This window comes from Burkholderia sp. IMCC1007 (assembly GCF_027257875.1).
Taxonomy (GTDB): Bacteria; Pseudomonadota; Gammaproteobacteria; order Burkholderiales; family Burkholderiaceae; genus Burkholderia.
Map to the genome: position 1 here is coordinate 1 of NZ_JAPVQY010000012.1, position 57671 is coordinate 57671.

Genomic DNA, 57671 nt, shown 5'->3' on the forward strand with positions numbered 1-57671 from the left:
CGCAGCGGCCAGCGCGGCGTCCGGCGCCGCCGCGAGCGGCGGCGGTGGCGGTCATCGCGGCCGCGGCGGCCCCGCGGCGATGGCGAACGTGCCGCAGCCCGTGTCGGTCGCGACCGCGACGCAAGGCGAGATGCCGATCGTGCTGTCCGCGCTCGGCACCGTGACACCGCTCGCGAACGTCACGGTCAAGACGCAGTTGTCGGGCTACCTGCAGTCGGTCGCGTTCCAGGAAGGCCAGATCGTCAAGAAGGGCGACCTGCTCGCGCAGATCGACCCGCGCCCGTACCAGGTCGCGCTCGAGAACGCCGAAGGCACGCATGCGCGCGACGCGGCGCTGCTAGCGACGGCCCGCCTCGACCTGAAGCGCTACCAGACGCTGCTGTCGCAGGACTCGATCGCGTCGCAAACCGTCGATACGCAGGCGTCGCTCGTCAAGCAGTACGAAGGCGCGGTGAAGACCGACCAGGCCGCGATCGATTCCGCGAAGCTCAACCTCACGTATGCGCGCATCACGGCGCCGGTGTCGGGCCGCGTCGGCCTGCGCCAGGTCGACGCCGGCAACTACGTGACGCCGGGCGACACCAACGGGATCGTCGTGATCACGCAGTTGCAGCCGATGAGCGTGATCTTCACGACGTCGGAAGACAACCTGCCGCAAATCCTCAAGCAGGTGAACGCGGGTCAGAAGCTGTCGGTCACCGCGTACAACCGCAACAACACGGTGCCGCTTGAAACCGGTTCGCTCGCCACGCTCGACAACCAGATCGATACCAGCACCGGCACCGTCAAGCTGCGCGCGACCTTCGATAACAAGAGCGGGCTGCTGTTCCCGAATCAGTTCGTCAACACGCGGCTGCTCGTCGACGTGCTGCGCAATGCGACGATCGTGCCGACGTCCGCCGTGCTGACGGGCTCGATCGGCCAGTTCGTGTACATCGTGAAGCCCGACAACACGGTGACGGTGCGCAAGGTCACGGCCGGCCCGGTCGACGGCGAGCGCACGAGCATCGCGAGCGGCGTCGCGGTCGGCGAGCGCGTCGTCACCGACGGTTCCGACCGCCTGCGCGAAGGCGCGAAGGTGACGATCCCGGCCGACAAGCCGAAAGGCGCTTCCGGCGCGCATGGCGCCGCGGCGGCGTCGGGCGCGTCGGGCGCGGCCGGCCACCACGGCGGTCACAAGCACGGCGCGTCGCAGGCCGCGGCCCCCGCGGCCCAGTAACGCGCGGGCCGCTCGATGAATCCATCCCGCCTCTTCATTCTCCGGCCGGTCGGCACCGCCCTCCTGATGGCGGCGATCATGCTGGCCGGTATCGTCGCGCTGCGCTTCCTGCCGCTCGCCGCGCTGCCCGAAGTCGACTACCCGACGATCCAGGTCCAGACCTTCTACCCGGGCGCGAGCCCGGAGGTGATGACGTCGTCGGTCACCGCGCCGCTGGAGCGGCAGTTCGGCCAGATGCCGTCGCTGAACCAGATGTCGTCGCAAAGCTCGGCCGGCGCATCGGTGATCACGCTGCAGTTCTCGCTCGACCTGCCGCTCGACATCGCCGAACAGGAAGTGCAGGCCGCGATCAACGCGGCCGGCAACCTGCTGCCGTCCGACCTCCCCGCCCCGCCGATCTATGCCAAGGTGAACCCGGCCGACGCGCCGGTGCTCACGCTCGCGATCACGTCGAAGACCTTGCCGCTCACGCAGGTGCAGGACCTGGCCGACACGCGCCTCGCGATGAAGATCTCGCAGATCGCGGGCGTCGGCCTCGTGAGCCTGTCGGGCGGCAACCGGCCGGCCGTGCGGATCCAGGCGAACCCGACCGCGCTCGCGCAGTACGGGATGAACCTCGACGATCTGCGCACGACGATCTCGAACCTGAACGTGAACACGCCGAAGGGCAATTTCGACGGCCCGACGCGCGCGTACACGATCAACGCGAACGACCAGCTGACGAGCGCCGACCAGTACAACAGCGCCGTCGTCGCGTACAAGAACGGCCGCCCGGTGATGCTGACCGACGTCGCGAAGGTCGTCGCCGGCTCGGAGAACACCAAGCTCGGCGCGTGGGTGAACTCGGAGCCCGCGATCATCCTGAACGTACAGCGCCAGCCGGGCGCGAACGTGATCGCGACCGTCGACGCGATCAAGGCACAGTTGCCGAAGCTGCAGGAAACGCTGCCCGCGGCGCTCGACGTGCAGATCGTCACCGATCGCACGACGATGATCCGCGCGGCCGTGCGCGACGTGCAGTTCGAGCTGCTGCTCGCCGTCGCGCTGGTCGTGCTGGTGATGTACCTGTTCCTCGCGAACATCTATGCGACGATCATCCCGAGCCTCTCCGTGCCGCTGTCGCTGATCGGCACGCTCGCGGTGATGTACCTGGCCGGCTTCTCGCTGAACAACCTGTCGCTGATGGCGCTCACCATCGCGACCGGCTTCGTCGTCGACGATGCGATCGTGATGATCGAGAACATCGCGCGCTACGTCGAGGAAGGCGACACCGGCCTCGAGGCCGCGCTGAAGGGCTCGCGGCAGATCGGCTTCACGATCATCTCGCTGACGGTGTCGCTGATCGCGGTGCTGATCCCGCTGCTGTTCATGGGCGACGTGGTCGGCCGCCTGTTCCACGAATTCGCGATCACGCTCGCGGTGACGATCGTGATCTCGGCGATCGTGTCGCTCACGCTGGTGCCGATGATGTGCGCGAAGCTGCTGCGCCATTCGCCGCCGCCCGAGAGCCACCGCTTCGAGGCGCGCGTGCACAGCGCGATCGACTGGGTGATCGCGCGCTACGGGGTCGCGCTCGAATGGGTGCTGAACCGCCAGCGCTCGACGCTCGTCGTCGCGCTGCTGACGCTCGCGCTGACCGCGCTGCTCTACGTGTACGTGCCGAAGGGCTTCTTCCCCGCGCAGGATACCGGCGTGATCCAGGCGATCACGCAGGCGCCGCAGTCCATTTCGTACGGCGCGATGGCCGAACGCCAGCAGGCGCTCGCGGCCGAGATCCTGAAGGATCCGAACGTGGCGAGCCTCACGTCGTTCATCGGCGTCGACGGCAGCAACATCACGCTGAACAGCGGCCGGATGCTGATCAACCTGAAGGCGCGCGACGAGCGTTCCGAAACCGCCGCGCAGATCATCCGCGACCTGCAGCAGCGCGTCGCGAACGTGACGGGCATCTCGCTGTTCATGCAGTCGGTGCAGGATCTGACGATCGACTCGACCGTGAGCCCGACGCAGTATCAGTTCATGCTGACGAGCCCGAACCAGGACGAGTTCTCGACCTGGGTGCCGAAGCTCGTCGCGCGGCTGCAGCAGGAACCGGCGCTCGCCGACGTCGCGACCGATCTGCAGAGCAACGGCCAGTCGGTCTACATCGAGATCGACCGCGCGAGTGCCGCGCGCTTCGGCATCACGCCGGCGACCGTCGACAACGCGCTGTACGACGCGTTCGGCCAGCGCATCGTGTCGACGATCTTCACGCAGTCGAACCAGTACCGCGTGATTCTCGAGTCCGAGCCCAAGGAGCAGCACTACGCCGAATCGCTGAACGACATCCACCTGCCGTCGGCGGGCGGCGGCCAGGTGCCGCTGTCGTCGATCGCGTCGTTCCACGAACGGCCGTCGCCGCTGCTGGTCTCGCACCTGTCGCAGTTCCCGTCGACGACGATCTCGTTCAACCTCGCGCCGGGCGCATCGCTCGGCGAAGCCGTGAAGGCGATCGACGCCGCCGAGAAGGACATCGGCCTGCCCGGCTCGTTCCAGACCCGCTTCCAGGGCGCGGCGCTCGCGTTCCAGGCGTCGCTGTCGAACCAGCTGTTCCTGATCCTCGCGGCCGTCGTCACGATGTACATCGTGCTCGGCGTGCTGTACGAGAGCTACATCCACCCGATCACGATCCTGTCGACGCTGCCGTCCGCCGGCGTCGGCGCGCTGCTCGCGCTGATGATCACCGGGCACGACCTCGACATCATCGGGATCATCGGGATCGTGCTGCTGATCGGCATCGTGAAGAAGAACGCGATCATGATGATCGACTTTGCGCTCGAGGCCGAACGCGTCGAAGGCAAGCCGCCGCGCGAGGCGATCTACCAGGCGTGCCTGCTGCGCTTTAGACCGATCCTGATGACGACGCTCGCCGCACTGCTCGGCGCGGTGCCGCTGATCTTCGGCGCCGGCGCGGGCTCCGAGCTGCGCCAGCCGCTCGGGATCGCGATCGCGGGCGGCCTGGTCGTGTCGCAGGTGCTGACGCTGTTCACGACGCCGGTGATCTATCTCGGCTTCGACAGCGTCGCGCGCCGCGTGCGCGGCTGGTTCGAACGGCACGGCCCGGGCGCCGACGCCGGCAGGCACACGGGCGCATAAGCCATGAACCTGTCGCGCCCCTTCATCACCCGCCCCGTCGCGACGACGCTGCTCGCGCTCGGCGTCGCGCTCGCCGGCCTGTTCGCGTTCATCAGGCTGCCGGTGTCGCCGCTGCCGCAGGTCGACTTCCCGACCATCTCCGTGCAGGCGTCGCTGCCCGGCGCGAGCCCGGAGACGGTCGCGACCAGCGTGACGAGCCCGCTCGAGCGGCACCTCGGCTCGATCGCCGACGTCAGCGAAATGACGTCGACCAGCACCGTCGGCAACGCGCGGATCATCCTGCAGTTCGGGCTGAACCGCGACATCGACGGCGCCGCGCGCGACGTGCAGGCGGCAATCAACGCCGCGCGCGCCGACCTGCCCGCATCGCTGAAGAGCAACCCGACGTACCGCAAGGTCAACCCGGCCGATTCGCCGATCATGATCGTGTCGCTCACGTCGGAAACGTCGTCGCCCGCGAAGCTGTACGACGCCGCGTCGACGGTGCTGCAGCAGTCGCTGTCGCAGATCGACGGGATCGGCCAGGTGTCGGTGAGCGGCTCCGCGAACCCGGCCGTGCGCGTCGAGCTGCAGCCGCAGGCGCTGTTCCACTACGGGATCGGCCTCGAGGACGTGCGCGCGGCACTGGCTTCCGCGAACGCGAATGCGCCGAAGGGCGCGATCGAATTCGGCCCGCAGCGCTACCAGCTCTATACGAACGACCAGGCGTCCCAGGCGTCGCAATACCGCGACCTCGTCGTCGCGTACCGCAACGGTTCGGCCGTGCGGCTGTCGGATCTGTCCGACGTCGTCGACTCGGTCGAGGACCTGCGCAACCTCGGCCTGTCGAACGGCAAGCGCGCGGTGCTCGTGATCCTCTACCGTTCGCCGGGCGCCAACATCATCGAGACGATCGACCGCGTGCGCGCGGCGCTGCCGCAGCTCACCGCGTCGCTGCCGGCCGACATCACGGTCACGCCGGTGCTCGACCGCTCGACCACGATCCGCGCGTCGCTGAAGGACACCGAGCGCACGCTGCTGATCGCGGTCAGCCTGGTCGTGATGGTGGTGTTCCTGTTCCTGCGCAACTGGCGCGCGACGCTGATCCCGAGCGTCGCGGTGCCGATCTCGATCATCGGCACGTTCGGCGCGATGTACCTGCTCGGCTTCTCGATCGACAACCTGTCGCTGATGGCGCTGATCGTTGCGACCGGCTTCGTCGTCGACGATGCGATCGTCGTGCTCGAGAACATCACGCGCCACATCGAGAACGGCAAGCCGAGGATGCAGGCCGCGTTCGACGGCGCGCGCGAGGTCGGCTTCACCGTGCTGTCGATGAGCATTTCGCTCGTCGCGGTGTTCCTGCCGATCCTGCTGATGGGCGGCATCGTCGGGCGCCTGTTCCGCGAGTTCGCGCTGACGCTGTCGCTCGCGATCGCCGTGTCGCTCGCGGTGTCGCTCACGGTCACGCCGATGATGTGCGCGCGCCTGCTGCGCGAGCCGCACGAGGCCGAGCACGAAGGCCGCTTCGGCCGCTTCCTCGAGCGCGGCTTCGCGCGGATGCAGCGCGGCTACGAGCGCTCGCTGTCGTGGGCGCTGCGCCGGCCGCTGCTGATCCTGCTGATCCTGTTCGCGACGATCGGGCTGAACGTCTACCTGTATATCGTCGTGCCGAAGGGCTTTTTCCCGCAGCAGGACACCGGGCTGATGATCGGCGGCATTCGGGCCGACCAGTCCACGTCGTTCCAGGCGATGAAGCAGAAGTTCTCCGAGATGATGCGGATCGTGCAGGCCAACCCGAACGTGCAGAGCGTCGCGGGCTTCACCGGCGGCACGCAGACCAACTCCGGCTTCATGTTCGTGATGCTGAAGGATCGTACGCAGCGCAAGCTGTCCGCCGACCAGGTGATCCAGCAGCTGCGCAGGCCGCTGGCGGACGTCGCGGGCGCGAGCACGTTCCTGCAGGCCGCGCAGGACATTCGCGTGGGCGGCCGGCAGAGCAACGCGCAGTATCAGTTCACGCTGCTCGGCGATTCGACGGCCGATCTGTACAAATGGGGGCCGCTGCTGACCGAGGCGCTGCAAAAGCGCCCCGAGCTGACCGACGTGAACTCCGACCAGCAGCAAGGCGGCATGGAGGCGATGGTGACGATCGACCGCGCGACCGCCGCGCGGTTCGGCATCAAGCCCTCGCAGATCGACAACACACTGTACGACGCGTTCGGCCAGCGCCAGGTCTCGACGATCTACAACCCGCTGAACCAGTACCACGTCGTGATGGAAGTCGCGCCGCAATACTGGCAGAGCCCGCAGATGCTGAACCAGGTATGGATCAGCACGTCGGGCGGCAGCGCGAACGGCTCGCAGACCACCAATGCCGCCGCCGGCACCTTCGTCGCGACGTCGGCCGGCCGGTCGAGCGCCGGCACGGCCGCCACCAGCGCCGCGGCGATCGCATCCGATTCCGCGCGCAACCAGGCGCTGAACTCGATCGCGTCGAGCGGCAAGTCGAGCGCGTCGGCGGGCGCATCGGTGTCGACGTCGAAGTCGACCATGATCCCGCTGTCGGCGATCGCGACGTTCGGGCCGAGCACGACGCCGCTGTCGGTCAACCATCAGGGGCTGTTCGTCGCGACGACGATCTCGTTCAACCTGCCGCCGGGCGTGTCGCTGTCGCAGGCGACCCAGATCATCTATCAGACGATGGCGCAGATCGGCGTGCCGCCGACGATCGTCGGCAGCTTCCAGGGCACCGCGCAGGCGTTCCAGCAGTCGCTGAACAACCAGCCGATCCTGATCCTCGCGGCGCTGCTGGCCGTCTACATCGTGCTCGGGATCCTGTACGAGAGCTACATCCACCCGATCACGATCCTGTCGACGCTGCCGTCGGCCGGCGTCGGTGCGCTGCTCGCGCTGCTGCTGTTCAAGACCGAGTTCAGCATCATCGCGCTGATCGGCGTGATCCTGTTGATCGGTATCGTGAAGAAGAACGCGATCATGATGGTCGACTTCGCGATCGACCAGACGCGCAACGGCCACAAGTCGTCGCTCGAAGCGATCCACGAGGCGTGCCTGCTGCGCTTCCGGCCGATCATGATGACGACGATGGCGGCGCTCCTCGGCGCGCTGCCGCTCGCGTTCGGTCACGGCGACGGCGCCGAGCTGCGCGCGCCGCTCGGGATCGCGATCGCGGGCGGCCTGGTCATGTCGCAGGTGCTGACGCTCTATACGACGCCGGTCGTCTATCTGTACATGGACCGCCTGCGCGTGTGGAGCGAGAAGCGCCGCAACCGCCGCGGCAATTCGGGCGGCCCGGCGGTGGCCGGCGAGTAACGGCAGGCGGCCGGATACGGGGCGGCGGGGGGTGCGCTCTATGCTCCCGGTCCCAGCCGGGCGGCACCGGACGGGCGCGGCGCGCCGAGCCGGGTCGCGAGCGCGGCGGCGGTCGCGAGCGGCTGCCCTGCCGCGACCGCTTCGAGTATCGCTGGCCCGCGGGCAAGCGCCGGCACCCGATAGCGCGCCGCGTCGTCATCCATGTCGTGCGAGGTCGTACAGATCCTGTATCTTCGCGGCGCAAAAAGCCGCGCCAATGACCTTTGCTGCCGAAGAAGTAGCCGATCGTCCAGATCGTTTCAGCCGACGAATCGCGCTCGGGCGCCGCGTTTGCAGCGCACCTGGCTTGCACGCCGGCGACGATCCGCTATCGTGTGTCCATGCGCAACCTCGCGCCCGTTCCCGGGGACCCGCCATGAATGTCCAGCTGAACCATACGATCGTCTGGTGCCGCGACAAGCACGCGTCGAGCCGCTTTCTCATCGAGTTGCTGGAACTGCCGCCGCCGACGCCGTTCGGCGCGATGCTGGTCGTCCAGCTCGACAACGGCGTGTCGCTCGACTTCTACGAAAAGGACGCGGAGATCGCGGCGCAACACTACGCGTTCCTGACCGACGAAGCGGGCTTCGATCGCGTGTACGCGCGGATTCGCGAGCGGGGCCTGCCGCACTGGGCCGATCCGGCGAAGCGACAGCCTGATGATATCTACCGCCACAACGGCGGTCGCGGCGTGTATTTCGACGATCCGGACGGTCATTTCCTCGAAGTGATGACGCGCCCGTACGCGCTGAACGGATAACGGCGCGTCGGCCGGCATTGCACCGGCCGGCGCTTCGGCGCGGGCGGCGCCCCGAGTCGGGCACCGCCCGGCCAGCCGCCGTTATTCGGCGGCCGCCGCCGTCTTGCGCGGACGGCGCGCGCGCGTGGCCGTCTTGCGGGTCGGCTTCTTCGGCTTGGCATCGGCTGGCGCGTCGCCGGTCGATTCCCGGGCCGCTTCACCACCCGATGCACGTGCCGATTCAACGGCCGATTCGACCGGCGCAGCTTCATGCGACGGCTGCGCGGCTGCGCCCGACCCGGCGAACTCGCCGGCCGACGGCGTCACGTGCTGCGCCGCGGGGTGGCGATCGTCGCTGTGCTCGGCGTCGCGATGCGTCGCTTCCGCATGCTTGGTGTCCGCATGCTTGTCGCTGCCGTGCTTCGCGCCGCCGTGCGCTGCATCGTCCGGCTTCGCCGCCGCATGACGGCCGGCACCCTTCGCATCTCCGCCCTTCTTCACGCCGGCCTTCTTCGCCGCGCTATTGCGAGCGCGCTTGCGGCCGTCCTTCGCATCGCCGTGGGTGTCCGTCGCCTCGACCGCGTCGGGCGCTTCAACCGCGCCAGCCGCTTCGGCCGCCTCAACCGCTTCCGCGCGCACGTTCGCCGTTTCGGTCGTCACGTCGATCACGGCCGTTTCCTGCGCGTCGACGTGTTCGCTTTCCTGCACGGCCGCGGCCGCGTGGCCCCGCTGGCCGCGACGCCGCGGCTCGCGCGCGGCCGGCGCCGACGCCGGCTCCGCATGACGCGCGCCCTGTCCGTGATGGCCGCCAGCCGTGTCGCGCGCGGCCGACACCTGTTCCGCTGCTGCCGCGTGGCGCGGCCGCGACACGAACGCGCCGGACTTGTCGTCGCGCCCCACTTCGAGCAGGCCGCGCGCCTGCGCTTCGTCGAGCAGGTTGCCGAACGCGCGGAAACCGTAATACGACTCGTTGAAATCCGGCTTGCGGCGCTTGATCGCGCTCTTGAGCACCGACGCCCAGATCTTGCCGACGTCGTCGCGCTCCGACGCGAGCGCATCGAATGTCTCGACCGCCAGCGCGATCGCCTCGGTCCGGCGTGCTTCGATCTCGGGCTTGCGCGACGGTTCGTCGGGCCGCTTCGCGCCGCCGTTGCCGGTGCGCTGCTGTTCGCGCTTGGCCAGCGCGCGCTGCTGCTCGCGCACCAGATCGTCGTAGAAAATGAATTCGTCGCAGTTCGCGACCAGCAGGTCCGACGTCGACTTCTTCACGCCGACGCCGATCACCTTCTTCGCGTTCTCGCGCAGCTTCGACACGAGCGGCGAGAAATCCGAGTCGCCGCTGATGATCACGAACGTATCGACGTGCGACTTCGTGTAGCAGAGATCGAGCGCGTCGACCACGAGCCGGATGTCGGCCGAATTCTTGCCCGACTGGCGCACGTGCGGGATCTCGATCAGCTCGAAGCTCGCCTCGTGCATCGACGCCTTGAAGCCCTTGTAGCGCTCCCAGTCGCAATAGGCCTTCTTCACGACGATGCTGCCCTTCAACAGCAGGCGCTCCAGCACGGGCTTGATGTCGAATTTCTCGTACTTCGCGTCGCGCACGCCGAGCGCGACGTTCTCGAAGTCGCAGAACACGGCCATGCTGATGTTGTCCAGGGGTAATGCCATGTGTACTCCAACCGGTTGGTCGCCGCGTTGCCTTCACGAGCGGCGAAAAATGCATCGCGCACATGATAGCCGGTCGGCGGGTCGATCCCGCAATCATCCGTGCGCGGGGACGGTGCAACGGCGGGCCCCGTCGAGCCACACTGACCGGCCGCATCGGGTGCGGCCCTTAATACCTGCGCGCTGTCCGCCCAAATCGACATACACTTGAGTATCAGTCGTCCGTCCCTATCTGGAAGGATGACGCATCGACCAAGGAGCGCTTTCATGACGACGAAGGTACTGCTGATTGGCGCCACCGGCCGCACCGGCCACGCGTGCGCGGATCTGCTGCTCAAGCAGTCGGAATTCGAGCTGACTGCGCTGGTGCGCCGGCACGGCTATGCGCTGCCGGGCGCGAAGGTGGTCGAGGCCGACCTGACGGGCGATTTCTCGCACGCGTTCCACGGCATCACGCACGTGATCTACGCGGCCGGCTCGGCCGAGTCGGAAGGCGCCGTCGAAGAGGAGCAGATCGACCGCGATGCGGTCGCGCGCACCGCCGAGCATGCGCTCGCCTACAACGTGCAGAAGCTGGTCGTGATCAGTTCGCTGAGCGCGTACTGGCCCGAGCGCAGCGGCGCGCTGCGCCATTATTCCCAGATGAAACGCGAAGGCGACGAGCGCGTGATCGCGTCGGGCATCGACTACGTGATCCTGCGCCCCGGCCCGCTCGCGGACCGCCCGGGCGTCGGCAAGATCGCGCTGACCGAGGAGCCGCTCGACGCGGCGCCGCCCGTCTCGCGCCAGGATGTCGCGTGGGCTGCGATCGAGGCGATCAAGCTTGGCATCTCGCGCAAGGTGATCGGCTTCGTCGGCGGCAGCGTGCCGATCGAGCAGGCGTTGCGCGCGTAACACCCACCCGCGCCGCCGCATGGCGGCGCGATGCGGTGCATTACCCGGCGGCGCGCGAGGCGGGCCGCCGGGTTCGACGCCCGCTCGGCTGGGCGCCGCTTACTGCTTCGGATGCGCGTCGGCCCATGCCTTCACCGCGCCGAGCGTGTTCTCGACGTGCTTGTCCGGCGACAGGCTCGTGTATTCGTAGATCACCTTCCCTTCCGGCGAAATCACGTAGGACACGCGGTTCGCGCGATCGAGCGCGGGCAGCTTCGCGTCGTATTCGCGGATGATCTTCGCGTCCGGGTCGGCCGCGACCGGGAACTTGCTGCGGCACTCGCTCACCGAGAACTTGGTCAGCGTGTCGATGTTGTCCGCGGACACGCCGATCACGGTCGCGCCGTAAGCCTTGTAACGATCGACCGCATCGGCGAACGCATGCGCCTCGATCGTGCAACCCTTCGTGAATGCGGCCGGGTAGAAATACAGCACGACCGGCCCGTGCTTCAGCGCATCGGCGAGCGAGTACGTGTAGGTCTTGCCGCCCAGCGACGCCTGGGTCGTGAAGTCGGGCGCGGCGTCGCCCGGTTTCAGTTGCGCGTGCGCGACCAGCGCATGACCGGCCACGAGCAGCGCCGCCGAGGCGCCCACCAATAGTTTTCGCTTCATCTGCGTCCTCATTTCTTATAAAGTCAGCCTCGATGCAGGCCATCCTGCCGTTCGCGTGTCGAACGTCACCCGGTACCACCCGACCCGGCGGCGGCGCAAGCCGCAACCAGGCGGTTAAAGATTCCGCGCAGTCTGCCGTTATTCCTTCCGGACAACCGGTTCCAGCCCTTCACGTCAGCGAGACACATGGAAGCCAACAGGAAACAGAGGCCACGCAAGGGCTCCTGGCGCAGCGCCTTGCATACGCTGCGCCGCTTCGCGTGGTCGGGCGGTGCGCTGATGCCTGCTCGCGCCGGCACGCCGCGCCGCGACGACACCGTGCGCGACTGGCTGGAACAGACGGTCGGCACGGTGGACTTCCTCGCCCATGTCGACCGCGAGCTGCGCTTTCTGTACGTGTCCGACGCGAGCCTGCGCTTCATCGGTTATCACCGCGACTACCTGCACACGCTGACGCTGCGCGACCTGATCGCGGAACAGGATACCGCGACGCTCGAAGGCCTGCTCGCGCGCGCCGCGCGTTCCGGCCAGGTCGAGAAGGCGACGATGTGCATCGTGAAGTCGCTCACCTACCCGCTCGACGTCGAAGTCCGCGCGTTCAAGAGCCGCCACCACGGCGTCGACGGCTTCGCGATCGCGGCATTCGACGTGTCGGCCTGGCGCGCGCTCGAGGCGCGCCTCACGTATGAAATGCACCACGACTCGATGACGGGGCTCGACAATCTGTCCGCGCTCGTGCCCGCGCTGATGCGCGCGCAGCAGGCCGCCGACGAGGCCGGCACCTGCGCGGCGCTGCTGCTGCTCGATCTCGACGACTATCAACGCATCAACCGCGCGCTCGGCTACGACGCCGGCGACGCGCTGCTGCGCGAAACCGCGCAGCGGCTGCAGGCGCTCGTCACGGCCGGCGAACAGCTCGCGCGCGTCGCGAGCGACAAGTTCGCCGTCGTGTTCACCGCATCGGACCGCTCGCGCGGCGGCGACGCGGCGGAGGCGCTCGCGCGCCGGCTGCAGGCCGCGGTGCGCGAACCGTACGTGTACCAGGGACAAACCGTGCACCTGTCGGCGAGCATCGGCATCGCGCTCTACCCCGACGAGCGTACCGCGCCGCACCGCGCGCAACACCACAGCCCGCTGCTGCGCCGCGCCGACCACGCGCTCGCGCAGGCGAAGGCGTCGGGCGGCAATGCGCTCGCGTTTCATGCGCCCGTCGACGATCCGGCCGACGCCGAGCGGCTCAAGCTCGAAGCCGACCTGTACGACGGCGTGCGCAACGGCGAGTTCTCGCTCCATTTCCAGCCGATCACGCGCAGCCAGTCGGGCGCGGTGGTCGGCGTCGAGGCGCTGATCCGCTGGCGCCATCCGGTGCACGGGCTCGTGCCGCCCGCGACCTTCATCCCGCTCGCCGAATCGATCGGCCTGATCAACTACCTCGGCAACTGGGTGCTCAAGGCCGCGTGCATGCAGCTCGTCGCATGGGACCGCCAGGGGCTCGCGCTGCAGTACGTGGCGGTCAACGTGTCGCCGCAGCAGTTCCGCGACCCGCGTTTCACGCAGAGCGTGCGCGACGCGATGACGCTGACGGGCATCGATCCGCGCCGCATCGTGCTGGAGATCACCGAAAGCCTGCTGATGCACGATCCCGCGAAGGCGAAAGGGCTGCTCGAAGAGCTGACCGAGATGGGCATCCGCTTCGCGATCGACGATTTCGGCACCGGCTATTCGAGCCTCGCGTACCTGCAGCGCTTCCCGCTCGCGAAGCTGAAGATCGACCGCAGCTTCGTCGAGAACCTGCTGACCTCGCGCAACGATCGCGCGATCGTGTCGGCGGTGGTCGGGCTCGCACAGACGCTCGACCTCGAACTCGTCGCGGAAGGCGTCGAGACGGAGGCGCAGCGCGCACTGCTGACCGAGATGGGCTGCAACCACATCCAGGGCTGGCTCGTCTGCCAGGCCCTGCCGTCCGAGGAACTCGCGCGGCGCTTCGAGGCGCAACAACTGCGTCTGCACGCTGCCTGATACCCGACGAACCGAACAGATCCGTATGTCAATCACCGAACACCTGCCCCGCACGGCGCTGCTCGACAAGCTGTGGGCCCGGATGAACGAACGGGGCGATTTCCCGCTGCTGTCGGAATCGCTGCGCACGACCATGGCCGCGATGAAGAACGACGATCTCGACTTCACCGCGCTCGTGCGCGTCGTGCTGTCGGACTTCGCGCTCACGCACAAGGTGCTGCGGCTCGCGAATTCCGCGATGTACATGGCGTTCGGCGGCAACATCACGACCGTCACGCGCGCGCTGATGGTGCTCGGCATGGACACGGTCGGCCATCTCGTGGTCGGGCTGAAGCTCGTCGACCATTTCCACCACAGCACGCCGCGCCGCATCGACGCGAAGCTCGAGCTGAACCGCGCGCTGCTGTCCGGCTGCGTCGCCCGCAAGCTGACCGAGCATGCGCAGTTGCGCGGCGGCGAGGAAGCCGTCGTCTGCACGCTGATGCGCCAGGTCGGCAAGCTGCTCGTGGTCTGCTATCTCGACAGCGAGTGGGATCGCATCCGCCGCCGCGCGGCCGAGCTGAACGGCGACGAAGCGGCCGCATGCGTCGACGTGCTGGGCGTCGGTTTCGAAGCGCTCGGCCTCGAGGCCGCCGCGAACTGGCGGCTGCCCGACGTGATCCGCGCCGGGATGGCCGACGACGCCGATCAGGCGGCGCACACCGAGCTCGTCGGCAACGATGACGAAAGCGACGCACGCGCCCAGCGCCGGCGCATCGCGGACGTGTCGGACGACGACGGCGAACACGTCCGCTGGCTGCGCGCGGTGAGCCGCTGCTCGACCGACGTCGCCAGCGCGCTCGCGATGCCCGAGAGCCCGCAGCGCGACGCCCGCATCGCGGTGCTCGCGCAGGCGTACGGCACCGAGCTGCAAATCGAATCCAGCGCGCTCGTCGAGATCGCCGACCGGCTCGCGCGCGAGGAAGCCAGCGACACCATGATGCGCGACATCGTCGAGCTGCGCGCGAACGCCGATGCAATCGCGCGGGCGCAGGCCGAACCCGAGGCGTGCCTCGAAGCGGGCCTCGCGGACTTGCGCGCGCTGCCGTCCGAACACGTGCTGACGCCGGTGCTCGCGCTCGCATCGGAAAGCCTGCTCGCGGGCCTCGCGTTCACGCGCACCGTGATGTTCGTGCGCCGTGCCGACGGCACGTTCGCCGCGCGTCTCGGCTTCGGCCCCGACGTCGATGCCGCGCTCGAACGGCTGCGCTTCGACGAGCGCTTCGAGCCGGACGTCTTCCATCTCGCGATCACCAACTCGGTCGGCATCTTCATCGAGCAGGCGCAGGAACCGAAGATGGTGAAGCGCCTGCCCGCGTGGTATCTCGACGCGCTGCCCGATACGCGCGCGTTCGTGCTGCTGCCGGTGCGCGTGGGCACGACGACCGTCGCGCTGCTGTACGGCGACTGGGCCGGCGCGCAGCCCGCGCGCAAGATCACGCAGAAGGAAATGGGCGTGCTCAACGAGCTCGCGCGCGAGCTGGCCCGCTTCTTCCCGTCGTAACGTCGGCCGCCGCCGGCATCGGCAACCTCGAACAGCCAGCCCCAAAAGCAAACCGGCCGCAAAAGCGGCCGGTTTTTTTACATCATGCGATCGAGCGAAGCGCTTACTTGAGCGTCACGGGCACGCTGAAATACTTCTTCGCGAGGGTGTCGATCGTGCCGTCGGCCTTCAGTTCCTTCAGCGCCTGATCGAGCGCGGTCTTCAGCGCCGCGTCGTTCTTGCGCAGGCCGAAACCGACGCCCGAGCCGAGGATCTCCGCATCGCTGACCGTGCCGCCGGCGAACCCGAAGCCCTGGCCTTGCGGCTTCGACAGGAAGCCCTTCGAGCCCGCTTCCGAATCCTGGAACGTCGCGTCGAGACGGCCCGACTTCAGATCGGCGTAGGCCAGGTCCTGCGTCTGGTACGGCACGACTTCGACGCCTGCCGGCGCCCACTTCTTCTTCGCGTACGCTTCCTGGATCGTGCCCTGCAGCACGCCAACCCGCTTGCCCTTCAGCGACTGCGGCGTCGGCTGCATGCCGCTACCCTGCTTCGCGATCAGCTGGTTCGGGATCGTGTAGATCGGATCGGTGAACGCGATCGCGTGCTTGCGCTGGTCGGTGATCGTCATGTCCGAGTTGATCGCGTCGAACTTGCGCGCCTGCAGCGCCGGGATCAGGCCGTCGAAGTCATTCTCGACCCACACGCACTTCGTCTTCAGCTTCGCGCACACCGCGTTGCCGATGTCGATGTCGAAGCCGGTCAGCTTGCCGTCGGGCGTCTTGTATTCGAACGGCGCGTACGAGGCCTCGACGCCGAACCGGATCTCCTTCAGATCCGCAGCCATCGCGCTGCCTGCCGCCACGGCCGATGCCGCCACTACCGCGTGCGCGGCCACTTTACGCCAATCCAACTTCATCACTGTTCTCCTCGATACTCGAATGTTCCGGAACTACGGGCGCATGCATCATTGCAGGGTCGAATGACAACGACAACGCCGATGCCGCACCTTGATGCGGCGCAACAGCCGCAAGGCCGCGATTGTACCAATCCATGCGGCCCGATACGGCAAAGCGCCCGCCGATACACGATGCTGCGCTGCGTGCACGGCGGCCGCCGCGCGACTCCGTCGAACTTGCAAGACGGTGTCGCAAATATGCAAGCGCGACGGGCGCGCCGTCTGCGCGGCGTGCGGGCTTCATCTCAAAAATGAATGGACTGCGGGACGACGCGGTCGAGCGAGCCGCCGCGGCCCGCTCAGCGGCTCATCGATCAGACGAGTGCGGCCAGCGTGTCGCGCGTCGTATCGATCACGAGCAGGCCCGCGCGCAAACCCGGCTTCACGGTCGGGTTCGGAAACACGATGCGTTCCTCGTCGTGCTTCACCGTGTAGCGATAGTCGCCGTCCTGCGCGAGTACCGTGCCGCGCGCGAACGCGGTGAAGTTCGCGACGTCGGCCGCGACGAACAGCTGGAGCGCGTCGCTCTGCTTCGTGATCTGGTCGATCACGGTGAACACGCGCGGCAACGGCGGATGGCCGCCCCGCGGATGGCCGCCCCTGGCGTCGGCATCCGCCGGCACACCCGCCACGAGCTTGCGCACCGCGCGGTCGGCCGGCGCGAAGCGCGACAGGTCGTTCTGGCCGAACGGCCGCACCTTGCCGAGCTCGAGCGTGCATGCGAGCGCGCCGCAATACTCGGCCGTGAAATGCGAATACGTGTTGCCCTTCGCCGTATGCAGCAGCACGGCCGCGATGCGCGCGTCGCCGAGCCATTCGATCATCGTGCGCGTCGGCGGCGTGCCCGTGTGCGGCAGCAGCGCGAACTGCTCGAACACCGATGCGCGAATCGCCGTGTGCATGTCGATGTGCCAGCGTGCGCTGCCTGCCGGCGCGGCCGCGAAGAATGCGGCAGCCGCCGTTTCCAGCTGCACCGCACGCGGCGCTTCGCGGCTCGCGGGCACCTGCGCGTGACGACCGCTGAACAGACGATTCAGGTCGTCGTCGAGATAGCGTTCGCCCGCGCGCATCGCCGGCACGTTGCCGAGCACGACGAAGAGCCGGCACGCGAGCGACAGCGCACCCGACGCGAGATCGCGCACGAGCATCGACAGCAGCTCGATCGGCGCGGTCTCGTCGCCGTGCACGCCGGCCGAGACGAGCACGCTCGCACGCGCCGTATCGCCAGCAGTGTCACCCGCAGCCGGCTCCAGCGTCAGCAGCCCATCGCCGAGCCAGTGCCAGCGCACCGCGCCGCCCGCGCACGCGCCGTCCTTCTCGGGCGGCGCGCCACCCTCGAGCGTGAACGCGAGGAAGTCGTCGAGCAACGCGTTCGCCGACATGCCGTGCTCAGCGCTGGAAGTCATATAGCGACCCGACGCGCAGGATCTGCGTGAGTTCGTCGAGCGCCGTGCGCGATTCGTCGAGCAGCGTCGGATCCGCGAGATCTTCGGGGGCAAGGCGATCGCGGTAGTGCTTTTCGATCCACGCGTCGAGCGACGCGAACAGCGTGTCGTTCATCCACACGTTCGACGTGACGGCCGCGCGCTCCGCGTCGTTCAGCACGACACGCAGGCGCAGGCACGCGGGGCCGCCGCCGTTCTTCATGCTTTCGCGCAAGTCGAACACGAGCACGTCGCGGATCGGGCCGTTGCCGCTCGCGAGCTGATCGAGATAGGCCGCGACGTTCGCATTCTCGCGGCATTCCTGCGGCACGACGAGCACCTGCGAGCCGTCGGCGCGCGACAGCAGCTGGCTGTTGAACAGATACGACGTGACCGCATCGTTCACGCTCACGGCCGCATCGGGCACCTCGATCACGTTCAGCCGCGCGCCGCGCGCATCGAGCGTCGCCGTCAGCGTGTCGTAGATCGCCTGCTTGTTGACGAACGCGCGCTCGTGCGTGAACAGCGTGTCGCGGTTGCCGACCGAAATCACGTCGTTGTGGAACACGCCCGCATCGATCACGTCCGGATCCTGCTGCGCGTAGACCGTCGCCGCGTCGGCCAACCCGTGGCGCTGTGCGACCGCGCGGCTCGCCTCGAAGGTCTGGCGTGCCGGGAAGCGCTTCGGCTCCGGGCCGCGGCGATATTCCGAGCGGCCGTACACGAAGAACTCGACGCCCGGCTGGCCGTATTCGGCGCAAAAACGCGTATGGTTCGCCGCGCCTTCGTCGCCCAGCGCCGGCGTGCCCGTCAGCGCCTCGTGCACCGCGAAGTGGGCGGGGTCGGCAAACAGCGTCGACAGCGTGCGGCGCGTCGCTTCGTGCTCGATCGCACGATGCAGCTTGCTGCACAGGTTGGCCGGCGTGAAGTGCACGCGGCCGTCGCTCGTGTCGGCCGACGGGCTGACGGTGGCCGCGTTCGCGGTCCACATCGCCGACGCCGAGCTCGCGGCGGCGAGCAGTTCGGGCGCCTGTTTCGCGGCCTTCGCGATCACGTCGGCATCCTTGCCGGAGAAGCCGAGTTCGCGCAACAGGCGCAGCGACGGGCGCTCCTGCGGCGGCAGCACGCCTTGCGCGAAACCGAGATCCGCGAGCTGCTTCATCTTGCGCAGCCCCTGCTTCGCCGCGGCCTTCGGGTTCGCGGCCGACTTCTCGTTGTTCAGCGACGCCACGTTGCCGAACGACAGCCCGGCGTAGTTGTGGGTCGGGCCGACGAGCCCGTCGAAATTGGCTTCTTGTGCGTTCATCGTCGTTCCCTCGATCAGAAATGCAGGCCCGGCGACAGGCTCGCGGGCAAGGTCAGTTGGGTGCTTTCCACCGACGCCATCGGATACGCGCAATAGTCGGCCGCGTAGTACGCGCTGGGGCGATGATTGCCCGAGCGGCCCGTGCCGCCGAACGGCGCGGCGGACGATGCGCCGTTGGTCGGGCGGTTCCAGTTGACGATCCCGGCGCGGATCGTGCGGCGGAAGTGCGTCCAGGCGTTCTCGTCGTCGGCGAGCAGCCCGGCCGACAGGCCGAACGCCGTGTCATTCGCGCGCTCGATCGCTTCGTCGAACGTCGCGTAGCGGACGATCTGTGCGAGCGGGCCGAAGTGCTCTTCGTCCGGCAGGTTCGCGACGCCCGTCACGTCGATGATCGATGCGTTCACGAAACCGAGGCGCGGGTCGCGCTGCGTCATCGCGATGATCGGCTTCGCGCCCTGCTCGATCAGGCGCGACTGCGCATCGACCAGCTTCGCGGCCGCGCGTGCCGAGATCACCGCGCCCATGAACGGTTGCGGATCGGCATCGAACACGTCGGCCGTGATCTTCGACGTGACGTCGACGAAGCGCGCGAGGAAGCGGTCGCCGAACGCGCCCTGCGGCACGAAGATGCGGCGCGCACACGTGCAGCGCTGGCCGGCCGACAGGAACGCCGACTGGATCGTGTGATGCACGGCCGCGTCGATGTCCTCGACTTCGCCGATCACGAGCGGGTTGTTGCCGCCCATCTCGAGCGCGAGCACGATCTCCGGACGGCCGCCGAACTGCTTGTGCAGCAGCGTGCCGGTGTCCGAGCTGCCGGTGAAGAACAGCCCGTCGATCTGGCGATGATTGGCCAGCGCGATGCCGGTGTCCTTCTCGCCCTGCACGAGGTTCAGCACGCCCGCCGGGAGCCCGGCTGCCTGCCACACCTCGACCGTCGCGCGCGCGACGCCCGGTGCGAGCTCCGACGGCTTGAACACGACCGTGTTGCCGGCGATCAGCGCAGGCACGATATGACCGTTCGGCAAGTGGCCGGGGAAGTTGTACGGGCCGAACACGGCCACGACACCGTGCGGCCGATGGCGCAGCACCGCGACGCCGTCGGCCATGTCCTGGCGCTTCTCGCCGGTGCGTTCCTGATACGCCTGGATCGAGATGCCGACCTTCGCGGCCATCGCCGCGACTTCGGTGCGCGCTTCCCACAGCGGCTTGCCCGTTTCGCGGCCGATCGCGGTAGCGATTGCTTCCTTGCGTTCGGTGAGCAGCGCCGCGAAGCGCTTGACGATCTCGCAGCGCGCTTGGAAGTCGAGTGCCGACCAGCTGGCGAATGCGCGGCGTGCGCTCGCGACCGCGCGGTCGACGTCGGCCGCCGATGCGCTGCCGCCCTGCCAAGCGATTTCGTCGGTGCCGGGGTTGCGCGAAGCGAATGCGGGGCCCGAGCCTGCGACCCAGGCGCCGTCGATGAAGAGTTCCGTCATGATTCGTTTATCCCTGTTTGACTTTGAGCGGCAGCACGCGGACCGGATCGCCGGCCTTCACGTCGAGCGCGACGGCATCGTCGGCCGACAGCACGAACGAACCGTTTGCGACCACGCCCGGCGCGACGCCGACGCGGAAATCGTTCAGCGACGTGTTCGACACGAGCGACTTCGGCGGATGGCCGCCCCGCGCGTTATCGCTTGCATCCGGCACGCCGATCGCGACCGGCACGACGACGCTCTCGCGCACCGTGCGCAAGTCGTTGATATGGCATTCGAGCACCGGGCCCGCGTCGAAGATGTCGACGTGGTTCTGGTAGCGCAGCCCTTCCGCTTCGAGCATCTTGCGGGCCGGCAGCGTGTCGCGGTGCGTGAGGCCGACCGCGTCCTGCGCGTCCTGCGGCAGCAGGTCGACGTACACCGGGTAGCGCGGCATCAGTTCCGCGAGGAACGACTTGCGGCCGTGCGAGCTCAGGTAGTCCGCCGCGTTGAAATCGATCTGGTAGAAGTGCGAACCGACTGCGCGCCAGAACGGCGACGTGCCGTCTTCGTCGAAGTGGCCGCGCAGTTCCGCGCAGATGCGTTCCGGGAAGCGCTCGCGGAACTGCGCGATGAACATGAAGCGCGAGCGCGACAGCAGCCCGCCGACGCCGCCCGTGCGATAGCGCGGGCTCAGGAACAGCGAGCACACTTCCGCGTAGCCCGTCAGGTCGTGCGAGATGTTCAGCGCGGACATCCGTGTCCACACGCCGAGTTCCTGGCTCGCGTGCACGACCGTGCTCACGCGATAGTTGTAGAACGGCTGTTCGAGGCCGACCTGCGTCTCGATCCCGCACACGCCGGCGATGTCGCCCGTCGTCGATTCTTCCATCACGAAGAAGTAGCCGGCTTCGCCCGGCGCGGCCCGGCCTTCGAGCGTGCGGCGCGAGCGTTCGATGCGCGCCGCGAGCGCGTCGCGGTCGGGCTTGAACGTAGTCAGGCCCGGCCCGGTTTCCTTCGCGAGCGACACGAGCGCGTCGACGTCGCCCGTTTGTACGACCCGAACGACGATCATGCTACGTCTCCCTTCAATTCTTCATCGTCGCGGCGGTGCAGCGGCACGCAGCGCACGACATCGCCATCCTTCACATCCAGTGCCGCGCGCACGTCGGCCGCCAGCGGCGCATCGGCGCCCCGCGCGTCAGCCGTGTCGCCCGGCAGGTCGGCCAGCACGCAGCGGAACGATTCGCCGCTGCCGCTCGACACCATGTACGCCACGTCGCCCTGCTGGCGCGCGGCTTCGCGCACCGTGCGCTCCGCGCCGTGCTTCACGCACGACGTGCGGTCGACCTGTGCGGTCAGCACCGGGCCCGCGTCGAAGATGTCGACGAAGCGGTCAGGCTCGAAGCCTTCCTCGAGGTGGATGTCGTAGGCGAGCAGCGCCGTTTCGTTCGGCTCGCCGAGCACGCGCTGCGCGGCTTCCGGCAGCAGCGGCACGTAGAGCGGGTAGGCCGGCATCACTTCCGCGATGAACGTGCGGCTGCGGCCGCCCGATGCGATATCGACATCGGTGAAATCGCGGCCGAAGAACTTGCGGCCCACCGCTTCCCAGAACGGCGATGCGCCCGTGTTGTCGCTCACGCCGAGCAGCAGCGTGAACACTTCCGGCGTGAAGCGGCGGCGATTCGCGGCGATGTACATCATCCGGGCGCGCGAGATCAGGTGCGCGGCCGCGTCGCCGCGCAGCGACGGATCGACGTAGAAGCCCGCGAGCCGGCTCTTGCCGGTCAGCTCGTGCGACATCGTGAGCGCGTGGATCTTGCGGTTCACGTGCAGCTCGCGCGACGCGTGGATCAGTGCGTCGTTGCGGAACGCGTAGAACGGTTCCGAGTAGCCGGCTGCGGCCACGATGCTCGCCGTGCCGAGCAGCTTGCCGGTCGACGAATCCTCGAGCACGAAGAGATAGAATTCTTCGCCGGCGAAGTCGACGTCCGCGCGAAACGAATCCTCGGAGAGCGCCACACGCGCTTCGAGCGCCGCGCGGTCGTGCGGCAGCGAGTGCAGGACCGGCTGCGCGGTGCGCGCCATTTGCGCGAGCGCATCGAGATCCGTGAGTTTGCCGGGGCGAACAAATAGCATCGTCGTTCCTGTTCTGCGGTGGGTGCGCCGATCAGCGCGCGGTGGCTTCCTGGGCCGCGAGCACCTGCTCGACTGCCTTCTCGAAGCGCTTCACGCCTTCGTCGAGCAGGTCGAACGGGATCACCAGCGACGGGACGAAGCGCAGCACGTTCGGGCCGGCGATCAGCATGATCAGGCCGTTCTCGGCGGCGGCCGTGACGAAGTCCTTCGCGCGGCCGTCGAATGCGGCGGTGAGTTCCGCGCCGACCAGGAGGCCCTTGCCGCGAATGTCCTTGAAGATGCCGAAGCGGGCGTTGATGCGTTCGAGCGCGCCCTTCAGGCGCACGCTGCGTTCGCGCACGCCTTCGAGCAGTGCCGGGTCGCCGATCAGTTCGACGACCTTGTCGGCGATCGCCGATGCGAGCGGGTTGCCGCCGTACGTCGTGCCGTGCACGCCGACCTTGAAGTGCGCGGCCAGTTCGTTCGTCGTCAGCATCGCGCCGATCGGGAAGCCGTTGCCGAGCGCTTTCGCGGTCGTGAGGATGTCCGGCGTGACGCCCGTGTCCATGTAGGCGTAGAACTGGCCGGTGCGGCCGACGCCCGTTTGCACTTCGTCGAAGATCAGCAGTGCGTCGTTGGCGTCGCACGCTTCGCGCAGTGCTTTCAGGAACGCGGGATCGGCCGGGATCACGCCGCCTTCGCCCTGCACCGGCTCGACGATTACTGCGCAGGTTTGCGGGCCGATCGCGGCCTTCGCGGCTTCGATGTCGTTGAACGGCAGGTGCTTGATGCCTTCCGGCACCGGGCCGAAGCCTTCGGAGTACTTCGGCTGACCGCCGACGCTGACCGTGAAGAACGTGCGGCCGTGGAACGACTGGACGAACGACACGATTTCGTACTTGTCGGCGCCGTGGCGGTCGAACGCGACGCGGCGCGCGAGCTTCAGTGCGGCTTCGTTCGCTTCCGCGCCCGAGTTCGCGAAGAAAGCGCGGTCGGCGAAGGTCAGCGACTCGAGGCGCTTCGCGAGGCGCAGCACCGGTTCGTTCGTGTAGCCGTTGCCGATGTGCCAGAGTTTGCGGCCTTGTTCGTCAAGGACCTTCAGCAGTTCCGGGTGGCCGTGGCCCAGCGACGTTACCGCGATGCCACAGGCGAAGTCCACGTATTCGCGGCCGGCCGTGTCCCACACACGCGAGCCCTCGGCACGGTCCGGCACGAACGGCGCAGGGGAGAATACCGGCACCATCACTTCGTCGAATGTCTGGCGGGTCACGGTCGAGGTCGTCATGGTCGTTCCTTTCGGTTTCGTAAGAGGGTTCAACAGGATCAAGTTTAGGTAAGGGTGAGGGAAGCGTCTTGCAGAATTGCGACGGGTTCTATCGGAAGCGGATAGTGCGCTTTTATTTTGCCCTTTTGCGGGCGGGGGTCTTTTTTTTGCGCGTGGGTTCGGTTGGCGGTGCGCTCGCTTTTTCGTGAAGCACCTGTGATCTTGTCGGTCTATTAGCGTCGCCCCTGCGCGGGGCGGCGGTTACTTTTCTTTGTCTTGCCAAAGAAAAGTAACCAAAAGAAAGGCGCTGTGAAAACGCAAGACCTCCCGGTGCCGTGGTCAACGGAGTGGACACCGCCTAAGTGTCCGCGCCAGTCAGGAAGCCGGAGTGGTTCGAGCAATGGTTCCGACACCCTCCCCTACCCAACTGAGCGGTATACCGCCCGCTAGCTCCATCCTCGCTACGCTCGGCTGCAAGGTACTCCAGTCGCAATTCATGCGGCCACGCACCCTGCCCTGCGCCCTGCGCCCTGCGCCCTGCGCCCTGCGCCCAATGATCGTAGAGGATACCGATTCATTATTGATGTATGACGAATCGTGATTGTGTAAGCCGATCGACCGGTGCGGCAGCATGGAGCGGCGTGCGCAGGGGGTGTACCTGTCGGCCGAGCGAAGCGAGGACGGAGCTAGCGGGTGGTATACCGCTCTGTTGGGTAGTGGGAGGTGTCGGAACCATTGCTCGAACCACTCCGGGTTCTATCCTAGCGCGGACACTTAGGCGAGGGCCACTCCGGCTGCCACGGCACCGGGAGGTCATGCGTTTTCACAGCGCCTTTCTTTTGGTTACTTTTCTTTGGCAAGACAAAGAAAAGTAACCGCCGCCCCGCGCAGGGGCGACGCTAATAGACCGACAAGATCACAGGTGCTTCACGAAAAAGCGAGCGCACCGCAAAAAACGAGCGCACCGCAAACCGAGCCTTAATCTTTCACGCGCTCGACGAGCGCCCCGCCGCGAGGTTCGCTGCCGCCGCCGGTTTGCTTCTCGAGCCACGCTCGCCGATCTTCCCGAGGCGTAACCCCAAACCTCTCCCGATAAGCATTAGAAAAATGCGCAGCAGAAGAGAACCCACAGGCGAGAGAAACTTGCACGACCGACTTGCTGGTCCGCTGCAACTGCGTCCGAGCCTTGAGCAACCGAAGATTGAGGTAATACTTGGAAGGCATCGCCCCGAGATACTGCCGAAACAGCCGCTCCAGTTGTCGGCGCGAAACGCCGACCAACCCGGCGATTTCATCGGTAGTGAGAGGATCCTCGACATTAGCCTCCATGAGCATCAACGCATCGTTGAGCCGAGGATGCCGCTCCCCCGGAGCCGTAACGAAAGGAATCCGCTGCCGCTCCTCGCCGCTGCGCAGCGTGCCGGCGCCGAGCGCATCGGCAATCCGCTCCGCAAGATCGGCCCCATGTTCGCGGCCAATCATGGCCAGCATGAAATCAACGGTGGCCTGCCCACCGGCACAGGTCGCCCGATCGCGATCGATCTCGAAGATCTGCTGCGTGACGATCGACCGCTCGAACTGCTCGGCGAACTGCTGATACGTCTCCCAGTTCACGCTCACGCGATACCCGGAAAGCTGCCCGGCCATCGCGAGCCACCACACGCCGTGGTGAATGCCGGTCACGACCGGCGTACGCTGCCCGACCCGCGCAAGACTCGCGAGAAACAACCGGTAATCGGCAAACTGCTGAAACCGCTCCGACACGACGATCACCCAGTCGCACGCGATCGCATCGTTGAACGCCGCATCGGCATGCCACTGCGCACCGCCGGCGAGCGGCACCGGCCGCCCGTCCCACGAACACACCTGCCAGCGATACAGCAAGCGCCCGTCGATCTCGTTCGCAAGATTCAACGCATCGACGATCGGACCCACACCCGACATCGACACGGGCGGCAATGCAACGATCGCCACCTGCGTCGTGCGGGTGGCGCCTGCTGGACGAGACACCGGTACCACGTATGAAACCCGCCCTTCGCGTTACTTGAGACTGCCCGACAGGAACTGCTTCAGACGCTCGCTCTGCGGACGCACCAGCACCTCCTTCGGATCGCCCTCTTCCTCGGTCCGCCCCTGATGCAGGAACATCACGTGGTTGGACACGTTGCGCGCAAAACCCATCTCGTGCGTGACGACGATCATCGTGCGACCTTCCTCGGCCAGCTTCTGCATCACCTTCAGCACTTCGCCGACGAGCTCCGGATCGAGCGCGGAGGTCGGCTCGTCGAACAGCATCACGTCCGGATGCATCGCCAGCGCGCGCGCAATCGCGACACGCTGCTGCTGCCCACCCGACAGATGCGACGGATACTGCTTCTCGACACGCGGCGGCAAACCGACCTTCTCCAGGTACTCGCGCGCACGGTCCTCGGCTTCCTTCTTCGAAATGCCGAGAACGTGCACGGGCGCTTCCATCACGTTCTCGAGCACGTTCATGTGCGCCCACAGGTTGAAGTGCTGGAACACCATCGCAAGCTTCGTGCGGATGCGCTGCAACTGCTTGTGATCGGCAACCTCCAGCGCACCTGCGCGGTCGGCCTTCGTGCGCACGGCCTCGCCGTCGACGACGATCTGCCCCGCATTCGGCCGCTCGAGAAAATTGATGCAGCGCAGGAACGTGCTCTTGCCCGACCCGCTCGCACCGATGATGCTGATGACGTCGCCGGCCTTCGCGTTCAGCGACACGCCCTTGAGCACCTCGTTATCGCCATAGCGCTTGTGAATGTCGACCGCGGCAAGCTTGGTGGAAGCGGACGCGCTCGTTTGTGTGATCTCGGCCATCTGGCTCTCCTCGAAGTGAAATCAATGACGGCCGGCCGCGAGATACGCGAGCCAGTGGCGCTCCGCCCGGCGAAATGCCGCGACGAGTGCGAACGATACCGCAAGATAGATCAGCGCGGCGATTCCGAACGACTGGAAGGCCATGTAGGTCGCGGAATTGGCGTCGCGCGCGACCTTCAGAATGTCGGGCACGGTGGCCGTGAACGCAACGGTGGTCGCGTGCAGCATCAGGATCACCTCGTTGCTGTACAGCGGCAGCGCACGGCGCAGCGCCGACGGCAGGATCACGCGGCGATACATCGTGAACGGCGACATCCCGTACGCCCGCGCCGCCTCGACCTCGCCGTGCGGAATCGCGCGGATCGCACCGGCGAAGATTTCGGTGGTGTACGCGCAGGTGTTCAGCGCGAACGCGAGAATCGCGCAGTTGAAACCGCTGCGGAAAAAAGCGTCGAGCAGAGAATGCGAACGCACGAACTCGAGGCTGTACATGCCCGTGTACATCAGCAGCAGCTGCACGTACAGCGGCGTGCCGCGGAACACGTACGTGTAGAAGCGCACCGGCATCGACACCCACTTGTTCTTCGATACGCGCGCGACCGCGAGCGGCACCGCACACACGAAGCCGAGCGAAATCGACGCGACGAGCAGCCACAGCGTCACCGCAAGGCCGGAGAGGCGCTGGCCGTCCCAGTAAAGGAACGCCTTGCCGAATTCCTGGAGGATCTCGATCATAGTTCTGCGTGCCGCACGCCCATGGAATAACGCTTCTCGAGCTGGATCAGCACGAGGTTGGAAACGGTGGTGATCGCGAGATAGATCAGCGCCGCGATGAGGATGAAGAAGAACATGTTGAAGGTGCTCTTGCCGGCGTCCTGCGCGGCCTTCACGACGTCCGCGAGACCGATGATCGACACCAGCGCGGTAGCCTTCACGAGCACCTGCCAGTTGTTGCCGATGCCCGGCAGCGCAAAGCGCATCATCTGCGGAAACATGATCCGCACGAACACGCGCATCCCGCTCATCCCGTAAGCGGCACCCGCCTCGAGCTGGCCGCGCGGCACGGAGAGAAACGCACCGCGGAATGTCTCGGTGAAGTACGCACCGTAGATGAAGCCGAGCGTCAGCACACCCGCAACGAACGGATCGATGTCGATCTGGTCCCAGCCGACGAGGTCGGTGAACTGGTTCAGCCAGATCTGAATGCTGTAGAACAGCAGCAGCATCAGGACGAGGTCGGGTACCGAGCGAATCAGCGTCGTATAGCCGGTCGCGATCGCTCGCAGCACCCGGTTGTGCGACAGCTTCGCCACCGCGCCGATCAGCCCCAGCGCCACCGCAGCGGCGAGCGACAGCACCGACAGCTCGATGGTCTGCACGGTGCCGGCCCATAGGACAGGACCAAAGCCGTAAAGGAACACGCGCGTCTCCAGTGTTGAAAGGGATACCGGCGCGAATCACTGTCCCGCACCGGGCTGACGCGGATAGTCGCAAGCGAAATTGATTGCCTCAAATCACCGTGCACGCGATTGCTGCGTCGCAGCAAGCCGCCCCGTCATTTGCAAGTACGGCCTACATCGCTGTTTCAAAAGGAAAAAACCCGCTCCCTGACAGTCCGATAACAGGCAGGGAAGCGGGCTTTTTGCAATTTTCCGGTCGCTTTTTCGATATAGCGCCGCACTGGCCATCGCGCCGAATGCGCACGTCCGGACCCGCGTCACACAATCGCTCGCTGATGTCCGCGGCGCGATGCGCGCCGACTCGATGCCGCCCGCAGCGGCACCCTATTTTTTGCATCTACAAAAACCTCTTGCCACCTCATGTTTTTGCATCCACAATTAGTCGGAATTCCTTTCGTTTTCGATGATGCGAAGGATCTGTCGAACCGACTGAAACACGGCATCTCGTTACGAATGGCCGAATTCGCCGAGTGGGAAGCAGCGCGCGCGTGGCCGGACGTCCGTCGCGATTACGGCGAGACACGCTCGGCCTGTCTGGTGCCGACCGGTGCGCGCCTTCACACGGCGATCGTCGTCCCGCGCGGCCGCGTGCTGCGTGTCGTCAGCCTGCGAAAGGCGAACAACCGAGAGATGATTCGATATGAAGAAGGTGGCTAAATTCATACACAACACGCCCGAGGAAGAAGCGGCGATCGCGCGCGGCATCGCCGCCGATCCGGACGCCCATGAACTCAGCGACGAAGAAATCGATGCGATGGAGCCATTCGTCGAGGCCGTCGCGAAGAAATTCGGGCGCCCGAAGCTCGAGCACCCGAAGGAGCAGGTCAGCATCCGCTACGACGCGGACATCCTCGCCGCGTTTCGGGCCGACGGCCCCGGCTGGCAGACGCGCATGAACGACGCGCTGCGCGACTGGCTGAAGAAGCACCGCGCGTAAACGTCACCGCCCCTTCAGGATGTCGGAGCGCGAAGTCGTATAGACGAGCCCGTCCGGGCCGAAATGGACGTTGAAGAACGCGTCGGTGTTCACGCCGTCCTCGAGCCAGCGCCAGCTCCATACCGTCTCGGGTTTCAGCGGGTACTGCGCGATGTCGCCCGGCTTGCCGAGCAGGCGCCGCACCTCGTCCTCGTTCATCCCGGGGCGCACCTGCGCGAAATTCTCGGCAGTCAACACCTGCGTCGCGCCCGTGTAGCGCCCGTTCGCGTCGAGATCGACGAACCACGTCTGGTTGCCCATCGGGCCGCGCGGATACTCGAGACGCTTCGAGCCGTCCGTGAATACGCGCTCGGTCTCGGGCTTGCCCATCGTCGCACGCACGTCGTCCTCGGTCGATACGCCGACCTTGAGCCCCTTGAGCAGCAGCGGCGCCGGCTTGATCGCGGTGAAAAAGTCCCTGATACGTTGCACGTCGAGGTGGCCTTGCTTGTCGTCGCAACCGGTCAGCGCCAGCGCGGCGGCCAGCATCGTCACGGAAAGCAGCCGGAAACGAAAATTCATCGGAAGAGATGCACGTCGAGAAACACGCGGCAAGGATACTCGCGCCACGCCAAAAGCGCGAGACGGACTGCGCGGCCCGTCTCGCGATCAATGCGTCGTTTCGGTCTGCGCGTCGGCCTCGCGTGCCGCCTGCGCGGTGCGCGGCGACGCCGCCAGCGCCGCGATGCTGCGGCGCGTGCGCACCAGTTCGGCAAGCTGCCACGAACCGAGCGCGAGGCAGCCGAACAGCACCTCGCGGCCGCGCTTGACCAGCGCGAGCGACAGCGCCGCCTCGCGGTCGACGCCGAACATTTGCGCGAGCAGCACGACGGTCGCCTCCTGCACGCCGAGGCCGCCGGGCACCATGAACGCCGCATGCCGTACGGCCTGCGTCATCGCCTCGATCGCGATGGCGCCGCCGATCGACACCGGATGACCGAGCAGCGCGAGCGCCCAGTAGATTTCGAGCGAGCCGAGCACGTAGCCGGCCAGTTGCCAGAAGAACGCGCTGAACAGCAGGCCCGTGCGCGACATCAGCGCATCGATGTCGCCATCGAGCCGCCGGCCGTCGACGCCCTGCAGCAACCGGTGCGAATCGCCGAGCAGACGCCCCGCGAACCGCTCGATCGCGTGAAACACGCCGCCGCGACGCATCAGCACGACGCCGAGCACCGGCAACGGCAGCGTGAGCAGCAGCGCGAGGCCGATCGTGCCGCCGCCCATGTCGTGCGTGGTCGCGAGCAGCAGCACGAGGCCGAGCGCGGCGAACGCATACTGGACGACGATCGTCACCAGCACCTCGACGATCACCGACGCGGTCACGCGGCTCGCGTCGGGCACCTGCCAGCGCGCCATCCGGATCCCGACCAGCTCGCCGCCGATCCCGACCACGGGCAGCAGCCGGTTCACGGCCTCGCGCACGGTCGCGATCCACCACAGGAACGACAGCGACGCGCGACGATCGAGCAGCTGATGCCACGCGTATGCGTCGAGCAGCAGCGGCAGCGCGTGAAACGGCACGAGCCACAGCAGCGCGTAGCCGGCGCGCTCGAGCATCTGCGACACGTCGCCGATGCCCTCGTGCAACCCCAGCGCGAGCAGGATCCCGATGCCGATCGGCCAGCCGAGCCATTTGATCCACTTGCTCATGACGGTTGCGCCCCCGGTTCGCGCGACGTCCGTGCGCCGCGGTGCGCGGCACCCAGGCCGAACACGTCCGCAAACCCGCCGGTCGCGACGCCGGCCGCCTTCAGCGCGGCCGCGACGCGCGGCGACAGTAGCGCGTCCAGCTCGTCGACCGGACGGTAACCGGCCATCGTCGGCGTGATCGGGCCGTCGCCGGCCTCGGCCGGATGGCAGTAGATCTCGCCGACACCGGGCGGCAGCGACGCGAGCGCGTCGAGCAGCACGCCCTCGTCCATTGCGCCCGTATGCTCGATACCGACCACGTAGTCGTTGTGCGCGAGCCCCGCGCGATCGAGCCGCGCGCGCACCAGCGCGATCCACGGCTTGAGCAGCGCCGGCGCGCTCGTTTCGTACGGCAAGCGCACCGCACGCAGCCCGTAGTCGCGGCCGATCTCGATGATCATCGACAGCACGGTCGGATGCAGGTGGAAATGCTTGTGCGCGTTCACGTGGTCGAGCGGCAAACCGCTCGCCGCGAACGCGTCGAACTGCGCGCGGATCTCGCGGCGCAGCTGCGCGCGCACGTGCGGCAGGAAGAAGAAGCGGCAGCCGTCCTTCGCCATCGCGTCGCCGAAGCGTCCGTCGGGGCCGACGAGCGCGGGAATCTCATGCGCGGGCAGCGTGGCCGGGCCATCCGCGAGCACCAGATGCAGGCCGACCGCGAGCGACGGCAGCCGTCGCGCGCGGTCGACCGCATCCTGCGCGGCGCTCGCGCCGACCATCAGGCTGGCGGCGTTCAGCACGCCGTCGCGGTGCGCGCGCTCGACCGCCGCGTTGACGCGCGGGTGCAGCCCGAAGTCGTCCGCGGTGAAGATCAGCGCCCGCGCGGCCCGCTGCGTCGTCACGGATTACGCCTCGTGCGCGCGCAGGAAGCGGAAGAACTCGACGCCTTCGCGCAGGCGACGCTTCATCATGTCCCAGCTCGTCAGCATCTCGCGCACGATCTCCCAGATCTTCGACGGACGGAAGTAGAACTGGCGATAGAACTGCTCGAGATGGTGATAGATCTCGTCGCGCGACAGGTGCGCATAGCCGATCGCCGCGAGCTGCACGCCTTCCTTGCTCACCAGGTTGATGGTCTTGTTCTCTTCCATCCAGCCGTTCTCGACGGCCTGCTTGTACAGCGTCGTGCCCGGATACGGCGCGGCGAGCGACACCTGGATCGTGTGCGGGTTGATTTCCTTCGCGTACTCGATCGTCTTCTTGATGGTCTCCTGCGTCTCGCCCGGCAGGCCGAGGATGAAGGTGCCGTGGATCTTGATGCCGAGCTTCTTGCAGTCCGCGCTGAAGCGGCGCGCGAAATCGGTGCGCACGCCCTTCTTGATGTTCACGAGGATCTGGTCGTCGCCCGATTCGAAGCCGACCAGCAGCAGGCGCAGGCCGTTTTCCTTCATGATCTTCAGCGACTTGTACGGCACGTTGGCCTTCGCGTTGCACGACCACGTCATGCCGAGCTTGCCCAGACCGATGGCGATCGCTTCGGCGCGCGGCAGGTCGTCGGTGAAGGTGTCGTCGTCGAACATCAGTTCCTTCACTTCCGGCATGTTGTCGCGAATCCACTTCGCTTCCGCGAGCACGTTCTCGACCGAGCGCGTGCGGTAGCGATGGCCGCTGACCGTCTGCGGCCACAGGCAGAACGTGCAGCGCGACTTGCAGCCGCGGCCCGTGTAGATCGACACGTACGGATAGTTCAGGTAGCCGATGAAGTAGTTGTCGATCTTCAGGTCGCGCTTGTAGACGGGCGCGACGAACGGCAGTTCGTCCATGTTCTCGAGGATCGGACGCGCTTCGTTGTGCTCGATCGAGCCGTCCTTCGCGCGCCAGCTCAAGCCCTTGATCTCGGGGAACGGCTTGCCTTCGGCGATTTCCTTGCAGGTGTAGTCGAATTCCTCGCGGCACACGAAGTCGATCGCCTCGCTCGCCGTCAGCGAGTTGTGCGGATCGACCATCACCTTCGCGCCGACCATGCCGACCAGCATCGACGGCTTCATCTTCTTCAGATCCTGCGCGAACATCGCGTCGGTCGGGAACGACGGCGTGCTCGTGTGGATGATCACGAGATCGTAGTCGTTGGCGATCTTCAGCGTTTCCTCGACCGACAGGCCGTCGGCCGGCGCGTCGACGACGCGGCTGCCCGGCACGAGCGCGGCCGGCTGCGCGAGCCAGGTCGGATACCAGAAGGAACGGATTTCGCGCTTCGCCTGATAGCGCGAGCCGGCTCCGCCGTCGAAGCCGTCATACGAAGGGGCCTGCAAGAACAGCGTTTTCATGAATGCTCCGGTAGCCTGCATAGTTCGTTTCGTCACAACGATTCAGTCAATAAACCGCGGGCCGCCATGCCGGCGCCCGCCTCTCTGTCATGTCGCGTCGCGCGGCGTGGCCGCGCGGCGCGTTTCGGCCCGCGGGCCGGATTCGGTCGGCAGCGGGTCCGCCGCTGCTCCCGGATGTGCTGCGCCGCCGACGTGCGTCAGCGGCCGTCGCCGCCTTCCACGGCCGCCGTCGCGCGCTCGCCGCCGACGACCGCCATCCTCGCGCCACGCCACACCACATGCGTGCCGAACGCGGCCGCAAGCCATTCGAGCGTGAGCAGCGTATCGCGCACCGCGACGAGCGGCAGGTCGCGCCAGAACGCGCGCCAGCCGTCCTCGCCGCGCGCGTGCAGCACGAGCCGCCCGAACGCGCCCACCACGGCCGCCCCGCCCGCCAGCGTGCCGGCCAAGGTGCCGTCGAGCCGCAGCGCGAGCGCCGCGCCGATCGCGAGCCACGGCGCGGTAAACGTGATGAACAGGAACGCGAAGCCACCCGGGTTCAGTGAACGGATCGTGCGCAGCCAGCGCGTCTCGCGGTGCCAGAGCGGCCCGAACGACGGCTCGATCACGTCGGTCGCGACCTCGACTTCCGACAGCACGGTGCGCCGCCCGAGGCGGCGCGGCAGCTCGGCGAGCCAGAAATCGTCGGCCAGCTCGTCCTTCAGCGCGAGAAAGCCGCCGATCCGCTCGAGCGTGTCGCGCGTGAGCGCGAGCGTCGCGCCGAAGCCGAAGCGGCTGGAGCGGCCGAGGTGCGTGATCCGCACCGACGGCGCGAACCACGCGTCGACGAACTGCGCGCCGATGCGCGTCCAGAACCCGCCGACGCTGCGCGCATGATACAGGCACGTGACGACGCCGACCGACGCATCGGCGAGCGGCGCCGTCACGCGTTCGAGGTAGTCCGGCTTCACCGCGATGTCGCTGTCCGCGATCACGATGCGGTCGTACTTCGCGCGCTCGGCGAGATTGATCAGGTTGCTGACCTTCAGGTTCTTGCCGTGCACGCGCGCGTCGATCACGAGCGTGATGTCGCATTCCGGATAGTCCGCCCGCAGCCGCTCGACGACCGCGATGGCCGGATCGGCGGGCGATGCGACGCCGAACAGCACTTCATGACGCGGATGGCGCTGTTCGCAGAACGTCGCAAGGTTCTCGTACAGGTGCGGCTCCGCCCCGCACAGCGGCTTGAGCACACTGACGGGCTCGAAACCGTCGCGCGCGGCGGTGCGCGGCGTACGCGGCCCCGGCGCGAACGCCGCGAGGAACGCATAGCCGGCCGCGGCCAGCGCAAACACGACGAGGAGCCAGTCGAGCAGTGTGACGGTCGGCGTCATGCGCGACGCCTCCCGCCGACGCGGGCGCCATGGCAGTCGATCGAACCGGACTGAACGTGATTGGGTATTTCGACAGCGACGAACGCGGGCACGACCCGACTCCTTGTTCCAGCAGCGTCAATGTATGGGGGTGGCACGCCCATTCCCCGAAAGCGGCCATGCCCGGCTTCGCGCGGCACATCTGCACGCAACGCGCGGACGGGATACGGGAAGACTCGAATAGCAGCGTCGGCACAACATGGACAGGCGCCGGATTTTAGCAGCCCGCGCCACCCCGCGCTTGGGCACCGCGCGAAACGGACTGATGCAATTCCGGTAAAGCTGCGCAGCGGATCGGACCCTTCGGCGCCGCCGCGTTCACATTAGCGTAAGCGCTTTGCAGGCGTATTGCAGTCTTGAAAATTAAACGTTTCGTGCAAATTTGTGCGGCGATGCGAAGACACGCCCAATCGCCGTAAAGATCGACAATTATCTGAAGATTGGATCGATTTCTGCAACGATCGGGGCGTCCCACCTTGCACCCCCGAAAGGCGCATGGGTATCCGCGCGGCGCCAGCGCGTTCCGGAACCCTTTGGCAAAATCGTCACAATCTGTTGCGCTCGCGCATCACCGCGCCCCTCCCTTTCGAAGGCCACCCGATGATTCCGTTTTCCGTACTCGATCTTGCCCCCATTCCCGACGGCGCCGACGCCGCGCAGGCTTTCCGCAACACGGTCGATCTCGCGCAGCACGCGGAGCGCCTCGGCTATCAACGCTACTGGCTGGCCGAGCATCACAACATGCCAGGCATCGCCAGCGCGGCGACCGCGGTCGTGATCGGCCACGTCGCCGGCGCGACGAAGACGATCCGCGTCGGCTCGGGCGGGATCATGCTGCCCAACCACGCGCCGCTCGTGATCGCCGAGCAGTTCGGCACGCTCGCGTCGCTGTATCCGGGACGCATCGACCTGGGGCTCGGCCGCGCGCCCGGCACCGACCAGACGACGTCGCGCGCGCTGCGCCGCGACCTGATCGGCAGCGCCGACTCGTTTCCGGACGACGTCGCCGAGCTGCAGCGCTACTTTGCCGAGCCGGTGTCGGGCCAGCGCGTGCGCGCGGTGCCCGGCGCGGGGCTCGACGTGCCCGTGTGGCTGCTCGGCTCGAGCCTCTTCAGCGCGCAGCTTGCCGCAATGCTGGGGCTGCCGTTCGCGTTCGCGTCGCACTTCGCGCCTGATTACCTGATGCGCGCGCTGGAAATCTACCGCGCGCAATACCGGCCGTCGGCCGCGTGGCCGAAGCCGCATGCGATGGTCGGGGTCAACGTGTTCGTCGCCGACACCGACGACGACGCGCGGCGCCTGTTCACGTCGCTGCAGCAGCAGTTCATCAACCTGCGCCGCGGCACGCCCGGCAAGCTGCCGCCGCCCGTCGACGTGCTCGAGGCGAGCGAGTTCGAGCTCGCCAACGTCGCGCATGCGCTGTCGTTCGCGGCCGTCGGCTCGCGCGACACGGTGCGCGACAAGCTGCGCGACCGGATCGCGCAGACGGGCGCGGACGAGCTGATCATCACCGCGCAGATCTTCGATCACGCCGCGCGCGTGCGCTCGTTCGAACTGGCCGCGCAGATCCGCGACGAACTCGCGAACGAAACCCGCTGACGGGCCGGCCGCGCCCGCCGTTGCGTCACTGCGGGTGCACGGCCTCCAGCCCGTCGAGCAGCGCCTTGTGGAACGCGTCCGGGTCCTGGATTTGCGGCGCGTGTCCGAGCGCCGGGAATTCGACGAGCTGCGCGCCGGGGATCGCCGCCTGCGTGCGCTTCGCGAGTTCCGGGTAGCGGCCGAGCTTCGCGTGCACGTCGGGCGGCGCGACGTCCTTGCCGATCGCGGTCGTGTCCTTGTCGCCGATCAGGAGCAGCGTCGGCACGCGGATCGCGCCGAGTTCGTAGACCACCGGCTGCGTGAGGATCATGTCGTAGATCAGCGCGGAATTCCACGCGACCGCGTCGCGGCCCGGGCCGCGATACATGCCGGCGAGCATCTGCACCCAGCGCTCGTACGACGGCGACCACTTGCCCGCGTAATAGGTCGCCTGCTCGTAGCGGCGGATGCCGTCCGCCGTCGTCTTCTGTTCGCGCGCATACCAGTAGTCGACCGACAGCGGCGGCACGCCCAGCGCCTTCCAGTCCTCCAGGCCGATCGGGTTCACCAGCACGAGCTGCTCGGTCGCCTTCGGATACATCAGCGCATAGCGCATCGCGAGCATCCCGCCCGTCGAATGGCCGACGATCGTCGCCGATTTCACGCCGATCGACTCGAGCAACGCATGCGTGTTGCGCGCGAGCTGCTGGAAGCTGTACTGGTAGCGATCGGGCTTCGACGACTTGCAGAAGCCGATCTGGTCCGGCGCGACCACGCGATAGCCGGCGCGGCTCAGCACGCCGATCGTGTCCTCCCAGGTGCCCGCGCAGAAGTTCTTGCCGTGCAGCAGCACGACGGTACGGCCGTTGGGGTGGGCCGGCTGCACGTCCATGTACATCATCTCGAGGGTTTCCCGCTGCGACACGAACGCGTAGCGGTGCACCGGCTCCGGATACGTGAAGCCTTCCAGGCGCGGGCCGTATACGGGCCCGTCGTTGCCGACGCTCGCCGGGACGGTGGCCGCGACGGCAGTCGCGCAGGCGGCGGCGACGCCCGCGCCGAGCACGGCCGCGCGCACGAGGGGCAACATCTTGCAAATCGAGAGCATAGCGATCACGGTAGGGAGAAATGCACACGGGTAGCCGGACGGCTCCGCGCTCCGCGATTCTACGCGGTCGGCTGACGACGGCGCGCAACACTCGACGTCCGCCCGACTTCCGCGCGCGCGAGGAACTCGGGTATCGTGTGACGTGACCCTGAAACGCGTGCAGGCGAATCTCCATGAAAAACGTCCTCAGCATTCAGTCGCACGTCATCTACGGACACGCCGGCAACAGCGCGGCCGTGTTCCCGATGCAGCGCCTCGGCGTGAACGTCTGGCCGCTCAACACCGTCCAGCTGTCGAATCACATGCAGTACGGCCACTGGGCCGGCAGCGCGATCGACGCCGCGAAGATGGAACAGCTCGTCGACGGCGTCGCCGCGATCGGCGCGCTCAAGCGCTGCGACGCCGTGCTGTCCGGCTTCGTCGGCTCGCCGGCGCAGGCGCGCGCAACGGTCGAAATCGTGCGCGCCGTGAAGGCGATGAACCCGAATGCGTGGTACTTCTGCGATCCGGCGATGGGCCAGACGGGCGGCATCCGCCCCGAGCCCGGCGTCGAGGAGTTCATCGTCCAGGAAATGCCGGCACTCGCCGACGGCATGTCGCCCAACCACACCGAGCTGCAGAAGCTCGCCGGGCGGCGTATCGAGACCGTCGCGGAAGCCGTCGACGCGTGCCGCACACTGATCCGCCGCGGCCCGAAGATCATCCTCGTCAAGCACCTGCACGACCGCAACAGCGCGGCCGACCGCTTCAACATGCTCGCCGTCACCGAAACCGAAGCGTGGATCGGCCAGCGTCCGCTGTACGCGTTTCCGCGGCATCCGGTCGGCGTCGGCGACCTCACCAGCGCGATCTTCGTTGCGCGCCGGCTGCGCGGCGACTCGGTGCGCGGCGCATTCGAGCACACGCTGGCGGCCGTGCACGCGGTCGTGAAGGCGACCTACGACGCGCGCCGCTACGAGCTCGAACTCGTCGCCGCGCAGGATGAAATCGCGCGCCCGAGCGAATGGTTCGGCGCGTGGGTGACCGACGCCTGACGCGTCCGGTTCGTCCGGTTCGTCGGCTTCGTCGGCTTCGTCGGCTTCGTCTGCTTCGTCTGCTTCGTCTGCTTCGTCTGCTTCGTCTGCTTCGTCCGTTTCGTCCGCTTCGTTCGCTTCACTCGCTGCGTTCGCCTCACCGCCCCACCGCCTCACCGGCATACGCCGCGCGCCGCCCTGCCTCTCCCTCTGCGCCTCTCAAGCACGCTCGGCGGCGCAACGCCGGTCGACGCTCGCCCCAAGCGCGGATGCAAACGTTTCCGGACTTCACATGAATGACACCGAATCCTCGCTATGCTCGCGGCGGCACGACCGGCGCAGCCGCATCCTGCGCCCCGGACGCGCTCGCATTCTTCGCATGTCCCGCCAATCGGCTCCCTCCTTTACCGCACCACGATACCGACCATGACCCGATCGAACCGTCGTGACTTCCTCCGCGTCGCCGCCGGCACCGCCGGCGCTGCCGCGCTGAACCTGTTCCCGCCCGTGATCCGAGATGCGCTCGCGATTCCCGCGAACCGCCGTACCGGCACGATCCGCGACATCGAACACATCGTGATCCTGATGCAGGAGAATCGCTCGTTCGACCATTACTTCGGCACGATGCGCGGTGTCCGCGGCTTCGGCGACCCGCGCCCCCTGCGTCTCCCGACCGGCAAGTCGGTGTTCCATCAGCCGGTCGGCCCGGCCGAACTGCTGCCGTTCCACCCGGGCGCCGACAAGCTCGGCCTGCAGTTCCTGCAGGACCTGCCGCACGGCTGGCAGGACATGCATGCCGCGTGGAACAAGGGCCGCTACGACCAGTGGGTGCCGAACAAGGGCACCACGACGATGGCGTACTTGAAGCGCGACGACATCCCGTTCCACTACCAGCTCGCCGACGCGTTCACGATCTGCGACGCGTATCACTGCGCGATCCCGAGCTCGACCGACCCGAACCGGTACTACATGTGGACCGGCTACGTCGGCAACGACGGCACGGGCGGCGGCCCAGTGCTCGGCAACGAGGAAAAGGGCTACGGCTGGACGACCTATCCGGAAGTGCTCGAACAGGCCGGCGTGTCGTGGAAGATCTACCAGGACGTCGGCACCGGGCTCGACGCGAACGGCTCGTGGGGCTGGACGCAGAACCCGTACATCGGCAACTACGGCGACAACGCGCTGCTCTACTTCAACCAGTACCGCAGCGCGCTGCCCGGCACGCCGCTGTACGACAAGGCGCGCACCGGCACCAACATCAGCGCCGGCGGCACGCTGTTCGACGTGCTGCAGCAGGACGTGAAGAACGGCACGCTGCCGCAGGTGTCGTGGATCTGCGCGCCGGAAGCCTATTCCGAGCACCCGAACTGGCCGGCGAACTACGGCGCGTGGTACATCGAGCAGGTGCTGCAGGTGCTCGTGTCGAACCCGGACGTGTGGAGCAAGACCGCGCTCTTCATCACCTACGACGAGAACGACGGCTTCTTCGACCACGTGGCGCCGCCGTTCGCGCCGCAGTCACGCGACAACGGGCTGTCGACGGTCGCGACGACCAACGAGGTGTTCGCCGGCGACGCATCGCACATGGCCGGCCCGTACGGGCTCGGGCCGCGTGTGCCGATGCTCGTCGTGTCGCCGTGGACCAAGGGCGGCTGGGTCTGTTCGCAGACATTCGATCACACGTCACTGCTGCAATTCATCGAAGCGCGCTTCGGCGCGCAGTATCCGGTCACGGCCGCGAACGTGTCATCGTGGCGCCGTGCGGTATGCGGCGACCTGACGGCGGCATTCGACTTCGCGACGTCCGACGCCGCGTGGCCGACGCTGCCCGACACGAGCGGCTATGCGCCGCCCGACCGCCTGCGCCATCCCGACTACATCCCGGTGCCGCCCGTCGCGCAGCAACTGCCGAAACAGGAGCCGGGGCTGCGTCCGGCGCGCGCGCTGCCGTACGAGCTGTTCGTGCACGGCCGCGTCGAAGCCGCGAACGGCCAGTTCCGGCTGACCTTCGCGAACACCGGCCGCGCGGGCGCGTCGTTCCAGGTGCAGTCGCGCAACCGCGTCGACGGCCCGTGGACGTACACGGTCGAAGCCGGCAAGCGGATCGCCGACACGTGGAGCGCCGCGGCGTCGCTCGGCCTGTACGACCTCGACGTGTACGGCCCGAACGGCTTCTACTGCCACTTCCGCGGCCCGTTCGCGACCGGCGTCGGCAGCGCGAGCGTGAACCCCGAGGTGATCTACGGCTACGACGTCGCGAACGGCAACGTCACGCTGCGCCTGATGAACCGTGGCCACCAGGCCGTCCGGCTCAAGGTGACGAACGCTTACGGCCACGGCGGCGCGCGCACGTTCGACCTCGCGCCGGGCGCGCAGATCGACGACTACTGGGATCTGCGCGGCAGCCACGGGTGGTACGACCTGACCGTCAGCGACGGCCGCCTGCTCGGCTTCCTGCGCCGCTTCGCGGGCCACGTCGAGACCGGCCGCCCGAGCATGAGCGACCCGGCGATCCGCACGAGCGCGTCGCACGACGACCCCGAAGCCGCGTCGGACGCCCTGTCCGACTGACGACGGCGCGGATGCGGCGCGGCCTCCGACGAGCCGCGCCGCCCGCACGCACGCCCTTCCCGTTCCGTTCGTGACGGGAAACTCCCGATACCGGCAGCCCCCGCACGCGCGGAAGCTATGCGCAAATCCGCATCGAATGCGCGGCAAATTGCCAAGACCCGCGTATATCGGCGACCTATATATCGAGGCGATCGGGGCTCGTCGCCGAGCCTGACGGGAGATTGTTCCGGGAATCATCAGCATGCCGAGCTCCCCGCCCGATTCCGAGAAGCGGTCGAACCGCCCGCCCGTCGCACGTGTCCGGCCTGCCGGCCGCGTGCGGTACCCACCCGCTGGTGTAGAACAAGAGGAACGCACATGAAATTCCGTCATTCCCTGTTGTCGGTATCGGTCGTATCCGCAGTGGCCCTCCTCTCGCAACAGGCCGCCCAGGCCGCCGACGCGACCGACGTGAAAGTCGGCTTCGCCGCGCCGCTCACCGGCGTGAACGCCGGCTACGGCAAGGATCTGCAGAACGGCGTGCAGCTCGCGCTCGACGATGCCGCCGCGCAGAAGGTGCAGATCGCCGGCAAGCCCGCGCATTTCAACCTCGTCGTGCAGGACGACCAGGCCGACCCGCGGATCGGCGTGCAGGCCGCGCAGGCGCTCGTCGACCAGAACGTGTCGGTGGTGGTCGGCCACTTCAACTCGGGCACGACGATTCCGGCGTCGGTGGTCTACGACAAGGCCGGCATTCCGGTGATCGACCCGGCCGCCACCAACCCGACGCTCACGTCGCGCGGGCTCGCGAACATGTTCATGGTGATCGCGACCGACGGCCAGAACGCGGGCAACGCAGGCAAGTACGCGGTGGACGTGACCAAGGCGAAGCGCATCGCGATCATCGACGATCGCACCGCGTTCGGCCAGGGCGAGGCCGACGAGTTCGAGAAGGCAGTGAAGGCGGCGGGCGGCAACATCATCGGCCGCGAGTTCACCAGCAACCAGGCGGTCGACTTCCGCGCGCAGATCACGAGCCTGAAAGGCAAGAACCCCGACCTGATCTTCTTCGGCGGGCTCGATTCGCTTGCCGCGAACTTCATCAAGCAGATGCGCCAGCTCGGGCTGAACGCACAGTTCGTCGGCGGCGGCGGCGTGAAGGACAACGAGTTCATCAAGATCGCCGGCCCGGCCGCGGAAGGCGCGATGGCGTGGGAATACGGGCGTCCGCTCGACGAACTGCCGCAGGGCAAGGATTTCGAGCAGCGCTTCAAGAAGCGCTTCGGCGTCGACGTGCTGTCGTACGCGCAGTTCGGCTACGACGCCGCGTGGGCCGCGATCAAGGCGATGCAGGCGGCCAACTCGACCGATCCGAAGGTCTATCGCCCGGCGCTGAAGAAGATCGACTTCGAAGGCGTCACCGGCCGCATCTCGTTCGCGAACGACGGCTCGCTGAAGAGCGGGATGTCCACGCTCTACCAGGTCAAGAGCGGCGCGTGGAAGACGATCGTGACGAAGGGGGGTTGATCGAGCAGAACCGGCGGCCCGGGGAACCGGGCCGCCGGTGCGGGCCGCGGCGGCAGCACCGCCCGGCCACTTCCCGCACGCTGCGGGAATGGGCGCAACACCCTGCCGGCTGCGATTGGATCGGCAGCAATCTCGTACGATGTCAGATGTTACGGCGCGATCCGGCACGGCCTCGCGCGATGGCGCGGGCCGTGCCGACGGCCAGGCGCTCCGGTCGGCTGGTGTTCCGGTCAGCTGGCCTGCGTGTCGCGCTCCGCCTCGGCCGCTTCGTGCGCGCGGCGCAGCCGCTCGCGGCTGTTGGTCAGGTGCGTGCGCATCGCGGCGCGCGCGGCTTCCGGATCGTGACGCGCGATCGCCTCGTAGATGTCCTCGTGCTCGTGATTGAGCCGGCCAACATAGCGCTCGAGGTCGTCGCCGGCGAAGCGCGCCGAATTCACGCGCGTGCGCGGAATGATCGACGCGCCGAGCTGCGTCATGATGTCGACGAAATAGCGGTTGCCGGTGGACTGCGCGATCTGCAGGTGGAACTGGAAGTCGAGTTGGGCCGTGTCGCGGCCGCCGCCGGCTCCCGACGCGATCGCGTCGAGCGCGCGCCGCAATGCGGCCAGGTCGGTGTCGTTCGCGCGCTGCGCGGCGAGGCTCGCGCATTCGCTTTCGAGGCTGATGCGCAGTTCCAGCACCGCGAGCACGTCGCGCAGCGTCGTGATGGTCGCGGGGTCGATGCCGAGCGTCTGGCGACGCGACGGCTCCAGCACGAAGCTGCCGATGCCGTGGCGCGTCTCGATGAGGCCGCTCGCCTGCATCCGCGAGATTGCTTCGCGCACGACCGTGCGGCTGACGCCCTGCGCCGCCATGACTTCGGTCTCGGTCGGCAGCTTGTCGCCGGGGCGCAGCGTGCCGTTTTCGATCTGCGCGGTCAGCGCGTCGACGACATCTTGTGCGAGGCTGCGTGCGCGACGGCGCGGCGCTGCGGGAAGCGTGGGCACGGACATGAGGCCGGTTCCTTTGAATATCGTAGTAATGTGAGCCGAGGGTTTACGTGGGGTTTGAGCGAACGCCGATGATTCATTATACTGCGTCACAAGTCATCCGACGACTGATGATCGAGGCACGGATCTCCTGTGACCCGGTCCGGCGCAAGCGCCAGCCGGATCCCGTGCTCACGATCGGCCGGCGTTCGCGCCCGTGCGCGGCTGCCGGCCCCGGTGTCGCGGTCGATCGAAGCGCTCGCATTCGCGCGTGGCTCCGATCCGTCGCGCCACCGGCATCGAGCGGGTCGCTCTCCCCTTTCGGGTTGCCGTCGACATGCGGGGCTTGCGCGCCGCGCACGTCGGTTGTCGAATGATCGCACCTCCCGCCGCGCGCGGCAAAGATTTTGCCGCACGGCATTGCCCACTCTTTTGCCATCGCCGCCATGAACGCCGTCAACGCCCCGACCTCCCACGACACGCCGCGCATCGTCGACCTGCAAGCCATCCCCGTCGCCGGTCACGACAGCATGCTGCTCAACCTGAGCGGCGCGCACGGCCCGTTCTTCACCCGCAACCTCGTGATCCTGAAGGACAGCGCGGGCCGGACCGGCGTCGGCGAGGTGCCGGGCGGCGAAAGCATCCGCCGCACGCTCGACGATGCGCGCGCGCTCGTCGTCGGCCAGCCGGTCGGCAACTACCATGCGGTGCTCAACGACGTGCGGCGCACCTTCGCCGACCGCGACGCGAGCGGCCGCGGGCTGCAGACCTTCGACCTGCGCACCACGATCCACGCGGTCACCGCGCTCGAGGCCGCGCTGCTCGACCTGCTCGGCCAGCACCTCGGCGTGCCCGTCGCCGCGCTGCTCGGCGAGGGGCAACAGCGCGAGCACGTCGAAATGCTCGGCTACCTGTTCTACGTCGGCGATCGCACCAGGACCGCGCTGCCCTATCGCGACGGCCGCGGCGCGACCGACGACTGGACGCGCGTGCGCGACGAAGCCGCGCTCACGCCGGAGGAAGTCGTGCGTCTCGCCGAAGCCGCGCATGCGCGCTACGGGTTCAACGACTTCAAGCTGAAGGGCGGCGTGTTCGAAGGCGCGCGCGAGGTCGAGGCCGTGACGGCGCTGGCGGAGCGCTTCCCGGCGGCCCGCGTGACCCTCGATCCGAACGGCGCATGGTCGCTCGACGAAGCGGTGCGGCTGTGCCGCGACCTGCACCACGTGCTCGCTTACGCGGAAGACCCGTGCGGCGCGGAAAACGGCTACTCGGGCCGCGAAGTGATGGCCGAATTCCGCCGCGCGACCGGGCTGCCGACGGCTACCAACATGATCGCGACCGACTGGCGGCAGATGGGCCACGCAGTGCAGCTGCAGGCCGTCGACATCCCGCTCGCCGACCCGCACTTCTGGACGATGCAGGGCTCGGTGCGCGTCGCGCAGATGTGCCGCGACTGGGGTCTCACGTGGGGTTCGCACTCGAACAATCACTTCGACGTGTCGCTCGCGATGTTCACGCACGTTGCCGCCGCGGCGCCCGGTCAGGTTACCGCGATCGATACGCACTGGATCTGGCAGGACGGCGAAGGGCTCACGCGCGAGCCGCTGAAGATCGAGAACGGGCTGGTGGAGGTGCCGAAGCGGCCGGGCCTCGGCGTCGACCTCGACATGGATGCGGTCGCGCGCGCGCACGAGCTGTACAAGCAGCACGGGCTCGGCGCCCGCGACGACGCGGCGGCGATGCAGTATCTGATTCCGGGGTGGACGTTCAACAATAAGCGCCCCTGCCTCGTGCGCTGAGCGCGGGACGCGCCGGGCGGCGGGCCGCCCGGTCATCCACCGATGCGCGGATGCCCGCGCATATCGGCCGGCATCGGGCGCCAATGCCGGGGAAAAGCGGCGGCCGGCAGCCCGCGGCCGGTGTCGGGTCCGGCCGGCAACGTCTATCCGCCCGGTCCTATGCGCCTGCTCCGATCCCGCGCGCCATCCCCGCTGCGGCGAACACGATGACCATGATCAGCAGGGCCTGCCAATGGCCGATGCGCACATAGGTCGGCGCGCGGCCGAGATCGGGCATCTGCTGCCGCCGCGCGGCCACGCGCCAGCGAATCAGCCCGAGCATCGGCACGATCTCGAGCAGCAGGATCAGCACGAGCGCGGTCATCTTGAGGTGGAAAAGCGGCTCGTGAAGATAGTACGCGGCGCCTTTCTCGAAGCCGCCGAACGCGCGCGTGAGCCCCGTCGCGATCAGCACCAGCGCGGACAATCCCCAAACGGCATCGGCCTTGAAGATGGCCGGCAGGTCGGCGGCCTGCACCGACGCGACGACCCGGCGCAGCGCACGATTACGCGCCGCGATCGCGGCGAACGCGACGCCGAACGCCATCAGATGAACGGCTGCCAGCAACCAACGGACGATCATTGCGCCTCCTTGTCGCCCACGCGCCGCGCAGGCCGTGTCAGACGATCTGCTTGAGCGCGGCGTCGAGCGCGAGCACCGCGACGCGGTCGCCTTCGGTCGCGACGGACGTGCGCATCACGATCTGCCGGTTATGGCCGACGGCCGCCGGCGAATCCCACAGCAGCTCGACCTTCGGCCGCCGGAACAGGCTCGCGCGACGCGGCGGCACGACCGCCGGCTGGGCACCCTCGCCGTCGCCCGCGGCCGGCGCGACGCGGCCGGGCCAGCGCACCGACAGCTCGCGTGCGTCGTATTGGCCGACCTTGCGACTTTCCATCCAGACGATCGCGGTACGCGTGAGCGTGTCGAGCGAAATCGCGTAGCGGCCGACCGCGAAGCGGCGCGCGGCCACGTTGGTGCGCCACAGCGGCCGCGGGCGGCACATCCATACGATCGCCGCATAGAGCGCGGGCGCGGCGACGAGCCAGCCGTTGGTCGCCGTCACCGCGTGCAGCGCGCGGCGCCAGCCGGCCGCCCACGCGAACGCGCCGATCGACCACACGGCAAACAGGAAACCGATCAGCGCGAAGACGCGCAGCGCCTGGCGCAGCCACTGCGGCAGCGGATGGAACGGCCGCTCGGCGCGCGCGGCGGCGCCGGGCAGCGCGAGCAGCAGGAAGATCAGAACGAGGTAGACGAACGCCCAGGGCGACGACACCATCGCCGACAGCGATGAGCGATAACCCATCTGGGACATCGAGAACAGCCAGCGCGCGAACAGCACGAGACCGATCGCGCGCAACGCGAAGATCACACCGGCGCCGGGGGCCGGCGCTGCGCGCGTGGTTTTCGTTCTCGCCAAGACTGCTCTCCTCTCGATGATCGTGCGGGGCCGGATTTCACGGCACGGCCATTATAGGGACATTACCGTCTGGACAGATGCCCGAATGGCGTGCCGGACCGCTTACGGGGTCGTTCGCGGCGTCGGGCGCGGCGAGAATACAACAGATCCGCGCCGCAGATGTGACAACGCCCCGCCGGGGACCCGGACGGGGCGTCGATGAGGGCGTCGGCGCGCAGCGCGGCCGGCCACCCGGCATCAGCTTGCGTTGACTTCGCGCAGCACCGTGCGGCGCTTCTGGCGCAGCAGTTCCTCGTAGCTCTTCACGTAGTTCTGCGCCATCACCTTCGACGAGAAGCGTGCTTCGAACGCGGCACGGACCTGCTCGCGCGGCAGCGTGTCGAGACGCTTGAGCGCGGCGACGGCCGACAGTTCGTCCTCGACGACGAAGCCCGACACGCCGTTTTCGATCACTTCCGGCACCGAGCCGCGCTTGAACGCGATCACCGGCGTGCCGCACGCCATCGCTTCGATCATCACCAGGCCGAAAGGCTCCGGCCAGTCGATCGGGAACAGCAGCGCATGCGCGTTGCCCAGGAATTCGGTCTTTTCCGACTCGCTGATTTCGCCGATGTACTCGACGTGCGGCAGCGCGAACAGCGGCTTGATCTTCTCTTCGTAGTACGCGCGGTCGGCCTTGTCGAGCTTCGCGGCGATCTTGATCGGCAGGCCGGCCTGCTCGGCGATACGGATGGCCGTGTCGACGCGCTTTTCCGGCGAGATCCGGCCGAGGAACGCGAGGTAGCTCGGCTTCACGTTCGGGATCGGCGTCAGCAGGTTTTCCGGCAGGCCGTGGTAGACGGTCGACAGCCAGTTCGCCTGCGGCAGCGGGATGCGCTGGTTGTCGGAGATCGACACGACCGGCACGTCGCTGAATGCGTTGAAGATCGGCTGCAGTTCCGGCAGGTCGAGACGGCCGTGCATCGTCGTCAGATGCGGGACCGGCTGGCGCGAGAACAGCGAGAACGGGTAGTAGTCGATATGGCAGTGCAGGACGTCGAACTCTTCCGCGCGGCGGCGCACCTGCTCGAGGAGCAGCATGTGCGGGGCCATCACGTCGCGGATCGTCGGGTCGAGGCGCAGCGCCTGCGGCCAGCACGCTTCGAGCTTCGCGGAGGTTTGCGAATCGCCGCTCGCGAAGAGCGTGACGTCATGCCCCATCTCGACAAGCGCTTCGGTCAGATAAGACACCACTCGCTCGGTACCACCGTACAGCTTCGGGGGCACCGCTTCATGCAACGGAGCGATTTGGGCGATTCGCATGCGTAACTCCTAAAAAATCGGCTAAAAACCAGGTATGGGTCGGCAACCTGCCGGCGGTCCCGGGCTGGATGCATTTCGTCCGACCGTCGGACGAATCAGCCTGCCGGGAGCGTCGAAACCCGCGCTGCTCAAGGAGCGTCGGCGACGCGACAGGCATAGAACGTTTGAAACGAAGACCCGTTGACAGGGGTTCGTAAAAAACCTGGAATCGAACCCGGAGCCGATTATCTAGGGTTAATCCCGATACGGCGCGCGACATTTCAAACACTTTACTTTGTTACAAAGGCGCAACACTTTGCAACCCGCGGACTTGGGTGTCCGTTCTAGAGTGGAAGGCCCTTTTGGCGCTACGGGTCATCTCGTCACTGTCGGTATGCGATTGCGCCGTACAAGACGGATGCCGAATTTTATCTCAAAATTGGTCGCACGCCCCCTGGCCGACGCAAGATTCGCGCAGCGCAATGCACGGCCTTGTTTACAATGCCGGATTATTCAGTCCGAGCGCTTGCCGGCTGCGATCCAGCCGCCACGCTCAATCACCGAATCACCGCACGCATATTTTGGAATCTCTCACCCCCGCCCAGCGCAATGCCCATAACGCGAAGCTGTCGAGCTATGCGCATCGGCCGCTCGCGTTCCTGTTCCGCTACATCCGCCTGCATCCCGTCGCGCACCTCATCGTGCTCTGCAGCGTGCTGGCCGCCGTCGGCTGCGCGCTCGGCTCGCAATATGCGATCAAGCACCTGATCGACGTGCTCGCGGCCGGGCGCCATCATCCGGGCCCGCTGTGGAGCGCCTTCGCGCTGCTCGTCGGGCTGATCGCGGCCGACAACCTGCTGTGGCGCGTCGGCGGCTGGGTCGCCGCGCACACCTTCGTCGCGGTCACCGGCGACCTGCGGCGCGACCTGTTCCAGTACCTGATCGGCCATTCGCCGACCTACTACTCGGAAAAGCAGCCCGGCACGCTCGCGAGCCGGATCACCGCCACGTCGAACGCCGTGTATACGTCGGAGAACACGATGGCGTGGAACGTGCTGCCGCCGTGCATCGCGGTGCTCGGCGCGATCCTGATGATCATCGTCGTGAACCCGCTGATGGCCGCCGGCCTGCTCGGCTGTTCGGCCGTGCTCGCCATCGTGCTGTTCAAGCTCGCCGGGCGCGGCTCCGCGCGCCATCACGCGTTCGCGTCGAAGGCAGCCGCGGTCGACGGCGAGCTCGTCGACGTGATCGGCAACATGGGCCTCGTGCGCGCGTTCGGGATGACGCTGCGCGAACAGAAGCGCTTCGGCGCGACGGTCAAGGCCGAGATGGACGCGCGCCAGCAAAGCCTGCTCTATCTCGAGAAGCTGCGGCTGCTGCACGCGGTGATCACCGCGATGCTGTCGGCCGGCCTGCTCGGCTGGGCACTGTGGCTGTGGGACCAGGGCCGCGCAACCTCCGGCGACATCGTGCTCGTGAGCTCGCTCGGCTTCACGATCCTGCACGGCACGCGCGATCTCGCGGTCGCGCTGGTCGACGTCACGCAACACGTGGCGCGCCTCGCCGAAGCCGTGAAGACGCTGCTCGAGCCGCACGGGATGCCGGACAGCTCCGATGCGCAGCCGCTGTCGGCCAAGGGCGGGCGCGTCGATTTCGAACGCGTGACGTTCGCGTATCCGCACCGCCGCGCGATCCTCGATCACTTCGAGCTGCATATCGAGCCGGGCCAGCGCGTCGGCCTGATCGGCAAGTCGGGCGCCGGCAAGTCGACCGTGCTCGCGCTGCTGCAACGCTTCTACGACACGCAGGACGGCGCCGTGATGGTCGACGGCCAGGACGTGAAGGCCATCACGCAGGACAGCCTGCGCCACGCGATCGCGCTCGTGCCGCAGGACATCTCGCTGCTGCACCGGACGATCTACGACAACATCGCGTACGGCCGCCCCGACGCGACCCGCGAGCAAGTACTCGCCGCCGCGCGCGACGCGCGCTGCTCGGAGTTCATCGAAGCGATGCCGGAAGGCTACGACACGATCGTCGGCGACCGCGGCGTGAAGCTGTCGGGCGGCCAGCGCCAGCGCATCGCGATCGCGCGCGCGATCCTGAAAGACGCGCCGATCCTGCTGCTCGACGAAGCCACGTCGGCGCTCGACAGCGCGTCCGAAGAAGCGATCCAGGCCGCGCTCGACCGCCTGATGGTCGGCCGCACGGTGATCGCGATCGCGCACCGGCTGTCGACGCTGCGCAACTTCGACCGGATCATCGTGATGAGCAACGGCAAGGTGATCGACGACGGCAGCCCCGACGTGCTGCGCAATCGTCCGGGCCTGTACCGCGACCTGCTCGCGAAGCAGCACGGCCGCCATCACGCTCCCGACGGCACCACGCCGACCGGCGAACGCGCGGCCTGACGCCGCGGCGCAGGTCCGATAAAAAAGCCGCCGTGCTCGACAAAGCACGGCGGCTTTTTTTCGTCGCATCGCGCAGCGTGCCGGCTACACGCGCTGCAAGTCGCGCAGGAAGTTGTCGCGCCACACCGACACGTTGTTCTCGCGCAGCTGCGCGATCATGTCCGCGTAACGCGTGCGCCGCTCCGCGAGCGGCATCGTCAGCGCCTGCGACAGCGCATCGGCCATTCCGCCAATATCGATCGGATTGACGATCAGCGCGCCGGTGAGCTCGCGCGCGGCACCCGCGAAGCGCGACAGCACCAGCACGCCCGGATCGTCCGGATTCTGCGCAGATACATACTCCTTCGCGACGAGGTTCATCCCGTCGCGCAACGGCGTGACGAAGCCCACGCGCGCCAGCCGGTACAGCGCGGCGAGCACCTGCCGGTCGTACTGGCGGTGAATGTAGAGGATCGGCGCCCAGTCGAGCTCCGCATAGCGGCCGTTGATGCGGCCCGACTCCGCTTCGAGCTGCAGGCGGATGTCCTGGTACGCGCGCAGGTCGGCGCGTGTCGATGGCGCGATCTGCAGGAACGACACGCGGTTGCGAATCGACGTCTGGTGTTCCAGCAGCTTTTCGAACGCGCGGAACCGCTCGACGAGCCCCTTCGAATAGTCGAGCCGGTCGACGCTCATGATCAGCCGGCGCCCGCGCAGCGACGTCGCCAGCGTGCGCACCGCCTTGCCATGCTCGCCCGCCTGCGCGAGCGACGCGATCTCGTCCGGATACACGCCGATCGGATAGGCTGCCGCCCGCAGCGTCGTGCCGAACGCGCTCACGCGCACCGTGCGCCCGTCGCGCGCCACTTCGCCGCCCGCCTCGAACTCGATGTAGTCGCAGAACGCGCGCAGGTCGGGCTCGGTCTGGAAGCCGAGCAGGTCGAACGCGCACAGCGATTCGACGAGCTCCCGATGCGGCGGCACGTTGACGAGCACCTGCGCGGCCGGAAACGGGATATGCAGGAAAAAGCCGATGCGGTTCTTCACGCCGGCGGCGCGCAGCGCACGCGCGAACGGGATCAGGTGATAGTCGTGCACCCAGATCACGTCGTCGTCCTGCAGCAGCGGCACGAGCTGCTGCGCGAGCCAGACGTTCACGCGGCTGTAGCCGTCGAATTCGTGGCGATCGTACTGGATCAGGTCCGCGCGATAGTGGAAGGCCGGCCACAGCGTCGCGTTCGAGAAGCCGCGGTAATACTGGTCGTAATCGCGGCGCGACAAACCGACGGTCGCGAACGTCACGGGCCCGCGCTCCTCGATGCGGATCTGAGGCTGCGGCGCACCGGACGCGACCACCTCGCCGCTCCAGCCGAACCACATGCCGCCCGTCTCCTTCAGCGCGTCGTAGACGCCGATCGCAAGGCCACCCGCCGCCGGTTCGCCTTCCGAAATCGGGGCGACACGGTTTGAAACGATGATGAGTCGGCTCATGCGCCCGGCTGCTCCGCGTCGAGCCAGCGCACGATCTGCGCATGCAGCGCGTCGACCGAGTCGACCCGCGTCCGGGCCGACGTCTCGCCCGCACCGACCTTGATCGACAGGCCGCCGCGCGCGTTCACGACCGCGAAGCCCTTCTCGTCGGTCAGGTCGTCGCCCGCGAACAGCGGCACGCGGCCCGCGAACGGCGGCTCGTCGAGAAAGGCGGCCAGCGCACGGCCCTTGTCGACGCCCTTCGGCTTGATCTCGAACACCATCTTGCCGGGTTGCAGCACGTACGCATCGGCATATTCGGCAACGAGGCGCTCGGCCGCTTCACGCGCGACCGGCTCGCGCTCGGGCGCATTGCGGTAGTGCAGCGCGACGGCCGCGCCCTTGATTTCGAGCAGCATGCCCGGATGATGGTCGACGACGGCCGCGAGCTCGCGCTCGATGCGCAGCAGCCGTTCGTCGTTGAAGCCGATGCGCTGCGTGTCGCCGTTCGCATCGCGCCGCTCGGCGCCGTGCAGGCCGGCGATCGGCAGGTCGGGCATCTTGAGGAACGTGTCGATGTTGTCGATACCGCGACCGGACACGATCGCGACTGCGCCGTGCGAACGGCGCCGCAGTTCGTCGAGCAGCGTCAGCAGCGACGGCGGCACGTGGATGCTGTCGGGCGTCGGAGCCAGCTCGACGAGCGTGCCGTCGAAGTCGAAGAAGAACGCGGTATCGGTCAGGGACAGGGAAGCCGGAACGGATTGCATCGATTCGATAGTGTGAGGGCGCACTGCAATGGCAGGCACGCCGCTGCGCGAATGGAATTGTGCGCATCTTACCGCGCCTGCGTACCGAGATGGGCGAAAGCGCCGGATTGCGGGCGCTGCGCCGCTCGCCGCGTCAACTGCGACATATTGCCCCGCTCGCCGGCCCGTACGGGTTTCGAAAGGACGCAGGCGCGGGAATTGCGCTACAGTCGGCAACCGCCGGCCGCGCGACGCATGGCGCCGCGCCGGCCGGCGACCGTTCCATCCGATCGAGCCCCAGGATGTCGTCTGCCCGTTCCGCGCCGCCCCGGCGCCCCAACCGCTTCGCCCGCTTCATCCGCACGGCCGCGGCGCTGGCCGCCACCGTCGCGCTTGCCGCCTGCACGCGCGACGAGCCGAACTGGCACCTGACCAACGTCACCGGCCACCTGCCCGACCTGTCGTTCACGCTGACCGGCGGCGACGGCCAGCCCGTTCATGCCAACGCATTTCGCGGCCGCGTCGCGCTGGTGTACTTCGGCTACACGCACTGTCCGGACGTCTGCCCCGAAACGATGGCGCGGCTGATGGAAGTGCTCGCGAAGCTCGGCCCGCAGGCCAACGACGTGCGCATCCTGTTCGTCTCGGTCGACCCGGCGCGCGACACGCCGCAGGCGATGCAGTCGTACGTCGCCGCGTTCGACGCCGCACACGCACGCGGGCTGACCGGCACCGACGGCCAGATCGAATCGCTCGCGAAACGCTATCGCGTCGCGTACCAGATGGAACAACGCGATCCGTCCGGCGGCTACGAGGTCACGCACAGCTCGGCCGTCTACATCTTCGACGCAAACGGCCGCGCGCGCCTGCTCGCGACCGACCGCGATTCGCCCGACGCCATCGCCGCCGATGTGCGCCGGATCATCGACACTGCCTCCACCACCTGAATTCCGACATGAAGACGACCCTCAAGACGTTCGCCCTCCTCGCCGCACTGTGTACCGGCGCTCACGCGTATGCCGCCGGCGCGATCACCGCGCAGAATGCGTGGGTGCGCTGGCTGCCGAACAAGTTGCCCGCGGGCGGCTACGTGACGCTCGTCAACGCAAGCGACAAGCCGGTCGATCTCGTCGACGTCGACAGCCCCGACTACGGGATGGCGATGCTGCACCAGACGGTATCGAACGGCTCGACGCAGAAGATGGAAATGGTCGACAAGCTGACGATCCCCGCACGCGGCAAGGTCGACATCGCGCCGGGCGGCTATCACTTCATGCTCGAGGAGCCGAAGCACACGATCAAGCCGGGCGACACCGTACACCTGCGCCTGAAGTTCTCCGACGGCGAAACGGTCGACACGCCGTTCGCCGTGAAGTCGCCGGCGCAGGCGAAGTAATGCGCGCGCGATGAACGTCCTGTACTGGCTCGATCCGTGGGAACCGTCGCCGACCGTGGTCATCGCGGTATTGACGGCCGCCGTGCTGTTCGCACGCGGCGTGAAGAAGGCGAAGGTGTCGCCGCTGCGGCAGTTCTCGTTCTGGTTCGGGCTGACGGCGCTCTACATCGCGCTGCACACGCGGCTCGACTACTTCTTCGAGCACGAGTTCTTCATGCACCGCGCGCAGCACCTCGTGCTGCACCACCTCGGGCCGTTCTTCATCGCGCTGTCCTATCCGGGCGCGGCGATCCGCGCGGGCATTCCGTTTCGCTGGCGACAGCGCTTCGTGCGCCCCGCGCTCGCATGGGCGCCCGTGCGCGCGACGCTCGACGTGGTGTTCCATCCGGTCGTCGCGGTCGTGCTGTTCGTCGGGCTGATCTATTTCTGGCTGCTGTCGCCGATCCACTTCGTCGCGATGCTCGACTGGCGTCTGTATCGCGTGATGAACTGGAGCATGGTGGTCGACGGGCTGCTGTTCTGGTGGCTCGTCGTGGATCCGCGCCCCGCGCCGCCCGCGCGGCTGTCGCCAGGCCGCCGGATCCTGATCGTCGTCGCGGCGATCCCGCCGCAGATCGCGCTCGGCGCGCTGATCTTCTTCACGCCGCACGAGCTGTATCCGATCTACTCGATCTGCGGCCGCGCATTCACGTGGCTGAGCCCGCTGCGCGACCAGCAGATCGGCGGCCTGCTGCTGTGGATTCCCGGTTCGATGATGAGCGTGATCGGGGCGCTGATCGCGCTGCGGCACTGGCTGCGGCTGTCGGCACGCGGCCGTCTGATCGACGAGCGGGGTGCCGCGCGGCATGCCGAGCGCCCGTCGGTGACGCGCACCGCGCACTGACCGCGCGGCGCCTGGCGCGTCAGGCGCGCGCGCTGGTCATCCACACGTGCGGGATGCCGTCCTCGTCGTGCACGTCCGAGTTCGGCGTAAAGCCGAATGCCCCGTAGAAACGCTGCAAGTGGGCCTGCGCATGCAGGCTCACCGGCGTGTCCGGCCATTGCGCACGGATATGCTCGAGCGCGCGCGACAGCAGCGCGTTGCCGAGGCCCGCGCCGCGAAACGGCGCGGTCGTCAGCACGCGACCGATACGCACGTCGGTGTTCTGCGCATCCGGCAACAGCACGCGCAGGTAGCCGGCAACGCGCCCTTGCGGATCGTACGCAGCCAGGTGCCATGCCGCCTGGTCCGCATCGTCGATGTCGCGATACACGCAGTTCTGCTCGACGACGAACACGGCGCTGCGCGCGTCGAGGATCGAATAGACTTCACGCGCCGTCAGCGCGTCGAAGGATTTCCAGCGCCAGTCGAGATCGTCGGCGCGCGGGGATGCGGCAGGTGCGGAAGCGTTCATGGGTGGTCCGGATTCGGGCGCGCCGGTCGGCGCGCGGGCAGCCATCGATTATGCCTCGAAGCGCGCGGCACACGACCACTGCTCTGATGCATGAACAAGGCCCCGCATTGCGCGGGGCCTGTCCGTCATGCCGGCATCTGGCCGAAGCGGCCGCTGTTGAAATCGTCGATCGCGGCGCGGATTTCCTCTTGCGAGTTCATCACGAACGGCCCGTAACCGACGACCGGCTCATCGATCGGCTCGCCGCTCAGGATCAGCAGCTTCGCGTCGCCATTCGCCTCGATCTCGACGTCGCGGCCGTCGCGGCTCAGTTGCACGAACTGCGCTTCGCGGGCGACCGTCTCGCCGTTCACCAGCAACGTGCCGCTCAGCACGACCACCGCGAGCGTGCGCCCCTCGGCGATCGGGAACCGTGCCCGGCCGCCGGCTGCGAGCCGCACGTCCCACACGTCGATCGGCGTATGCGTGCGGGCCGGGCCGCGCCGCCCGTCGAATTCGCCCGCGATGATCCGCGCGCGACCCGCGCCGTCCGGCAGTTCGACCACCGGGATGTCCGCGTCCAGAATCGTCTGATAGCCGGGCGCATTCATCTTGTCGGCGGCGGGCAGGTTCACCCACAACTGCACCATCTCCAGCGGACCGCCCCGCTTCGTGAACGCTTCGGAGTGGAATTCCTCGTGCAGGATCCCGCTGCCGGCCGTCATCCACTGCACGTCACCCGGGCCGATCGTGCCGCCCGCGCCGGTCGAGTCGCGGTGCGCGACTTCGCCGTCATAGACGATCGTCACCGTTTCGAAGCCGCGGTGCGGGTGCTGGCCCACTCCGCGCGGCGCCGAAGCCGGCTCGAAGTTCGCAGGCCCCGCGTAGTCGAGCAGCAGGAACGGGCTCAGGTGCGCACCATGAGTCTGATAGCTGAACATCGAACGCACCGGGAAACCGTCGCCGACCCAATGGCCGCGCGGCGCACTGTAGACACCCTGGATCTTCTTCATTTGCCTTCTCCGAATTGCGGCGAAACACGTGTTTCGCATCCTGAGTAGGAATATAGAGGTGGAACGATCGATCCGGTAGACTGCCAAAATCGCACTCAGCGTTCTATTTCATGAACGATACCGACCGGGATCTGAACGACCTCTATTACTTCGTGCAAGTCGTCGAGCACGGCGGCTTCGCGCCGGCCGGACGTGCGCTGAACATGCCAAAATCGAAGCTGAGCCGCCGTATCGCGCTGCTCGAGGCGCGGCTCGGGATGCGGCTGATCCAGCGTTCGACGCGCCGTTTCACGGTCACCGACGTCGGCCAGACCTACTACGCGCATTGTCGCGCGATGCTCGTCGAGGCGGATGCCGCCGACGAGGCGATCGCGCTGCTGCACGAGGAGCCGCGCGGCATCGTGCGCGTCAGTTGCCCGGTCGTGCTGCTCGATTCGCTCGTCGGCACGATGATCGCCGCGTTCATGGTCGCGTGCCCGCGCGTCGAGATTCATCTGGAGGCGACCAACCGGCGCGTCGACGTGGTCGGCGAAGGGATCGACGTCGCGATCCGCGTGCGTCCGCCGCCGCTGGAAGACAGCGATCTCGCGCTGCGCGTGCTGGCCGAGCGCGGCCAGTGCCTCGTCGCGAGCCCCGCGTTGCTGCGCGAACACGGCGTGCCGGCCGTGGCCGCCGATCTCACGCGCCTGCCGAGCCTCGATCACGGCGTGCCGCTGGCATCGCACGTGTGGCGGTTGCGCGGCCCCGACGGCGCTCAAGCGGAAATCCACCACCAGCCGCGCTACGTGACGGGTGGCATGCTGGCGCTGCGCGCGGCCGCCGTCGCGGGCGTCGGCGTCGTGCAGTTGCCGACGATGATGGTGCGCGACGAAGTCGCGCGCGGTGAACTGGCGACCGTGCTGCCGGACTGGGCGCCGCGCCGCGAGGTCGTGCACGCCGTGTTCGCGTCGCGGCGCGGACTGCTGCCCGCGGTGCGCGCGCTGCTCGATTTCCTGGCCGAGCGGTTCGCCGAACTCGAACCCGATTGACCGGCTTCGCGCCAGCCTGCGCCGCCGCTTCTGTCACGCAATGGCGAACCGGACGCTGCAGACGGGCCGCGCGTGCCGTAGACTGCGGGGCGCGCATCGCGCTTTTCACAACCCTTATTGCATTCCCGCCATGTTCACGCTGTCCAACGACCCTCACGCCTCCAAGGCCGAACTCTATGCGACGCTCGTCGAGCAGGCACGCGCGCTCGTCGAATCGGAACGCGACCTGACCGCGAACGCCGCGAACTTCTCCGCGCTCGTCTATCACTCGCTCGATCGCCTGAACTGGGCCGGCTTCTATTTCTTCGACGGCACGGAGCTCGTGGTCGGGCCGTTCCAGGGCAAGCCCGCGTGCGTGCGGATCGCACTCGGCAAAGGCGTGTGCGGCACGGCTGCGCAGACCCGCGAGACGCAGGTCGTGCGCGACGTGCATGAATTCCCGGGCCATATCGCATGCGATGCCGCGTCGGAATCGGAGATCGTCGTGCCGCTGGTCGCGGCCGACGGCACGCTGATCGGCGTGTGGGACGTCGACAGCCCGGTCGCCGCGCGTTTCGACGACGAGGACCGCAACGGGATGGAAGCGCTGTGCCGT

General features: G+C 67.6%; 47 protein-coding genes (1 of these 47 running past the window's edge). 20 read left to right on the forward strand and 27 right to left on the reverse strand.

All coding sequences use genetic code 11. The features are described from left to right. The 4 genes from O1Q03_RS13700 to O1Q03_RS13715 all read left to right on the forward strand — a co-directional run. On the forward strand, nt 1-1219 hold a 1219-nt coding region (locus tag O1Q03_RS13700), incomplete at its 5' end, for an MdtA/MuxA family multidrug efflux RND transporter periplasmic adaptor subunit (protein WP_269504081.1). Between the two features lie 15 nt (nt 1220-1234). Beyond that, nucleotides 1235-4354 (forward strand): MdtB/MuxB family multidrug efflux RND transporter permease subunit, encoded by a 3120-nt coding sequence (locus O1Q03_RS13705; protein WP_269504082.1) that lies wholly within the window; start codon nt 1235-1237, stop codon nt 4352-4354. 3 nt (nt 4355-4357) lie between these two features. Further along, nucleotides 4358-7666, forward strand: coding sequence for an efflux RND transporter permease subunit (locus O1Q03_RS13710; RefSeq protein ID WP_269504083.1), 3309 nt, complete (start codon nt 4358-4360; stop codon nt 7664-7666). A gap of 415 nt (nt 7667-8081) precedes the next feature. Next, nucleotides 8082-8465: a VOC family protein gene (locus tag O1Q03_RS13715; RefSeq protein ID WP_269504084.1), complete on the forward strand. Its 384-nt coding sequence runs from the start codon at nt 8082-8084 to the stop codon at nt 8463-8465. A gap of 81 nt (nt 8466-8546) precedes the next feature. On the opposite strand, the gene O1Q03_RS13720 is transcribed toward O1Q03_RS13715, so the two are convergent. After that, entirely contained in the window at nt 8547-10115 is a 1569-nt protein-coding gene (locus O1Q03_RS13720; RefSeq protein WP_269504085.1) for an NYN domain-containing protein, read from the reverse strand. A gap of 264 nt (nt 10116-10379) precedes the next feature. On the opposite strand from O1Q03_RS13720, the gene O1Q03_RS13725 reads away from it, so the two are divergent. After that, the gene (locus O1Q03_RS13725) at nt 10380-11006 is read left to right on the forward strand and encodes an SDR family oxidoreductase (protein ID WP_269504086.1); all 627 of its coding nucleotides are present in this window, start codon (nt 10380-10382) and stop codon (nt 11004-11006) included. 99 nt (nt 11007-11105) lie between these two features. Here O1Q03_RS13725 and O1Q03_RS13730 read toward each other — a convergent pair whose 3' ends face one another. Then, nucleotides 11106-11657: a peroxiredoxin gene (locus O1Q03_RS13730; protein ID WP_269504087.1), complete on the reverse strand. Its 552-nt coding sequence runs from the start codon at nt 11655-11657 to the stop codon at nt 11106-11108. Between the two features lie 279 nt (nt 11658-11936). On the opposite strand from O1Q03_RS13730, the gene cdpA reads away from it, so the two are divergent. Then, a complete protein-coding gene (gene cdpA / locus O1Q03_RS13735) occupies nt 11937-13676 on the forward strand; it encodes a cyclic di-GMP phosphodiesterase CdpA (RefSeq protein ID WP_269504253.1) in 1740 nt (579 codons plus the stop codon). A gap of 25 nt (nt 13677-13701) precedes the next feature. Next, nucleotides 13702-15219, forward strand: coding sequence for an HDOD domain-containing protein (locus O1Q03_RS13740; RefSeq protein ID WP_269504088.1), 1518 nt, complete (start codon nt 13702-13704; stop codon nt 15217-15219). A gap of 103 nt (nt 15220-15322) precedes the next feature. On the opposite strand, the gene O1Q03_RS13745 is transcribed toward O1Q03_RS13740, so the two are convergent. The 11 genes from O1Q03_RS13745 to O1Q03_RS13795 form a co-directional block, all read right to left on the reverse strand. Further along, nucleotides 15323-16117 (reverse strand): ABC transporter substrate-binding protein, encoded by a 795-nt coding sequence (locus O1Q03_RS13745; RefSeq protein ID WP_269504089.1) that lies wholly within the window; start codon nt 16115-16117, stop codon nt 15323-15325. A gap of 353 nt (nt 16118-16470) precedes the next feature. Continuing rightward, nucleotides 16471-17538, reverse strand: a complete 1068-nt coding sequence (gene astE / locus O1Q03_RS13750; protein WP_269504254.1) for a succinylglutamate desuccinylase — start codon at nt 17536-17538, stop codon at nt 16471-16473. 7 nt (nt 17539-17545) lie between these two features. Further along, the gene (astB, locus tag O1Q03_RS13755) at nt 17546-18886 is read right to left on the reverse strand and encodes an N-succinylarginine dihydrolase (protein WP_269504090.1); all 1341 of its coding nucleotides are present in this window, start codon (nt 18884-18886) and stop codon (nt 17546-17548) included. 14 nt (nt 18887-18900) lie between these two features. Beyond that, nucleotides 18901-20364, reverse strand: coding sequence for a succinylglutamate-semialdehyde dehydrogenase (gene astD, locus O1Q03_RS13760; protein WP_269504091.1), 1464 nt, complete (start codon nt 20362-20364; stop codon nt 18901-18903). A gap of 7 nt (nt 20365-20371) precedes the next feature. Next, the gene (astA, locus tag O1Q03_RS13765) at nt 20372-21418 is read right to left on the reverse strand and encodes an arginine N-succinyltransferase (RefSeq protein ID WP_269504092.1); all 1047 of its coding nucleotides are present in this window, start codon (nt 21416-21418) and stop codon (nt 20372-20374) included. After that, nucleotides 21415-22482 (reverse strand): arginine/ornithine succinyltransferase subunit alpha, encoded by a 1068-nt coding sequence (gene aruF, locus O1Q03_RS13770; RefSeq protein WP_269504093.1) that lies wholly within the window; start codon nt 22480-22482, stop codon nt 21415-21417. The genes astA and aruF overlap by 4 nt, the downstream gene beginning before the upstream one ends. A 31-nt stretch (nt 22483-22513) precedes the next feature. After that, on the reverse strand, nt 22514-23746 hold the full coding sequence (locus O1Q03_RS13775; RefSeq protein WP_175909668.1) for an aspartate aminotransferase family protein: 1233 nt from the start codon (nt 23744-23746) through the stop codon (nt 22514-22516). 957 nt (nt 23747-24703) lie between these two features. After that, nucleotides 24704-25744, reverse strand: coding sequence for a GlxA family transcriptional regulator (locus tag O1Q03_RS13780; RefSeq protein ID WP_269504094.1), 1041 nt, complete (start codon nt 25742-25744; stop codon nt 24704-24706). Between the two features lie 21 nt (nt 25745-25765). Continuing rightward, complete coding sequence (locus O1Q03_RS13785) at nt 25766-26566, reverse strand: ABC transporter ATP-binding protein (protein WP_269504095.1); 801 nt, start codon at nt 26564-26566, stop codon at nt 25766-25768. A 21-nt stretch (nt 26567-26587) separates the two neighbouring features. Next, on the reverse strand, nt 26588-27301 hold the full coding sequence (locus O1Q03_RS13790; RefSeq protein WP_269504096.1) for an ABC transporter permease: 714 nt from the start codon (nt 27299-27301) through the stop codon (nt 26588-26590). Continuing rightward, nucleotides 27298-27987: an ABC transporter permease gene (locus O1Q03_RS13795; protein ID WP_059815953.1), complete on the reverse strand. Its 690-nt coding sequence runs from the start codon at nt 27985-27987 to the stop codon at nt 27298-27300. Before O1Q03_RS13795 ends, O1Q03_RS13790 begins: the two co-directional genes overlap by 4 nt. Nucleotides 27988-28386: 399 nt before the next feature. On the opposite strand from O1Q03_RS13795, the gene O1Q03_RS13800 reads away from it, so the two are divergent. Together O1Q03_RS13800 and O1Q03_RS13805 are read left to right on the forward strand one after the other, a co-directional pair. Further along, entirely contained in the window at nt 28387-28683 is a 297-nt protein-coding gene (locus O1Q03_RS13800; protein ID WP_269504099.1) for a BrnT family toxin, read from the forward strand. Further along, complete coding sequence (locus O1Q03_RS13805) at nt 28667-28963, forward strand: BrnA antitoxin family protein (protein ID WP_269504100.1); 297 nt, start codon at nt 28667-28669, stop codon at nt 28961-28963. Before O1Q03_RS13800 ends, O1Q03_RS13805 begins: the two co-directional genes overlap by 17 nt. A gap of 3 nt (nt 28964-28966) precedes the next feature. On the opposite strand, the gene O1Q03_RS13810 is transcribed toward O1Q03_RS13805, so the two are convergent. The 5 genes from O1Q03_RS13810 to hpnI all read right to left on the reverse strand — a co-directional run bounded on the left by O1Q03_RS13810 (nt 28967) and on the right by hpnI (nt 34331). Continuing rightward, entirely contained in the window at nt 28967-29524 is a 558-nt protein-coding gene (locus tag O1Q03_RS13810; protein WP_269504102.1) for a hypothetical protein, read from the reverse strand. An 87-nt stretch (nt 29525-29611) separates the two neighbouring features. Continuing rightward, entirely contained in the window at nt 29612-30652 is a 1041-nt protein-coding gene (locus tag O1Q03_RS13815) for a lysylphosphatidylglycerol synthase domain-containing protein (protein ID WP_269504103.1), read from the reverse strand. Then, a complete protein-coding gene (gene hpnK, locus O1Q03_RS13820) occupies nt 30649-31533 on the reverse strand; it encodes a hopanoid biosynthesis-associated protein HpnK (protein WP_269504104.1) in 885 nt (294 codons plus the stop codon). Before hpnK ends, O1Q03_RS13815 begins: the two co-directional genes overlap by 4 nt. Before the next feature lie 3 nt (nt 31534-31536). Beyond that, the gene (gene hpnJ, locus O1Q03_RS13825) at nt 31537-32979 is read right to left on the reverse strand and encodes a hopanoid biosynthesis associated radical SAM protein HpnJ (RefSeq protein WP_309301883.1); all 1443 of its coding nucleotides are present in this window, start codon (nt 32977-32979) and stop codon (nt 31537-31539) included. Nucleotides 32980-33155: 176 nt separating this feature from the next. Beyond that, nucleotides 33156-34331, reverse strand: a complete 1176-nt coding sequence (gene hpnI, locus O1Q03_RS13830) for a bacteriohopanetetrol glucosamine biosynthesis glycosyltransferase HpnI (protein ID WP_269504111.1) — start codon at nt 34329-34331, stop codon at nt 33156-33158. A gap of 639 nt (nt 34332-34970) precedes the next feature. Here hpnI and O1Q03_RS13835 point away from each other — a divergent pair. Continuing rightward, nucleotides 34971-35969, forward strand: a complete 999-nt coding sequence (locus tag O1Q03_RS13835; protein WP_269504113.1) for an LLM class flavin-dependent oxidoreductase — start codon at nt 34971-34973, stop codon at nt 35967-35969. Nucleotides 35970-35994: 25 nt separating this feature from the next. Here O1Q03_RS13835 and O1Q03_RS13840 read toward each other — a convergent pair whose 3' ends face one another. Then, nucleotides 35995-37056 (reverse strand): alpha/beta fold hydrolase, encoded by a 1062-nt coding sequence (locus O1Q03_RS13840; RefSeq protein WP_269504115.1) that lies wholly within the window; start codon nt 37054-37056, stop codon nt 35995-35997. 173 nt (nt 37057-37229) lie between these two features. Here O1Q03_RS13840 and pdxY point away from each other — a divergent pair, with 173 nt between their 5' ends. The 3 genes from pdxY (at nt 37230) to O1Q03_RS13855 (ending at nt 42146) form a co-directional block, all read left to right on the forward strand. After that, nucleotides 37230-38090 carry a pyridoxal kinase PdxY gene (pdxY, locus tag O1Q03_RS13845; RefSeq protein ID WP_269504116.1) on the forward strand — a complete coding sequence of 287 codons (861 nt, stop codon included), beginning with the start codon at nt 37230-37232 and terminating at the stop codon, nt 38088-38090. 405 nt (nt 38091-38495) lie between these two features. Continuing rightward, nucleotides 38496-40640 (forward strand): phosphocholine-specific phospholipase C, encoded by a 2145-nt coding sequence (locus O1Q03_RS13850; RefSeq protein WP_269504118.1) that lies wholly within the window; start codon nt 38496-38498, stop codon nt 40638-40640. A gap of 357 nt (nt 40641-40997) precedes the next feature. Continuing rightward, nucleotides 40998-42146 carry a branched-chain amino acid ABC transporter substrate-binding protein gene (locus O1Q03_RS13855; protein WP_269504121.1) on the forward strand — a complete coding sequence of 383 codons (1149 nt, stop codon included), beginning with the start codon at nt 40998-41000 and terminating at the stop codon, nt 42144-42146. A gap of 230 nt (nt 42147-42376) precedes the next feature. On the opposite strand, the gene O1Q03_RS13860 is transcribed toward O1Q03_RS13855, so the two are convergent. Beyond that, nucleotides 42377-43138, reverse strand: a complete 762-nt coding sequence (locus O1Q03_RS13860; RefSeq protein WP_040143793.1) for a FadR/GntR family transcriptional regulator — start codon at nt 43136-43138, stop codon at nt 42377-42379. A gap of 422 nt (nt 43139-43560) precedes the next feature. On the opposite strand from O1Q03_RS13860, the gene gudD reads away from it, so the two are divergent. Then, the gene (gene gudD / locus O1Q03_RS13865; protein ID WP_269504126.1) at nt 43561-44913 is read left to right on the forward strand and encodes a glucarate dehydratase; all 1353 of its coding nucleotides are present in this window, start codon (nt 43561-43563) and stop codon (nt 44911-44913) included. A gap of 157 nt (nt 44914-45070) precedes the next feature. Here gudD and O1Q03_RS13870 read toward each other — a convergent pair whose 3' ends face one another. From O1Q03_RS13870 to O1Q03_RS13880, 3 genes are all read right to left on the reverse strand, one after another. After that, the gene (locus O1Q03_RS13870) at nt 45071-45535 is read right to left on the reverse strand and encodes a DUF2214 family protein (RefSeq protein ID WP_269504128.1); all 465 of its coding nucleotides are present in this window, start codon (nt 45533-45535) and stop codon (nt 45071-45073) included. A gap of 37 nt (nt 45536-45572) precedes the next feature. After that, the gene (locus O1Q03_RS13875; RefSeq protein WP_269504129.1) at nt 45573-46376 is read right to left on the reverse strand and encodes a hypothetical protein; all 804 of its coding nucleotides are present in this window, start codon (nt 46374-46376) and stop codon (nt 45573-45575) included. 237 nt (nt 46377-46613) lie between these two features. Then, nucleotides 46614-47678 (reverse strand): glycosyltransferase family 4 protein, encoded by a 1065-nt coding sequence (locus O1Q03_RS13880; RefSeq protein WP_269504130.1) that lies wholly within the window; start codon nt 47676-47678, stop codon nt 46614-46616. Between the two features lie 560 nt (nt 47679-48238). Here O1Q03_RS13880 and O1Q03_RS13885 point away from each other — a divergent pair. After that, nucleotides 48239-50068: an ABC transporter ATP-binding protein gene (locus tag O1Q03_RS13885; RefSeq protein ID WP_269504131.1), complete on the forward strand. Its 1830-nt coding sequence runs from the start codon at nt 48239-48241 to the stop codon at nt 50066-50068. An 84-nt stretch (nt 50069-50152) separates the two neighbouring features. Here the strand turns inward: O1Q03_RS13885 and otsA are convergent, their stop codons facing one another. Together otsA and otsB are read right to left on the reverse strand one after the other, a co-directional pair. Next, a complete protein-coding gene (otsA, locus tag O1Q03_RS13890) occupies nt 50153-51538 on the reverse strand; it encodes an alpha,alpha-trehalose-phosphate synthase (UDP-forming) (RefSeq protein WP_269504132.1) in 1386 nt (461 codons plus the stop codon). Further along, nucleotides 51535-52287, reverse strand: a complete 753-nt coding sequence (gene otsB / locus O1Q03_RS13895; protein ID WP_269504133.1) for a trehalose-phosphatase — start codon at nt 52285-52287, stop codon at nt 51535-51537. The genes otsA and otsB overlap by 4 nt, the downstream gene beginning before the upstream one ends. Before the next feature lie 281 nt (nt 52288-52568). Here otsB and O1Q03_RS13900 point away from each other — a divergent pair, with 281 nt between their 5' ends. From O1Q03_RS13900 to O1Q03_RS13910, 3 genes are read left to right on the forward strand one after another with little or no spacing between them, the layout of a single operon-like run. Continuing rightward, nucleotides 52569-53213 carry an SCO family protein gene (locus O1Q03_RS13900; protein ID WP_269504134.1) on the forward strand — a complete coding sequence of 215 codons (645 nt, stop codon included), beginning with the start codon at nt 52569-52571 and terminating at the stop codon, nt 53211-53213. 8 nt (nt 53214-53221) lie between these two features. Then, complete coding sequence (locus tag O1Q03_RS13905) at nt 53222-53662, forward strand: copper chaperone PCu(A)C (RefSeq protein ID WP_269504136.1); 441 nt, start codon at nt 53222-53224, stop codon at nt 53660-53662. Nucleotides 53663-53672: 10 nt separating this feature from the next. After that, nucleotides 53673-54545: a cytochrome c oxidase assembly protein gene (locus O1Q03_RS13910; protein ID WP_269504137.1), complete on the forward strand. Its 873-nt coding sequence runs from the start codon at nt 53673-53675 to the stop codon at nt 54543-54545. Between the two features lie 19 nt (nt 54546-54564). On the opposite strand, the gene O1Q03_RS13915 is transcribed toward O1Q03_RS13910, so the two are convergent. Beyond that, nucleotides 54565-55056, reverse strand: coding sequence for a GNAT family N-acetyltransferase (locus tag O1Q03_RS13915; protein WP_269504138.1), 492 nt, complete (start codon nt 55054-55056; stop codon nt 54565-54567). 125 nt (nt 55057-55181) lie between these two features. Next, nucleotides 55182-56048 (reverse strand): pirin family protein, encoded by an 867-nt coding sequence (locus tag O1Q03_RS13920; RefSeq protein WP_269504139.1) that lies wholly within the window; start codon nt 56046-56048, stop codon nt 55182-55184. 110 nt (nt 56049-56158) lie between these two features. On the opposite strand from O1Q03_RS13920, the gene O1Q03_RS13925 reads away from it, so the two are divergent. Both O1Q03_RS13925 and O1Q03_RS13930 read left to right on the forward strand, forming a co-directional pair. Continuing rightward, nucleotides 56159-57076 carry a LysR family transcriptional regulator gene (locus tag O1Q03_RS13925; protein WP_269504140.1) on the forward strand — a complete coding sequence of 306 codons (918 nt, stop codon included), beginning with the start codon at nt 56159-56161 and terminating at the stop codon, nt 57074-57076. A gap of 130 nt (nt 57077-57206) precedes the next feature. Continuing rightward, nucleotides 57207-57671, forward strand: partial view of a GAF domain-containing protein gene (locus O1Q03_RS13930; RefSeq protein WP_269504141.1) — the 5' portion only. 42 nt of this gene lie beyond the right edge of the window; only the first 465 of its 507 coding nucleotides appear in the window; its start codon is at nt 57207-57209; its stop codon lies off the right edge, out of view.

Coding starts and splice junctions, on each gene's coding strand:
- O1Q03_RS13705 (WP_269504082.1), top strand. CDS start 1,235: ATGAATCCATCCCGCCTCTTCATTCTCCGGCCGGTCGGCACCGCCCTC.
- O1Q03_RS13710 (WP_269504083.1), top strand. CDS start 4,358: ATGAACCTGTCGCGCCCCTTCATCACCCGCCCCGTCGCGACGACGCTG.
- O1Q03_RS13715 (WP_269504084.1), top strand. CDS start 8,082: ATGAATGTCCAGCTGAACCATACGATCGTCTGGTGCCGCGACAAGCAC.
- O1Q03_RS13720 (WP_269504085.1), bottom strand. CDS start 10,115: ATGGCATTACCCCTGGACAACATCAGCATGGCCGTGTTCTGCGACTTC.
- O1Q03_RS13725 (WP_269504086.1), top strand. CDS start 10,380: ATGACGACGAAGGTACTGCTGATTGGCGCCACCGGCCGCACCGGCCAC.
- O1Q03_RS13730 (WP_269504087.1), bottom strand. CDS start 11,657: ATGAAGCGAAAACTATTGGTGGGCGCCTCGGCGGCGCTGCTCGTGGCC.
- cdpA (WP_269504253.1), top strand. CDS start 11,937: ATGCCTGCTCGCGCCGGCACGCCGCGCCGCGACGACACCGTGCGCGAC.
- O1Q03_RS13740 (WP_269504088.1), top strand. CDS start 13,702: ATGTCAATCACCGAACACCTGCCCCGCACGGCGCTGCTCGACAAGCTG.
- O1Q03_RS13745 (WP_269504089.1), bottom strand. CDS start 16,117: ATGAAGTTGGATTGGCGTAAAGTGGCCGCGCACGCGGTAGTGGCGGCA.
- astE (WP_269504254.1), bottom strand. CDS start 17,538: ATGTCGGCGAACGCGTTGCTCGACGACTTCCTCGCGTTCACGCTCGAG.
- astB (WP_269504090.1), bottom strand. CDS start 18,886: ATGAACGCACAAGAAGCCAATTTCGACGGGCTCGTCGGCCCGACCCAC.
- astD (WP_269504091.1), bottom strand. CDS start 20,364: ATGACGGAACTCTTCATCGACGGCGCCTGGGTCGCAGGCTCGGGCCCC.
- astA (WP_269504092.1), bottom strand. CDS start 21,418: ATGATCGTCGTTCGGGTCGTACAAACGGGCGACGTCGACGCGCTCGTG.
- aruF (WP_269504093.1), bottom strand. CDS start 22,482: ATGCTATTTGTTCGCCCCGGCAAACTCACGGATCTCGATGCGCTCGCG.
- O1Q03_RS13775 (WP_175909668.1), bottom strand. CDS start 23,746: ATGACGACCTCGACCGTGACCCGCCAGACATTCGACGAAGTGATGGTG.
- O1Q03_RS13785 (WP_269504095.1), bottom strand. CDS start 26,566: ATGGCCGAGATCACACAAACGAGCGCGTCCGCTTCCACCAAGCTTGCC.
- O1Q03_RS13790 (WP_269504096.1), bottom strand. CDS start 27,301: ATGATCGAGATCCTCCAGGAATTCGGCAAGGCGTTCCTTTACTGGGAC.
- O1Q03_RS13800 (WP_269504099.1), top strand. CDS start 28,387: ATGTTTTTGCATCCACAATTAGTCGGAATTCCTTTCGTTTTCGATGAT.
- O1Q03_RS13805 (WP_269504100.1), top strand. CDS start 28,667: ATGAAGAAGGTGGCTAAATTCATACACAACACGCCCGAGGAAGAAGCG.
- O1Q03_RS13810 (WP_269504102.1), bottom strand. CDS start 29,524: ATGAATTTTCGTTTCCGGCTGCTTTCCGTGACGATGCTGGCCGCCGCG.
- O1Q03_RS13815 (WP_269504103.1), bottom strand. CDS start 30,652: ATGAGCAAGTGGATCAAATGGCTCGGCTGGCCGATCGGCATCGGGATC.
- hpnJ (WP_309301883.1), bottom strand. CDS start 32,979: ATGCAGGCTACCGGAGCATTCATGAAAACGCTGTTCTTGCAGGCCCCT.
- hpnI (WP_269504111.1), bottom strand. CDS start 34,331: ATGACGCCGACCGTCACACTGCTCGACTGGCTCCTCGTCGTGTTTGCG.
- O1Q03_RS13835 (WP_269504113.1), top strand. CDS start 34,971: ATGATTCCGTTTTCCGTACTCGATCTTGCCCCCATTCCCGACGGCGCC.
- O1Q03_RS13840 (WP_269504115.1), bottom strand. CDS start 37,056: ATGCTCTCGATTTGCAAGATGTTGCCCCTCGTGCGCGCGGCCGTGCTC.
- pdxY (WP_269504116.1), top strand. CDS start 37,230: ATGAAAAACGTCCTCAGCATTCAGTCGCACGTCATCTACGGACACGCC.
- O1Q03_RS13850 (WP_269504118.1), top strand. CDS start 38,496: ATGACCCGATCGAACCGTCGTGACTTCCTCCGCGTCGCCGCCGGCACC.
- O1Q03_RS13855 (WP_269504121.1), top strand. CDS start 40,998: ATGAAATTCCGTCATTCCCTGTTGTCGGTATCGGTCGTATCCGCAGTG.
- O1Q03_RS13860 (WP_040143793.1), bottom strand. CDS start 43,138: ATGTCCGTGCCCACGCTTCCCGCAGCGCCGCGCCGTCGCGCACGCAGC.
- gudD (WP_269504126.1), top strand. CDS start 43,561: ATGAACGCCGTCAACGCCCCGACCTCCCACGACACGCCGCGCATCGTC.
- O1Q03_RS13870 (WP_269504128.1), bottom strand. CDS start 45,535: ATGATCGTCCGTTGGTTGCTGGCAGCCGTTCATCTGATGGCGTTCGGC.
- O1Q03_RS13880 (WP_269504130.1), bottom strand. CDS start 47,678: ATGCGAATCGCCCAAATCGCTCCGTTGCATGAAGCGGTGCCCCCGAAG.
- otsA (WP_269504132.1), bottom strand. CDS start 51,538: ATGAGCCGACTCATCATCGTTTCAAACCGTGTCGCCCCGATTTCGGAA.
- otsB (WP_269504133.1), bottom strand. CDS start 52,287: ATGCAATCCGTTCCGGCTTCCCTGTCCCTGACCGATACCGCGTTCTTC.
- O1Q03_RS13900 (WP_269504134.1), top strand. CDS start 52,569: ATGTCGTCTGCCCGTTCCGCGCCGCCCCGGCGCCCCAACCGCTTCGCC.
- O1Q03_RS13905 (WP_269504136.1), top strand. CDS start 53,222: ATGAAGACGACCCTCAAGACGTTCGCCCTCCTCGCCGCACTGTGTACC.
- O1Q03_RS13910 (WP_269504137.1), top strand. CDS start 53,673: ATGAACGTCCTGTACTGGCTCGATCCGTGGGAACCGTCGCCGACCGTG.
- O1Q03_RS13915 (WP_269504138.1), bottom strand. CDS start 55,056: ATGAACGCTTCCGCACCTGCCGCATCCCCGCGCGCCGACGATCTCGAC.
- O1Q03_RS13920 (WP_269504139.1), bottom strand. CDS start 56,048: ATGAAGAAGATCCAGGGTGTCTACAGTGCGCCGCGCGGCCATTGGGTC.
- O1Q03_RS13925 (WP_269504140.1), top strand. CDS start 56,159: ATGAACGATACCGACCGGGATCTGAACGACCTCTATTACTTCGTGCAA.